Genomic DNA, 57,671 nt, shown 5'->3' with positions numbered 1-57,671 from the left:
CTGATACATCTACATTATCTGGTGCACATAAAAATGTATGTGGACCTAATTTTTGCATTTCTCCTGAAACAGCATATACTGTCCCACCTAAAAAATCAACAATTCGTTTTGCTTGCTGGTAATCTACTCGTTGTAAATTGATTACGACAGAGCGTCGATTAACAATATGATCAGCAATTTCTTGTGTTTCGTCATAAGACCTAGGCTCACAAAGCACTACTTTTGCAGTTGATTTCACCGACTTTAGACTTACCACGTTTTGCGGTTGACGTTTTTCACTGCGAGTCAGACTTTCTGTGTCTCCTTGTTCTTCCTCTACATATTCGTATTCATATTCATCTTCGACAGAAAATAATGTTTTTAACTTGTTTTTAATGCTCATTTTTTCACCTCTTTATCCAACAAGATTTGAACCAATTCGAATGTATGTTGCACCTTCTTCAATAGCAATACCGTAATCGTTACTCATCCCCATGGATAGTTCTGAGCAAGGAGCATAACTAAGCTTCAAATCTTGCACATTATCTCGCAATAAGCGTAATTGACGAAATGTATCTCGTAAGGCTGCTTCATCATCAGTTAAAGGAGCCATTGTCATCAAGCCGATGATTTGTATCTGAGGATATTCCTGTAACTTCTGAACGAAGTCAATTACTTCAGTAGGAGCTAGTCCATGCTTTGATGCTTCTCCACTTGTGTTTACTTGTATGAAGCATGAAACTGGTTGCTCAGCCCGTTTATTTATTTCTTTAGCTAAAGATAATCTATCAAGCGAATGAAGAAAATCAAACTCGTTGACAACATGTTTCACTTTCTTTGATTGTAAAGAACCGATAAAATGCCAAATAACATCTTTTGATGATAATTCATTAGATTTTTCTTTTAATCCTTCGATTCGATTCTCACCTAAGTGGTTGACACCAGCTTCGACTGCTTCATCCGCACGTTCTACACTGACATATTTAGTTACACCGATTATAGTTACTTCTTTCGGATCTCTACCTGCTTTCGCACATGCTTCACTTATATTTTTCTGTATTTCTTTTAAGTTAGCTTGCACTTTCAATTAACACTACTCCTTCTGTTCGTTCAATTTCATCTCTTACCTATATACCCTAACATTCTACCTGTTTGTCCATTCTCATAGCGATGAGAAAAAAATAAAGGATTACTATATGTGCAGAAATTGGTTTGATATATATTTTCTAGATGAATACCATGTTTGACCAATATATAATAATTTAGTGATGAAAGATTTAATAAATAATTCTTATCACTTACCTTTTCTGTTACTTGCTCACGAAATTCAATCGGAATATGATTAAAAACAAAATCGTTTATTTCATAATTCCCCTGTGAGATCGAAGGTCCAATACCAACATAGAGCGAATCTACATTTGCACCATTATCTTTTAACGCTTGAACCATTTTACCCGCTATTTGTTTAACCGTGCCTTTCCATCCTGCATGTGCAATACCAATCCAACCTGTTTTTTGGTCCCAAAAATACAGAGGGACACAATCAGCAAACATAGCTGTTAGTAAAATGTTTTTTTCTTTTGTAATTAAACCATCCGTATCTTGAATTGATGTTTCGTATTGAAATGCCCCTTTTCCTTTATCGGCAGCTGTAACGAGATGAATATTTGTACCATGTGTTTGTTCAGCCATTACCCAGTGATCAAGGGGATAATCTATTAATTGACTTAATTTATTTTTATTTGTTACAACATCTTGCTGATTATCATTTACATGTAAGCCTAAATTAAATGTATCAAAAGGGGCTTTACTAACACCTCCATGCCGTGTAGAAAACCCAACAACTAACTGTGAATCAGCCTTTTGCCATGTGTTTAATTCAACAAAAGATGAATGAACTTGAATAAATGGTTCCAAATTATTTTCTCCCTTTGTATTTTTAACTATTTTATCATACATTCGAGTGAATTTCTTATAAAAATCGAATTATGTGTGAAATGCTCAGTTTTTACATTTTTAAATCAATTTGCGTTTATCACTTCTAATTAAAATAACATCAGAACCAACTGTTACGATATCAGCCCATGGAATCGTGATTTCTTCTTGTTTTCCGAATAATGGTATGACTTTGTTCTTAGCACCTACAATTAGATGTGTGATTTTCCCTTTACTATGATCAATCTCTAAATCCACAATCATTCCAATCTTCTCACCGCTTTCCACCAGAATGATTTCTTTTAATTGCATATTCGTTAAAGTAACCATATTCACCCCTCCATCCTGTTATTGTGATTATATGCAATGCTTTGTTTGAATTTATCTTATTTAATAAATTTACTTAAAAAGAAAAACAGATACACCCTTCAATTAAAAAGATGTATCTGTTTCATTTTATTTTATATTTACAAAGATAACGAATAATTTATTATTCAAACATTTCTTTATTCATTTCTTGCATTGCCGCCTTTTCTAATCTAGAAACTTGCGCTTGTGAGATACCGATCTCTTCAGCAACCTCCATCTGTGTTTTTCCTTGAAAAAAACGCTTTGTCAAAATCATTTTTTCTCGTTCATTAAGTCGATGCATTCCCTCTTTTAATGATATTTGGTCCAACCAATTAGATTCTTTATCCTTATCATCGCTGATTTGATCCATTACAAAGATCGGGTCACCACCATCATTATAAATCGGTTCAAACAATGATACTGGGTCTTGAATGGCATCCATTGCAAAAACAATATCTGCATGGGGGACATCCATCTCTTTAGCAATCTCCATTGCTGTTGGTTCCTTTAAAGTTTTACTCATCAATTTTTCTTTAACTTGCAGAGCTTTATATGCCGTATCTCTTAATGATCTAGATACACGTATTGGATTATTGTCCCTTAAGTAGCGACGAATTTCACCAATAATCATTGGTACAGCATACGTGGAAAACCGGACGTTTTGACCCAAATCAAAATTATCAATTGATTTCATTAAACCAATGCAACCTACTTGAAATAGATCATCGCCATACTCTCCACGATTCTGAAACCTTTGGATAATACTCAACACCAATCTTAGATTTCCATTAACTAATTCCTCACGCGCACTTAAATCACCACTTTGTAATTCCTTAAACAACTTCCGCATTTCCTCATTTTTAAGTACTGGTAAAGTAGATGTGTCAACACCGCAAATTTCAACCTTGTGTTTTGTCATGATTTATCCTCCCGTTTGGAGATGCTGTTCATGGAACAGTATCACCACTAGGAAGATGTTTTATGCAGGAAAAAAATTCTTGTTTAATTTTAAAAACTGGTGACAACTACAGTAGTAAGCTTTACACCATTTTATTAAATTCTTTTTGAAGTCTACGTATAATTTTTTTCTCTAATCGTGAAATATAGGATTGAGATATACCAAGCATATCAGCAACATCCTTTTGTGTTTTTTCTTCGCTTCCTATTAATCCGAAGCGAAGTTCCATTATTTGTTTTTCACGTTCATTCAATTGTTCTAAAGCATTCTGTAATAATTCTTTATCTACATCTGCATCTAATTCTTTAATCGTTATATCTTCATCTGTCCCCAGAATATCGGATAGTAATAGCTCATTTCCATCCCAATCTATATTCAATGGTTCATCAAAAGATACTTCTGATTTCAATTTATTATTTTTTCTTAAATACATTAAAATTTCGTTTTCTATACACCTAGATGCGTAAGTAGCTAATTTGATTTTTTTTTCAAGATTAAATGTATTTACTGCTTTTATTAAACCAATTGTTCCAATACTTATTAAATCCTCTATATTTATTCCTGTATTTTCAAATTTTCTTGCTATGTATACAACTAAACGTAAATTCCGTTCGATTAACATAGCTCTTGCTGCTTTATCACCATCAGGCAATTTTCTTAATAATACTTGTTCTTCTTCTTTAGACAACGGAGGAGGTAATGCTTCACTCCCACCAATATAATAAATTGCTTTTGGTTTTATTCCTAACTTCATCCGAATTTTGTACCAACGTAATTTGACCGCAATTAGCCATTTTTTAATCATTCTCTCTTCCTCCTTAAGCTAGTTTTAATGTAGTTTGATTAAACAATGCTGGATGAAGCAAACAATGATAGCTTCCATCTTCAGCTAATTGATTAAATTGGATCCCAATGCTCACATTCGAAACCAATATTTTTTGTTTTTTGAGATATATAGTGAATTTCTCAGGTTTGATTGCAAGCATAAATTGCGGTTGTCCTGAGATATCATGGTAAGGAACAATATCTATAGGATTCGAAAAATAGCCTTCCAATTGTTCAAAATGATAGCCTTCCATCGCTTTTTTCATTTGTTTTATTTGTTCATAAGTAAAAAGCTGCTTCGCTATACTATAATCACAAACCACAATATGCTTTTTTGTTAATGGATCTATTAATTGATTTCCACTATCAACATACCCCGTAGTAGTAATAGCAACATTGTTATAGTGAAAGGTAACATGCATAATTTGTTCTGCATCAAACTGAGTTATTGTGTGCTTGTCCAGACGATTTTTAGTAAACATCCATACTACCGGAAAACCAACAACAACAAACATCCAACTGATTGGATCCCCTAAACCACTGCTCCATGTAACGATACCTGTTGGTCCAAATTGAACTGGACTTGATAAAAAAAAATGAATCGCAGTTAATGATCCTCCTAATGCAAAAGTCACAAAATAAAACGTAAGTAACAGTCGCAATAAAGTTTTGGGATGCTTCAGACCGAAACCAATAATTATAACTAATATTGAGATAGATAGCTTTCCAATTGGATGAAGTAAAATAGAATTAGGATAAAAAATGGTCAAAGGTACAAACAATGAAGCAATGATTGCAGCCAAAAAGATCGCCCAGCTTTTTGCACTAACTTTTCCCATGTGTTTAGTTAATAATAGAATCATCCAATCCAAAAAAATATTGAGTATCCAAACGGCGTCTAAATAGATAATTATTTGTTCCCCCCTCACTTACCTGTTCACTGTGATTAGTATAGCGAAAATAAATTTCAATGTCTGTCAAATTTTGACTGCTAATAGTAGCATATTTTTAGAAATTAACTGTTAAATTGTCAAAAGTGATGCTTATAAAAATGTTTCAATAAAACTTTAAAATGATAATTTCATTTTTCACACAACAAAAAAGGTTTTGATTAACTATTACTAGCTAATCAAAACCTTTTTCATTGAAAATATTGAATTTTTATCTACGACGATTTCTATTACGTAAGAAGGTCGGAATATCTAATGTATCCTCTTCTTCTCTAGAGCGTTGTTGTTCCTGTGGCTCCTGTGATACCACTTCTCGTCTTTTTTCACTGGAAGCCATATTTTTATGTGCAACTGGTCGTTTTTTAGGTTGGCCGTTATCAATTTGAGATTCATCAAATCCGGTTGCGATAACAGTAACGACTATTTCTTCTTTTAAGTTTTCGTTAATTACTGAACCGAAGATAACATTCACTTCTTGGTCAGCAGCTGATGTTACAATATCTGCAGCTTCTTGCACTTCATATAAGCTAAGGTTTGCACCACCCGTTATGTTCATAAGCACACCATGCGCACCATCAATAGATGTTTCTAATAATGGAGATGAAATTGCCTTTTTGGCCGCTTCAGAAGCTCTACTTTCTCCAGTAGCCACGCCAATTCCCATTAATGCAGATCCTTTATCTGACATAATTGTTTTAACATCAGCAAAGTCCACGTTAATCAAACCTGGTGTAGCTATCAAATCAGATATACCTTGAACACCTTGACGTAAAACATTGTCAGCTTCACGGAAAGCTTCTAACATCGGTGTATTTTTGTCGATAATTTCCAATAATCTATCATTTGGAATAACAATCAGTGTGTCTACACTAGATTTCAATCCATCTATTCCTGTAATAGCTTGAGTAGAACGTTTTCTTCCTTCAAAAGTAAACGGTCGTGTAACAACACCCACTGTTAAGGCGCCTAATTCTTTCGCAATTTGTGCAATAACAGGCGCAGCACCAGTTCCAGTTCCACCACCCATTCCAGCAGTAACAAAAATCATATCAGCACCTTGTAGTACTTCTTCAATTTGTTCTTTACTTTCTTCTGCTGCTTTTCTTCCTACCTCCGGGTTTGCACCTGCACCTAACCCACGAGTTAATTTAGTTCCTAATTGAATTTTTACTTCAGCTTTAGATAAATTTAATGCTTGTGAATCAGTATTGACTGCAATAAATTCAACACCTTGTACACCATGTTCGATCATACGATTCACGGCATTATTTCCTCCACCGCCAACACCTATTACTTTTATTTTTGCAAGTTGATCCATTTCCGTATCAAACTCTAACATGTTTGTTCCTCCTAATCTGCAAGTTTACTAGTTTTCTTGATGTTTAGTTATCTTTTTGAGGGATGTTCCATTCAAACTATTATGTATAAAAAGCTTGAACATCTTTTTTTTACATTTAATCAAAAAAGTATTTAAATAAATTAGAAATACCAGAATCTTTTTTCTTCGCTGGTTGTTTGCTTTCTTCTTTTTTCACCATTCTTTTTTGTTTAGCAGGCTTCTTTTCTGCATAATCAGAGTAGGAAACAGCACCAGTTAAATGCTTTCCTTGAATTTTTGCATTGTAATTAGAAAACTTTAATATCCCGACTCCAGCAGTAAATTGTGATTCTCTCACACCTATATAGTCAGGAATTGCAATGCGTACATTGGCATGAAATAAGTCTTGAGCCAATTCTAAAGCACCTGGCATTCTCATGCAACCTCCAGTTAAAACAAAGCCACCAGGTAGTTCAGAATAACCCATTCGTCTTAATTCTTTAGCTGCATAAGTATAAATTTCCTCTAACCTAGCTTCAATCATATCAGAAATATCCAATTGATTAAATATTTGCTTTTGATCGCTGCCAATAATGGAAGTTTCAAAAGTTTCTTCTTCAAGCGCTTGATCATAAAAAGCGTGTCCATGCTTAATTTTAATTTCCTCAGCATCTTCTGAAGTAGTTCTTAATCCAATAGAAATATCCTTTGTGATGTTATCTCCACCTAATGGAACAACACTAGTGGCAGTCAAATGATCATCTTCAAAAACTGCTACCGTAGTATTTCCTCCACCAACATCAATTAAAGCTACTCCTAGATTTTTTTCATCTTTTGATAAGGCAATAGAACCTGATGCTAGTGATTGAAGACATATGTCGATAACTTCTAAACCAGCTCTTTCAACACATTTCAATACGTTATGTAACATTGTTCTGGAACAAGTAATAATCGTTCCTTCCATCTCTAATCGAACACCAATCATCCCTCTAGGATCTGATATTTCATCTAATCCATCGACAATAAATTGTTTTGGTACAACATCAATAATCTCTCTTTCTGGTGGAATAGAAATCACTTGTGCTGCATCTATTACTCTTGTCACATCTTCATTTCCAATTTCACGGTTCTCACTTGAAACAGCCACTACACCGTGACATGGCTGAAGCTGAACGTGATTTCCATTGACACCAACAATTACCCGGTCAATTTGCATATCTACCATTCTTTCCGCTTGTTCCACGGCATTCTTAATAGATTGCACAGTTTGGTCAATATCTACGATGGCACCTTTTTTCATTCCATTAGAATTCGCAGTTCCTACTCCAATAATATTCAAGGAATCCTTTAATACTTCACCAATAATTACTTTAATTTTTGATGTACCTATATCCAAGCTGACTAATATTTCATTGTTGTTCACAAGAAAGGCACCTCCTACGTTAAGGTTACAAATTATAGATTAATTTTATTTTTTGAATAGTCACTAAACCTTTGTTAATATATGTAACTATCATTTTAACATGTTTTCGGAAAATTAGTAGATTAGTTCTATTATAAATTATAATTAAAACAATATAAACCCAGAATATACTCCTATAAATATTTCTTTTCTTCCTAAAGAGCATTAAAAAGAAAAGCATTTTAGATCTACATTTAAACTTTACTACATTATTCTACATTTAGCGAACATTTTCCTGTCAAAAAAACGTTAATTATCTTGTTTTTCTGTATTTTTTTGTAGAATTAAGCGTCTACGAATAATTGCAATGTTCTGAAACAGTCTTACTCCAAAAGCAAATACTGCAGCCAAATACAGATCAATACCTAATTTTACACCAATAAAGGTTAATAAAACAGCTAAACCAATGTTAAATAAGAAACCTGACACAAAAATCTTCTGATCAAATGTTCGATCTAGGTGTGCGCGGATTCCACCGAATAAAGTATCTAATGCTGCGAGTATTGCAATAGATAAGTAATTCGAATACTGATCCGAAATTGTAATATCAGTTAGAAGACCTAAAGATATACCTATTATTAAAAATATTGCCGGTAACCACATTACTTTTCACCTATTTCTTCATTCACTTCTACTGCTTCGAAATTAATTATCCCTTGATATGCAGGCAATGTTATTTTTTCTTTTAAGGTAAATTCCATAGACATATCTTCAATAGAAAATTCATCCATTGATTGACTTACTTCCATGTAATCAATTAACCTTTGTGGATTCTCAGTTAGAATATAAATATTTAATGGTAAATCTGGTAAAGCATGATTGTTGACGTATGTCTTTCCATTTACATATCGAATGGGAGAAGTATTGACAATCCGTTCATTTTCTATAGCTATATCAGTTGCGCCATATGCATTCAATTCATTAATTAGCCGATTTAGTAATTCTGGAGAGATGGTTGGATACTCTTGTGCATATGGGGAGTCAATGAATATTCCTTCTATTGTCATAACTACACCAGCCCCATCCCTCTCTAATAGGCCGGCTTTTTTTTTCAATTCTATAATTGATTCTTTTAATACATCCATTTGTTCTTGTTCAGATTGTTTGGCATATTCTTCATAAACTGCTTCCAATTTATCTAACTTTTTGTATAACAATTGTTGTTTTTGTTGTTCATCTTGTAATTTAGCTCTTACTTGCCATGTGTCCCTTGTTTCGCGTTGACTCGATCCATTTGAAGTTTGGAATTGAATGGCTAATACAAAACCTATAAATATAGATAAAATGGATACAATGACTTTATTTTTCACTGACAATACGATCACCTAACTTAACTGATTTTAGCATCCATTTGCACACGTTCCATTGTTTCTAGTTTCACTTCAATATTATCATTCACTAAAATATCTACTACACCATTTGTCAATTCTAAACTAGTTTGTAGTGATTCCGGATCACCAATCGCTTCGATTTCAAATGGAGCAGGGTATTGATTCCCATCTACAGATATAACTGGACCGACACAATTAACAAAGCTGTCTTTGTATATTCGTTGTCCGTTTATTGCAATTGCTTTTGCACCTGCACTATATAATTCATTAATAACAAGTTGAACATGTCGGTCGTGCACAATATATTGATTCACATTTTCTTCAGATGGAATGTATGCGGAATCTTTTAAGGAAAGTTTTATTCCTGACCCTTGAATTGGTAGTTCTCCTGTAATCATTTGAAGTTTCTTTTTCTCATTTACAAGTGTTTTTATTTTAGCTTCGTCATCACCAAATGCTTGCTCTAATTGGTTAATGTCTTTTCTATAATTATCTACTTTCTCTTGCAATTTTCTGTTTTTTTCTTCCATTTGAATTAATTGCTGGCGATAAAAAAAATCCTTTTCCCACTCTTGTTCTGACATTTGTACGATTTGAGCGTGTTCTTTTGTAATTTGGAAACTATAAGAACCAAGAAAGCCAAAAACAAAAAGCACAAGTGACAAAACAACATGTCTACCTCGTAGCTTCATTTTTATCCTCCTTATTTACAGGCTCAACTTCATGAGGGTTAAATACTGCCCCACCCTCTCCAATCGTTATAATGCCTTCTTGTCCTTTTTCTAATTGATTCACAATGGAAGGATACCTTTTCATATTTTGTGCAAAATTACGAATACTTGTTTCAACTTTAAAGCCATCATTCATATATACAGATACCTTGTAAGCATTAGAATCAGTAGGAATCCAATATATTTCTGAGATTAAAGAAGCAACAGTACTGGGTAAAAGCTTCAACTCTTTTGCGATTTTTTCAGTGAAACTATCTTTTGTAAAGTTTACAAGTAAGGGGGCATCACCATTCCACGATTTTTGTGAAACAGCATCTAATAATTGACCACTTTCCAAAAGAGGTATATATTGAGTTTCTCTTTCTAAATAAGCAACTTTTTCTAGTTCCTTAACTGTAATTACAACCTTATTTGGAAATTCTCTTGCCACATTAACTTCTTTTATTTCATCGTGCGTTAAAATTAATTTTTCTACATTAGAAGAAGAAAACCCCCAAAAATTAACGTCATTTGTTAGTTCACTTAATTCAATTAACGCACTATCATCTATGTAAGCATTACCTTTCACACTGATTTCATCTATTTGACTAAGAGGAGATTGTAAATACACGATAATCGATATTAAAATAAAAAATAGCGATAAATAAAAAATTAATCGCCTATTTGTTTTCTTCTTTCTAGCTTCTTTCAACTTAGGAATACGTTCTTCAATAGAAACAACTTTTTTTTCCGCCATCTCCTCATTCTTCCTTTAACTAATTAAGTAAATTAAAATATGTTTATTCATTTTTATTCTTTTACAGTAAGAGTATATCACAAATTATTACGGTGCGTTGCGCTATTATATGAGACAAAAGGTGGATTTTTTTCTAAAAATAGACTCCGACTTCTATTAGTGTAACTGATATGTAATTAAATTACAAAATAATCATATTAATCATTAATTTTTTACATAAAAAAGGAAACAGCTGAACTGTTTCCTTAAATTAAATGCTTTTTCTAATTTAAATCTATTCAATGTGAGAAAATCGACTGACGTTAATTAAGATTCCTACAGATGCTAATGTTAACGTAAGTGATGATCCTCCATAACTTAGAAATGGTAAGGTGATTCCCGTAACAGGAATCAAGCCAATAACCACACTTATATTGATCATTGCTTGAAGACAAATCATTGAGGTTATGCCTAAACCGAGTAGCATTCCAAATTTATCAGGTGCAGTTAATCCGACACGTATTCCCCGCCATAACAATAGAAAAAATAGTAAGATTAAAAAACTTCCACCAATAAAACCTAATTCCTCAGCAATAATAGCAAAAATAAAATCATTATGAGGTTCAGGTAAATAGAAAAACTTTTGTAAACTATTACCTAACCCCATACCTAATAGCCCGCCTGGTCCAATAGCATAAAGCGATTGGATAATTTGAAAGCCATTATTCAGTGGATCTTCCCAAGGGTTTAAAAAAGCTAAGATTCGATTGATCCGATAAGGGGCAGAAATGATTAATCCAGCAAAGCCCACCATACCTAGCAAACCTAGTGTAGCAAAATGGTTGATTTTTGCACCTGCAACAAATAACAAAATAAAACAGGATAAAACAAGTACAACTCCAGTTCCTAAATCAGGTTGCAACATTATTAATCCAAAACTTGTAAAGATTAATAATGTTAGTGGAAGAAATCCTTGTTTTAAAGACTGGATATAACGTTGTTTCTCTGCTAAATAGGTAGATAGGAAAATAATTAATCCTAGCTTCATAAACTCGGCTGGCTGAATACTAAAGGCACCAATCCCAATCCAGCTCCTTGCACCTCCCCTAACCATCCCAATTCCAGGAATAAGTACTGCGATTAGGAGGATAAAGCAACAAATTAGAATTGGTTTTGCATAATAACGCCATGTTTGATAAGGAACCTTTGATACAATAAACATCGCTAAAATTCCAATACTAGCAAATAGTAGCTGACGTTTGGCAAAGTAAAAGGAATCATCAAATTTATACGATGCTAAAATTGCTGAAGCACTATAAACCATCATGATTCCTATTACAAGCAAAGCAAAAATAATAACTACTAAAACTAAATCTGGTTTTGGCTGTGCATGTTTTTGTTGACCCACATTATTGCCCCATTTCTTTTTACGTTAATGTCAGTTCATTAACGCACATGGAAAATAAAGGCTAGTTATTTAATAGTACAAGCCTTACTATAATGTATGCACAGCTTTGATAAACATGTCTCCTCTTTCTTCAAATGTTCGATATTGGTCCCAGCTTGCACAAGCAGGTGATAACAAAATCACATCATGTTCTTTAGAGTGTTCATATGCATTCGCTACAGCCTGCTCCATTGTTTCTACATGTATAATTGTTTCTATTCCAACTTGTTTACCTATCGCTTCAAGTTTCTTAGCTGTCTCACCAAAAACAATTAACGCTTTAACAGATTGTAAATATGGAGCCAACTCATCAAAACCATTCCCACGGTCTAATCCTCCAGCTAAAAGAATAATTGGATGGTTAAAGGCAGAAATTGCTTTAGTTGTTGCTAATATATTCGTTGCTTTTGAATCATTGTAAAATAAACGATTATGGTGATTTTTAATGAACTGTAATCGATGTTTGACTCCAGTAAAAGTAGTAAGTACATCCTTTATACCTTGAATCGTTCCACCAGCAAGTAAACAAGCTGCAACAGAGGCAAGAATATTTTCTAAATTGTGCTTTCCTACTAATGCAATTTCTGATAGCTCTATAATTTTTTTATCTTTAAAATAAATGTGTGTATCATCACACCACGCACCGTTAGTTAATTGTTGTTTTGTACTAAAAGGTATTTTCATAGATTTAGCCGTCTGTACCATTTCATTTACATCAGCATCATCTGCATTATAAATAATGAAATCATTTTCGTCTTGATTTGCAAAAATTTGTGCTTTTGCATGCTGATAATTTTCAAAAGTATGATGATAGTCTAAGTGTGCTTCAAACAAATTTAGTAAAACAGCGATTTTGGGGTGAAATGTTTCAGTCCCCATTAATTGAAATGAGGATAGTTCAACAACCATTGTTTCATTCTCTTCCAATGTAGTAGCCACTTCAGCGGCAACTTTCCCGATGTTCCCTGCAATTTTGTTTGGTTGATTACTGTTCGTAAGCATTTCATTGATCAAGGTCGTTGTTGTTGTTTTACCGTTTGATCCTGTTATCCCAATAATTTGATTGTTCGTTAAATATTGTACGAGTTCAATCTCAGTAATTACAGGGATTTTTTGATTTAAAGCTTCTTTAATTAACTCATTTTCATATGGAATACCCGGGTTTTTAACAATGACATCGATTCCCTCTAATAACGATAATGGATGTTCACCTGTCACTACTTCTACACCAAGCTTCTTTAATTGAATAATTGCTGGGTCATCTGATTTAGCATTGAGATCATTTGCTTTTACTATGCAACCATTCCGAGTTAAAATTTCACAAGCTGCAGTCCCACTTTTGGCTAAGCCTAACACTAATATATCGTGGTAAGGAAACTGTTTCAATTGATTCATGTCAACCACACCTCAATATAAATCCCAAGCGCGGCAAATAATAGCCCAACTAACCAGAAAGTTGTTACTACTCTCCATTCTGACCACCCTTTTAGTTCATAATGGTGGTGTAATGGACTCATTCGAAACACACGTTTTCCTGTTGTTTTAAATGAGATCACCTGAATAATTACAGACAATGTTTCTAATACGAAAACACCACCAACGATAATTAATAATATTTCTAATTTTGTTAAGATAGCAACTGCCGCTATCGCTGCTCCTAAGGCAAGCGATCCAGTATCTCCCATAAAAACTTTGGCAGGATGTGCGTTAAACACCAAAAATCCTAGTAATGATCCAACAACAGCCATTGAAAAAATCGTTACTTCAAATTGCGTTACGCCATACCATGCTAGAATACCAAAGGCACCAAAAGCTATTGCTGCAGTTCCTGCTAACAACCCATCTAATCCATCTGTTAAGTTAACAGCGTTAGATGCTCCAACAATCATGAATACGACTAAGAGTCCATAACCCCATCCTAGATCAAACTGCAAATTCGTTCCAGGTATACCTAAATAAGTTGGAAAATCATTCATTTTCAAAACAACAAAAAAGATAATAGCAATAATCACTTGTCCGAACATCTTCTGTTTGGAAGTAAGTCCTAGGTTTCTCTTTAATGCTACTTTAATAAAATCATCCAAAAACCCGAGTACACCATAACTAAATAATATAAAGATTAGTAAAAAGGTTTCAGATCTAAACCAACTCGCTTGCTCAAACTTAGTTGTCATAATGATTGTTGTAACAATAATACTCAATACAATCATTACACCACCCATTGTTGGTGTTCCTGTTTTTATCATATGTGATTGTGGTCCTTCTTCCCGAATACTTTGACCAAATTTTAACTTTCGTAAAAATGGAATAAAAATCGGTGATAAGAGGACGGTAATTAAAAATGCGATACTCATTGTGATTATTAATATATATTCATTCAAGATATTCTCCTCCTCTACCTATTACAAACCGCCCTGTGCGTCCTTACTGCTTTAACACAATACTTTCGCATACTTCTTCTAATTTCATACCTCGAGATGCCTTTAATAAAACTAAAGTAGTATTATCTAATAAAGTGCGCAATTCATCAAGCAATACTTCCTTTGATTCAAAGTGCTTTGCTTCTATATAGGGTTTACTACTTCTCAACGCTTTATTTAATTCTTTTGAATATTCCCCAATGGTAAAAACAAAATCAATTTCATCTGTTAAAGATGAAGCAATTTGTTGATGATATTTTTTTACGTGCTCACCCAACTCAAACATGTCACCTAATACTACTACTTTCTTATTAAAGCCTTTCATTTCACGAACGACTTCAATAGCAGCCTTCATCGATGTTGGTGAAGCATTATAAGAATCGTTAATTATGGTAGAACCTTGTAAACCTCGCAAAGATTCAAAACGCATTCCCGTCATTGCCATTGTAGATAAACCTAATTGAATTTGCTCATGTTCCATACCCAAATCTTTAGCAAGCTCAATAGCATAGGAAGCATTTTTAGCATGATGTTTCCCCATCAAAGGAATCGTATAGCCATGATTATTAAATTGGAAACTCGATCCTTCACTTGTAACAGTCACATCTGTTATCTGAAACTGTTCATTCGAATCAAAACCAATTGCTTTAGCGTGCAGCTCTTTAATATGGGGTTCAAGTAATGGTTCATCTCCATCAACATAAATACAGCCATTTTGATCTAATCCGCTTATAATTTCTGCCTTCGCTTGTGCTATACCTGCTCTTGTTTTTAAATATTCTATGTGTGACTCACCGATATTAGTAATTATTGCATAATTTGGTGTAGCAATTTGTGATAATGCATGTATTTCACCAAAATGATTCATACCCATTTCCAGAACAAGTACTTCTGTATTTGTTGGCATATCTAAAACAGTCAATGGTAATCCAATATGATTATTTAGATTTCCTTTTGTTTGATGTGTTTTAAACTGTTTGGATAAAACAGCAGACAGGATATCTTTTGTTGTTGTTTTACCATTTGATCCTGTCACTCCAATAACAATAGGATTAATTTTGTTACGATAATAAACCGCCAATTGTTGCAGTGCAGTCAGTGTATCTTCTACAAAAAACATCGGAAAATCTGTTGGGACATATCTCGGAATTGGTTCACTCTGATCCCATATTGCCGCAATTGCACCATTCTTAATTGCTTGATCAATAAATTCATGGCCATTAAATTTGTCACCTTTTAAAGGGACAAATAAACTACGATCAGTTGAAACCCTACTATCTGTCGTTACTTTACAGATTGGTAGCTTACCTAAAACATCACCAGCTGTATTCTGAAATAACTCATTAATTTCATTTGTTAGAAATAACATAATAATCCTAACTCCTTACATTTAAAAATAAACATACACACTTAAAATAACAGTGCGTTGTCATTCATTTTTCTATTCGTTATTACTAATTGCTTGTTTTGCAATTTCACGATCATCGAATGAAAATGTTTCGTTACCGATGATTTGGTAAGCTTCATGACCTTTACCAGCAATTAATATCATATCATTTTCATTTGCTAATGCAACGATTTTATCTATCGCTTTTTTTCGATCAACTTCTAATTGATAATTGCTAGCTTCTAGACCAGTAGTCATATCGTTCAAGATCGCATGTGGATCTTCTGAGCGAGGATTATCTGATGTAAAAATAGCATGATCCGTTAACTCACATGCTATTTTAGCCATCAACGGTCGTTTTGTTTTATCACGATCTCCCCCACACCCTACAACAACATACGTTTTTCCTTTTGAAAATTCTTTCATTGTCTGTAAAACATTTTGAAGTGAATCAGGTGTATGTGCATAATCTACTACTACACCATATGGTTGCCCAACTTGAACAGGTTCAAAACGACCAGCTACTCCGGTAGTCTGCTCTAACACCATTTTAATAGTTGTTAATGGTATATCTTTTATTAGGGCAACAGTAGCTGCTGCAAGCATGTTATATATACTGAATTTCCCCATCAGCTTACTTGAAATGCCTATACTTCCTTTATACGTCTCCAGTACAAAATTACTACCACCAGCGTGAAGTGAAATATCTTTTGCACACACATCAGCTTCTCTATCTACACCATAAGTAATAACAGGCTGAACTGTGGCATGTATGAATTGCTCGCTGTAAGCATCGTCTACGTTTATAACAGCATATTTTGGGTTGTTTTTATCATATATATTTCCAAGCTGTTGAAATAAGCGACTCTTTGCAAGGAAATATTGATCCATTGATCCGTGATAATCTAAATGGTCTTGAGATAAGTTAGTAAATACAGCAACATCAAAATCGCACCCATTCACACGTCCTAACTCTAATGCATGTGAGGATACTTCCATTACTGCAGTACTGACCCCTGATTGTACCATTTGATGAAAACTTTTTTGAAGAAAAGATACTTCTGGTGTTGTATTGGCTACAGGAAAGGATTCTCCAGCTATTCTCATTTCTATCGTACCAATTAATCCAGTAATTTCATCCTCTGCCTGAAGTATTTCTTCAATTAAACTAGTCACAGAGGTTTTCCCATTTGTTCCAGTAACACCAATAAGTCCTAATTTCTGTGTTGGGGAATCATAAAAAGCGTTAGCTAAGAAGCCAAGAGCTTTCATTGTATCTTTCACATAAAAAATAGGTACTCTGTCATTAGACAACTCTCTCTGGGCAATGATCGCTACCGCTCCATTTTCAATTGCTTGCTCTACGTAATCATGACCATCTACTGTATAACCTTGAATACAAAAAAACAAATACCCTTGCTTTACTTGTCTAGAATCGATCGTAATCCCTTTGATCTCTAGAGAAGGAATGTCTTGGTTCCCTTGATATTGTGGAATAGTATGTAGTAAGTCTATTAATTGCTTCATCCGTGTTCCTCCTCAACTTTTAAAAGTCTTTATATCAGATTAAAAATCAACTTGTTTTTTTACAAGGAAAAACTTGGCACTCGCCAAGTTAAGTTAAGTCTTTAAAGGAAATTCTCCATTATTCAATTCTTATATATTGTACCAAAAAAATCAACTGTAAGCATGGTTAATCCTATCTATTTTTTATTTCCGAAATAAAGACGCACTTTACTACCTTGCTCAATTTTCGTTCCAGCCTTTGGCGCTTGATCAATCACAACATCACCTGTACCAGAAGATTCAATTGACAGATTAACTTGATATTCATGCAATTCACTTTTCGATGCTCCAATTAAATCAGGAACTTCAACAAGTGGTTGATCTGGCCATTGATAGTCTTTTTCGAGGCCCTCTTTAGCTGGTTCAACCCCTATTGCACGCAAACTATCTTCAATTACATTTCCTACGATTGGCGCAGCTACAACTCCACCAAATTGCACGGTATTTTTCGGATTATCAATCGCTACATAAACAACGATTTCAGGATCATTTGAAGGTGCAACACCAATAAACGATACAATATGGTTATTCTCCATATATCTACCATTCTTTCCTACTTTTTGGGCGGTACCTGTTTTACCTCCAACTCGGAAACCTTCTACATATGCTCCTCGACCTGTACCTTTTGCAACAACACTTTCAAGAGCATGCCGAATCTTTTCAGAAGTTTGATTGGATATTACTTGTTTCTTCATCTCAGGTTTTATTTCTTCTATTTTTTCTCCGGTAATTGGGTCAAGCCAACTAGATGCTAAATAAGGTTTATAGAGATATCCACCATTAACCGCTGCCGAAACAGCCATAACTTGTTGAATAGGCGTGACAGAAACCCCTTGACCAAATGAAGTGGTAGCAAGTTCTACCGGACCAACACGATCAAGATCAAATAAAATACCATTCTCTTCGCCAAACAAATCAATTCCAGTCTTTTCACCAAATCCAAAATCAGATATATAACTGTATAATTTATCTTTTCCTGTTTTCTGACCTAATGAAATAAAGCCAGGGTTACATGAATTTTGAACAACTTCTAGAAAAGTTTGTTCCCCATGTCCGCCTCTTTTCCAGCAATGCAGAGTAGATCCCCCTACTTTCATTGAACCCCCATCGATAAAGGTGTCTTTTTCCAAGTCTACAACACCTTCTTCTAATGCCGCGGCTAGTGTGATGATCTTAAATGTCGACCCTGGTTCATACGTACTCCAAATAGGTAAATTTCTATTGTAAGTACTCGGTTCAATCTCCTGATAATTTGCAGGGTGGAAATTCGGTCTAGATGCCATGGCTAATACACCACCACTGTTTGGATCAACAGCCAATGCAATTGCTCCATCAGGATTATATTTCGCCTCCGCTAGATCTAACTCACGCTCAACAATGGTCTGAACTCGTTCATCAATGGTCAGTTGTAAATCATATCCATCATTTGGCGCTTGATACGTATCTGCTAAATTTGGTAACCGTTTCCCTTTTGCATCTGAATAAAAAGATAAACTTCCATTTTCCCCTTTTAAATTTTCATCATAATATAGCTCTAAACCTACTAACCCTTGATTATCAATTCCGCTAAAACCTAATACATGTGACAAGTACTCACCATTAGGGTAATGTCTTTTCGAATCTTGCGCGATGTACACACCATCTAATTGTAATACTTGAATTGCTTTTGCTTGCTCCTCGGTTATTTTTCTCCCTTCAGAAAAACGAACGATACTTGTATTTTTAGTTAGGTGCTGTAACATTTCATCTTTAGTTATATCTATAATTTGACTTAATAATGATGCAGTTCTATCCGGATTATTTATTTGTCTTGGCACAACCATCACAGTTGGGGCTGATACATTTTCTGCTAAAACTAAACCGTTCTTGTCCAAAATTTTCCCTCGTTCAGCTTCAAATACAATATCTCTACTCCAAGAAGCTTCTGCTTTTTCAACAAGCTCCTCTCCCATAACAAATTGAACAAAAGCTAAACGAATGAGAACGACCACAAATAATAGAAGCGCAAAAAGAAATACAGTGACTATTCTTTTTCTCATCGTAACATTAGATACTCGTTTCATTTTTCACTCTCCCGTAGCAAATAAACTTGTATCTATATATATGTTATCGTAAATTGAATAGAACACTGTATGTTATAGGTTTAATTTGATTCTTCTTGATTCTCTTTTTCTTCTTGCTTCTGTTCTTCGCTTGACGTTTGATCTGGTAATGAAAATTCAACCATCATGTATGTTTCACCATTAATAGCAGTACCCGGTTTAATACTTTGAGAGGTGGCATACCCATTACCCATCGTTTCTAAGTCTAAGTTTAATAATTGGCTTAACTTTATTACTTCTCGCTGTGACCACCCTTTAACATTTGGCATTGTTGGAGTATCTGTTACAAGAAATACCCGATCTTTTGTTAAGAGTTTTTCCCCATGATCGAAATTGCTCTTTACTACGGAATCACCATCTCCAATTAGAACTACATCTAATCCCATTTTCTCTAAATTGTTCTTTGCTTCTTCCGTTGATTTATTAATTACATTTGGAAACTCAAATGTTTTTATCGGTTCTTGTTTATCTTTATCTGGTTGAATACTCATATAATGCAAACTATTCTTCATCACATTATTAAAAATATACGAAACAGGCGCTGAACCAGACTCAGTATCTTCTAATTCTGGTTGCTGAACCGTAATATACATTATTAATTCTGGATCTTCTTTAGGTGCCATCCCTAAAAAAGAGAAAACATAATTTTCTTTACCAACTAGGTAACCACCTTCTGGATTAGAAATTTGCGCTGTACCAGTTTTTCCAGCTACAGAATAATCATCCAAATTATAAACATTGTGACCAGTTCCATGTTCTGATGTAACGACAGTTCCCATAATATCTAACACTTGATTGGCTGTTTCTTTAGAAATCGGATTCCCTACCACTTCTGGCTTGTTTTTCTTCAAGACTTCTCTTGTCTCTGCATCTTCAATTCTATCTATTGTATATGGTTTCATCATCTTACCGTCATTAGCAATTGCCGTAGCTGCTTTAATAAGCTGAATCGGTGTTACCGTTGCCCCTTGACCAAAACTAGCTGTAAGCTTTTCAATTGGATGGTTATATAAAAGCGTTCCAGACTGCTCTCTTGGCAGATCAATTCCGGTTTCTTGATCAAATTGAAAAGCTTTTAAGTAATCATGAAAAGTATCTGTCCCCATCTTCTCCCAAACTAGTTTAGACATCGCAACGTTAGATGAACGTTGAAAACCTTCTAAGTATGAAATCGTTCCCCAGCTTTGATTGTAATCTGTTATTGGACGATTAATCTGGTCAATTTTAAAGCGCCCAGATTCAAACGTTTCATTTGGATTGAAAACCCCTTCTTCAATAGCAGCTGCTACAGTAAAGGATTTCATGGTAGATCCGGGCTCTATTGGTACAGAAACAATATCATTATACCAATTCTCTACCTTCCCCAAATTATTCGGATTATAACTCGGACGATTGCCCATCGCTAATATCTCACCGGTTTTTGGATCGATAATTGTTGCAGTAATCCGCTTTGGATTATAATCCTTCACAACTTGTGATAATGCATCTTCTAAAAATGTTTGAATCTTTTGGTCTATCGTTAAAAAAACATTCTTACCGTCTTTTGCTTCTTTAATAACTTCATTGGGCTCAAGTAATTTTGTATTATATTTATCTCGCTCATATGAGATCGATCCATTTTCACCTTGTAGCTCATTATCTAATTGGGCTTCAATACCAGTTAATCCAGTTATATCACCTTCATCATCTTTCTGCGCTAAACCTATTATTTGTGAAGCGAATGTTCCATTTGGATAATACCTTTTAGCTTCTTCACGAAAATTAATCCCAGGAAGTTTGAGTTCATCAATCTCGTTTTTTGTTTCTTGACTTAATTGACTACCAATCTTACCAAACTCTACTTGGAACTTTTCTTTTTCTATACCTTCAGTTAAAATATCGCTTATTTCAGCAGCATCCACTTCTAAAATTGGAGCTAACGCATTGGCTGTTTTATTTACATCAGCGACATGTTTTAAGTTTTTTTCTGGATTAGGTGAGAATGTGTCATCTATAATGGCATATAAATCATAAGTAGCACGATTTTGAGCTAAAGGCATACTTTTCCGATCATAAATGGAACCTCTTTTTGCTGTTATCGTATAGCTGTTTGTCCGACGGCTATCTGCCCACTCGTCTAAATTTACACCTTGTACTTCACCTGTTGTTTGAATGTAAAGAAAACGCCCAGCTAGTAACAGAAATATCACGACAAATATTACAGTTAATGCATTGGTCATTAATTGTGTCGTTCTATTCTTTTTCACTTTTCATCCCATCCTCTAACAAAACACTATTCGATTAGCTCAGCTGTTTGCTTTACTTCTGTATTCTGTATTTTCAACCCATTCTCTTTAGCAATACTTAAAATTCGATCTGGGTTGCTTAATTCTTTTACCTGATATGTAAGGTTTTCATTTATTGTTTGTTGCTGTGTGATTTGACCTTCTAGCTGTTGCATATCTCGATTCATTGTATCCAAGTTTGAACTGAAGTGGATAACATAGGCACAAGCAATGACTACGAGTAAGCCAAATACAACATACAAAAACTTTTCACCTGGTGTTACCCAACGATGATTCACATAAACTTTTGCTTCTTTTCTTTGTGTTGTTTGTTGTTCTACCTGCGTGTAATGACTAGCTGGTTGTTGAAATTTTCTTGCTTCGCTTGTACTCATTTATCTTTCCACCCCTCTTTATATAAAAATGCATCATTCCAAGGCTTTACTTTTTCTACTACTCTTAGCTTAGCTGATCGTGCTCTTCGGTTAGTATCTAACTCTTCTTCATCTGCCACAATCGGCTTTCTTGTAATCAGTTTGAAAGGCGCTTGGCTATCTTCCGGTATGATAGGAATATTTTTCGGAACTGGCAATGCTGTACTCCATTTTTTAAATGCTTGTTTACACATTCTATCTTCTAAGGAGTGGAAAGTTATAACAGCAATTCTACCTCCGACGTTAACTACTTTAGCTGATTGATGCAAAACATCATAAAATGCTTTTAATTCATCATTAACAGCAATTCGAATAGCTTGAAAAACTCGTTTAGCTGGATGACCACCTTTACGTCTTGCCGCAGCAGGAATACCTTCTTTTATAATGTCAACTAATTCAAATGTTGTATTAATTGATTTTTCCATTCGTTTCGCTTCAATTTTTCTAGCAATTTGTTTAGAAAATTTTTCTTCACCATATTGAAAGAAAATACGAACGAGCGCTTCGTATGGCCATTCATTCACTACTTCAAAGGCAGAAGTTTCTTGAGATTGATCCATACGCATATCTAACTGAGCATCATGTTGATAACTGAAACCCCTCTCCACATGATCTAATTGAGGAGAAGACACACCTAAATCGAATAACAGACCATCAACTTGTTCAATACCTTCTTCTTCTAATTTCTCCTTTAAAAAACGAAAATTAGAATGAATGAACTTCACTTTTTCACCATATGGTGCCAAACGTTCTTTGGCAGCTTTGAGCGCATGTTCATCCTGATCAAAAGCAATTAGCATGCCGTTTTTGTCAAGATTCTTTAATATAGCTTCAGAATGACCACCACCACCTAATGTGCCATCAACATATATACCGTCTGGTCTTACATTTAAATATTCTATTGTCTCGCGTTGTAATACACTTATATGATCAAACATAGGTTACACCTTCTTTAATCCAGGTTGTATTTATCTTCTAAAAATCAATATCCATCATATTTTCTGCAATTTCAGCAAAAGAATCCTCTGATTCTTCCACATATGTATCCCAAACAGATTCTGACCAAAATTCTACTCTGTTTGAAACACCAATTACGGCACAGGCTTTATCTAAGACTGCATATTTACGAAGAGCAGCAGGAATATTTATTCTTCCCTGTTTGTCTACTTCACATTCCACCGCACCTGAAAAGAAAAAACGAGTAAAAGCACGGGCATCTTTTTTAGTTAAAGGTAGCTTTTTTAATTTATTTTCCATCACACGCCATTCTTCCATGGGATAGGCAAATAAGCATTGATCCAACCCTCTTGTAATTACAAAAGTGTCACCTAGATCAGCGCGGAATTTTGCAGGGACAATAATTCTCCCTTTGGTATCAATATTATGTTTATATTCGCCCATGAACATAATAATCGCCCACCTTTTTTTCAATGTTACCACAATCCCCCACTTTCCACCACTAATTTTTGATTGTTTTTAATAGTATTTTGACCTTTAAACGTCTTTTTTTTAAAAAATATTACTTAAGACCTAAAAAAAGACACAAAAAAACGTTACGCAGTTCATATGCGTAACGTTTTTTTGTGGTGGAGAGTGGGGCTTATAATTTTATGATGTAATGATTATTATTAAAGGAGTACGTTTGATTTATTAATTCACTCAACCAATCAAATCCATACAAATTAATAAAATAAACGATATTCCAATATCTCTCTTGTAGTCCTTGCTCCGGTCGAATCATTAAGTCTAAGTAATTAAATTTATCTATAATAATTTGATTTTTATTTTCTATTTCTTGTTCAATCTTTTTTTGTAAAAACTGTACATGCTCCTGAATATAAGCAAGGTTTTTACTTGCCACACTTTCTAAGTTAGAATTATTTTTTACAGCAATCTCCTGCAATGGTTGATGCAATTGTTCCATGGAAGACATAATTTGTTTGACTAACGGATCAAGTGGTGGCTGTTGTTGCATAGCTAGCCAATTTACTTTTTTTTCATAAAGTCCTTGATGTAATACTTCTTCAACGTTTAGTTGAAATGCCTCACTAAACTTTTCATTTTTATGATCAAGAAGCGTCAGAGAAAGTCTAGGATAAATAGGAGGCATAGCTAAACCTAATGTTTCAAATGCCGGTTTTAAAACAGACCAATACGATAACTCCCCAGGACCTGCCATAAATGCTAAAGTAGGAAATAACCATTCTTGCATCAAAGGACGTGTTACGACATTATTGCTTAGACGTTCTGGAGTATTTTCGGCGATGTCTAGTAACTCGTTTGTTGTTAACCGACATTCACCATTCTTCCCGAGCCAAAGATCTTCTGTTTCTTTCATTAATAGTATCCGCTCACCATCTTGATGATAAAATAAATGACCATCACTTTCAGTTACATCAACAGATACGTGATAACCTTGCTGGTTTGCGACTTGTAATTGTTGGTATACACCTTTACTAATGCTTGGTTGATAGCTAATTAATCGTTTAAAAAAAGTCGACTCTAGTTTTCTAACTTGCTCATTACCAGAATCAATTAATACTAATCCTTCTTGCGTAAATAGCTCTTGAATAAATTTAGCAAAAAAATCAACATACGTGTCAGATTCGTTTAATTGCTTTACCACTAATTCAAATAATCCTTTTGAATAAAAAGTTTCTTCCATTTGACTAAAGAGCTCATCTATCCAAACAAGCGCTTGTTCATGATCGATCTCCATTTCAGAAACAGACTGTTTAGAATCTGGGCGTTGCTTTATTCGATGCTTTTTCATTTGATTAAAATTTATACTAGGGACCATAATATGATCTATTTCATCAAAGTCATGATCTTCTCCCGCGATCCAGAACACTGGAATTACTGGAATATTTAACGCACTGCGCTGTTCTTTAGCAAAAACAATGATTGATATCAATTTATTAATCGTATAAAGCGGCCCTGACAATAGTCCAGCTTGTTGTCCTCCAATGACAACAACACTTGCAGGATCACGTAATGATTCAATATTGTCAAACGTCGCTTCACTTGCATTCCAATTTTTATTCATATCCATTAAAATATCTGCCAGTTGATTTCTATCGTATGTTTGCTTTGCAATATCGTGCACACGTTGATTCATTGTTTTTTCAAAAAAAGGATTATATGAAAATTTATTAATAACATGTTGTTTTTGCGCATAATAATCTTGTAATAAAGGTTGTTGCGTGATTGTCACTGGATTTACTTCCACAAATACCTGCCCCTTTGTTTGTTATAAGTTTTTCTATGTAAGTTAACTGTTTATCACTGTAATAATTAGTCCTATTAAAGCTAGCACGAAATGACATAAAAAGAAAAATAAAAAGCTTGCTCTCCAGAAAAGTCGACAAGCTTTCTTGAAGATAATATTGTCTGTTCGTTTCCATTGAATAATGATGGTAAACATTAACCCCGATAATAACATAATAATAATAAGACCTGAGAAATTTCGGTTAAATAGTTGGTGCAACATCATCAATACAGAGATAATATAAAATATCGTTGAATACGCCACACTAAAATGAAGTGCACGTTTATTATTGTTGTATAAAACTTTGTTTATAATGTATAAAATAATTGTGGTTACCCACGGAAGTGTAACTGCAGTTGCAGTTAACAACCCTATAATTTGCAACATAAGATCACCCTCTCTTCTCTTCCAAAGCTTTAATTGATAAATACAAAAAATGAATAACAGAAGATTGGTGAGATGTTTTTTTTAATACATATCCTAATATTCCTTCTACTTCAGATTGTCTTCCTAAAGCAATATCTTCTTTCATCGAAGAATCGTTTTCTTTTGTCTGTTCGATAATATAAGTAATTCGTTTCCATTGCTGCTGTTCATTGACCTCTAGCACAGCACAAGCTTCACTACACACAACTTTGGCTAGTTTATGTAAATGTGTATTAGTTAATAGTTCGCCATTTTTCACTTGGAACAAAGCAGTAATTGGGTTAATTACAATATTGATCATTAACTTGTCAATTAACATTATTCCCCAATCCGCTACCTGTTCAACTGGAAAACGTTTATCATTTAGTACCTCTTTGTACCTTGTTAATAAAGCAGCATTCCCATTGTATAAAGCTAAATTAATTTTCCCCTTACCAGTATGTATAACCGTTCGTTGATCCCTCTTCTTCGCACCATGTTCACACGTTCCTAATACAATCGTTTGCTCCTCAGTCATGTTATGTAACATGTCAACATGACCCATCCCATTTTGTAAATAAATTACCGTACCAGACAATCCGCTCAACCTACTATTCACAGAACAAATATCATGTTGTTTAACACAAATGAAATAAATATCCATCTGGCTTAGATCTTTAATATGTTCTGCATATACATAGCTAGTTATTTCTCCTGGTAAATATAAAATTCCTTTTTCATTAATTTCATTTTTTTGAGCTTCTGTTCTTACATATAAAACGGGGCTATAGCCAGTTTGCTTAAGTAAAGAAGCTAACAATAAACCAATAGCTCCTCCCCCGATCACACCTATCCTCACAATAAACCTCTCCCTTACTGAAACCAAACACTGATAATAGTATATAAGAGATAACATTCATTCGTCTAGTTTTGATAAAATTTCATCTAACTAAAAATAAGACCTTGTAAAATACAAGGCCTTATGATAATTGTCTCACACGTTGACACAATCTCTCTAATTCCAAAAAAATCTCTTCGTATTGATTAATTTTGATTTGCAACTTTTTATTCTCTTCAGTTAAACGCTTAGCATCTTGCTGGTCTATTTGCTTATTTTTTAAAAACTGATAATTCCCCTTCATATCTTCTAAAATAGAAATAGCTGTTTCTAATGGATGTGTAGCAAGTTCATTTTTTAACTCTTTTATGAATGGGTGTGAAGATTCTTTTCTATCTAGTTTCGCTGAATCAATTGCATCTTGAAATTCTTTTCGAACCGATGCATTCCAACGAAAGCCACATGCCGCAGGTGTTCGAGATAAACTCTTCCCTACCTCTTTAAATGCTTCAAGCTGTGTTCTTCCTTCACGAATGTACCTTAACACAGTTTCAGCAAGTAAGATGTCCTCATCATTAGACCATGCATCTTGTCTTGTTGCACTCATTTCATTCCCCCTCTCCTATTACATTTGCTATTAATATATGCAATCGATAGGAGTGGTAGAATAGAAACGCATTAAAAAAGATGCCAGAGAGAGATTCTGCCATCTTTTTTCTTTATTATTGATCAACTACTTGCTTTCCATCATATTGTCCACATGATTTACAAACATGGTGAGGTTTAGTAAGTTCACCACAATTTGAACATTCAACCATTCCTGGCACATGTAACTTTTTATGTGTACGACGTTGATTTTTTACTTTTTTAGAAGTTCTTCTCTTTGGTACTGCCATGTCTTACACCTCCTTCACTTACAAAACGAAAATCTTAACCTTGCTATATCATCACATAGGGGGAGAAGTATTAATTTACTTCACCTTATTGATTTTCTCCATCTTTCTTTTTATCCAACAAAGCTTGTAATTTTTGCATTCTTGGATCAATGGTATCTTCTTGTGGTTGTTCCGTAACTACTTCCCAACCTTCTCCAGAATTCAAACCATACTTAGCAATTTCTTCTTCACTTGCGAATACCCGAAAAGGAATCTCTAATAGAACATTTTCCTTTATATAAGGTTCTAAGTCAAGCATTTCTCCATCTACTGGATGAACTTCAGAATTATCTTCCGCCTGATAATAAGGATTAGTCGAAAATACTTCAACAGTTTCCACTTCAAACGGATAGGAAACATCTAGCAGTGACCTCGCACATGGTAAAACCATCGTACCTATCACTTTAAACTGACAAGTAATTTCATCACCGTGCGCAACGGCTTGACCCTTTACTTGTACCGGATCAATTTGACGAATGTCATTATTCCAGCCTTCAATCTCTGAAACATCTACTATTTCATCAAACTGAAACGAATCAGAACGTACTATTTTCTGAATGGAAATTTTCATTTCTATCACCTCAAGGCACAAAGTATATTTTAAAAGTAATTCAGTGTTTTGTCAACATTTTTTCTTTACAGTAGATATTCTACCAAATATGATACAATACTAGCCATAAGGAGTGAGTAATATGCATGCATGTGGATTAGTCGTGGAATATAATCCTTTTCACCATGGCCATCAATATCATTTACAAATGGCGAAAAAACAAACCAATGCAGATTGTATGATAGCTGTAATGAGCGGCAATTTTTTACAAAGAGGAGAACCGGCCATTACAGATAAATTTTCACGCACTAAAATGGCAATTGATCAAGGGGTAGATATAGTAGTTGAACTACCTTATTCAAGCACCGTACAACATAGTGATCTATTTTCGCAAGGAGCAGTGGAAATATTGAATGAAATGCTTGTTTCTTCTATCTGTTTCGGAAGTGAAAATGGTGACATTACTGCATTCAAACGTGTCTTTGATCAATACAAAGATAATCAAAACCTATTCAATAAAACATTAAAGCACGAATTATCTTTGGGCAAATCTTTTCCAAACGCCAATAATAAGGCTTTTGCAAAAATTGGTTTGGATGAGATCGACAAACTTGATTTAATGCAAGCAAACAATATACTTGGCTTTGGCTATATAAAAGCAATTGAGAAAATTAATCCATCCATTCAACCATTTACGATTCAACGAAAGCAAAGTAATTACCACGATGAACACATCACAACTCCACTTGCCAGTGCGACCAGTATCCGAAACGCACTATTTTCAAGTGAAGAGATGAGTGAAACAATGAAAGAAACGATTTCTCAAAACAGTCTTAATCATTTGATACATTACAAACAAAAAGCCGGTACTTGGCATACATGGGATGAATATTTTTCTTTATTGCAATATCGAGTATTAACCATGAGTAAAGAAGAACTAAAAAATATTCAAGGTGTCGACGAAGGGATAGAAAATAGAATTATTCGAACAGCCAAAGAAGCGACTACTTTTTCTGAGTGGATGCAAGAGTTGAAAACAAAGCGATATACACAAACAAGGCTTCAGCGCATCTTCACACACATTTTGACACATACAACGAAACAATCGATCAAAAAGATGCAGCAGATGCCTGTACCATATATCCGCTTATTAGGCTTGTCTGAACAAGGAAAACTATATTTAAACAGTACTAAAAAGGATAGAACTGTTCCTTTACTTACACAATTTAAAAACCAAACATCATTAATGATGTCAACTGAAGAACGAGCAACAGATGCATACTATGCCATTCTTCCTCCCAAAATAAGAAAGGAAATGAGAAAACAAGAACTTGAAGCCCCTTATCAAAAACAAGGATAAAGAGACATTATGAGTCTCTTCATCCTTGTTTTTTTACAAATCTTCAAGATAATTTATCGCTTCTTCAAATGTATCAACTGGCACAATTTTCATAGGTGTTTCTATTTCTTCCGCTGTTTCTAATGCTTTTTGATAATTTGAGTTTTCAGCTCCACCTTCATTTGGTGCAAAGAAAATGTCACAGCCTTCTCTATCAGCCGCAATGACTTTCTTGTCTATTCCACCGATTCGCATTACTTTGCCTTCATAACTTATCTCACCTGTACCCGCTATTTGATACCCTTTGGTTAAATCCTCTTCTGTTAATTGATCATAAATTTCTAACGCGAACATTAAACCCGCACTCGGCCCTCCAATGTCCCCACTGGAGAAATTCAGTTCCTGTTCTACTATTACCTCGCGATCGGTAACTAATTGTATCCCTATACCGATCCGCTCTGGATTTTTCGGAAAAGGAGCCAGCCCTACTTCCACTTCCATTTTTTCTTCATTTCGTTCAATCGTTAGTTTTATTTGCTCAGCATTTATTTGTTCATCGACTAGATCGATTAATGTCTCTGCAGTGTCTACTTTACGTTGATTCACCGCTATAATCTTATCCCCAGTTTGCAACACTTCCTCAGCAGGCATATCTTTTACAACTGAAACTACATACACCCCATTGTATGAAATGTTAATTTCTTCATTAGCCGCTTCATAAGCAACGACAGTGGAAGACTCTTGAGAACTCTCCATCATTTGTAACTGAGCTTGAAAATATTCTTCTTGTGAAATCCCCTCTGGAAACACTTCAGAAAGCAATCTTATCTCTTGATACGGATCAAACAAGGCCCATACATATTGTAACGGAGTCGCTTGACCGCCACGTACAGTTACCAAATGCATGTCTCCCTCACTTTCAAATCCATCTGTTACTTTTACAACAGGATCTAACGCATCAGCAGTACCGGGTTTATAAATATAGTAAGGCAGTCTGTACAAAGTAAGAAACATCAAGATGAGTAATATAAAAATATATATAATGATTCGTTTTTTATTCCAAATCACACTTTTCCCCTCTTTACTTTTAGCTTTTTCTTATTAAAAAGCAGTATTTGAGCTTTATTAAATGATCCTTATTTGTTTATCCAAAAATAAATATCACTTTCAACTATATCTAAGCATAAAAAAAAGGCATGTCTACGTATATTGAATATAGGACCAGAAAAATAAAAACTAATCTAAGTTTACTATTTTTTAAAAAATAAGTACAGAATAGTATCGGGAGTAGGGAGATTACTTTGAAATCTAAACTAAAATCTGCGGTTTTCGCATTGCTTGCATTTTTAATTGCAGTAGGTTTAATCATGTTTCCTAAATACACTTTAGAAGCTAGTGTAAGGGGGATCGATATATGGTGGGGAACTGTTTTTCCTTCTCTGTTACCTTTTTTTGTGACAGCTGAACTACTAATCGGTTTTGGAGTTGTACGTTTCATCGGTGTTTTATTTGAGCCAATTATGAGACCGATTTTTAATGTTCCAGGTGCAGGTAGTTTTGTTTGGGCGATGGGCATGGCGAGTGGTTATCCTTCTGGAGCGAAATTAACTGCTCGATTACGTCAAGAGAAACAATTAACCCAAATCGAAGCTGAACGATTAGTTTCCTTTACAAATGCATCAAACCCTTTATTTATTATTGCTGCGGTTTCAGTAGGTTTTTTTCATGATGCTTCACTCGGAGTACTACTTGCTATTGTCCATTACACTAGTAATTCTCTAGTCGGATTCTGCATGCGCTTTTATGGCAGAAAACAAGAAAGAAAAAATGAACAACGCTCTAAATTATCAGTAAGAAAAGCTTTTCATGCATTACATACAACTAGAATTCGAGACCGCCGACCTTTCGGAAAGATTTTTGGTGACGCAATTGTCAATTCCGTTCAGACCTTGCTAATGATCGGTGGATTTATCATTGTATTCTCAGTTATGACAACCTTGTTGCTTCAAGTAGGTGTAGCACCTTTATTATCAAATGGACTTGCAACTATACTTAACTTATTTCAATTACCTAGCGAACTAGCCTTACCGATCTTCACGGGATTGTTTGAAATCACACTTGGGGCCCAAATGATAGCTAACTCAGATTTCGTTAGTACCTTATCTCAAGCTGTAGCGGTCAGTTTTATTTTTGCATTTAACGGTTTTTCGGTTCAGGCACAAGTAGCTAGTATTTTAGCTGAAACAGACATTCGGTTCTTACCTTACTTTTTTGCTAGACTTTTACACGGTTGTTTAGCCAGTACTATTGCATTTATATTATTCCCTTATGTTTATGAGCCAGATAAAACAACCAGTGTTGTTACAGCAAATCCTGAATTAGCTTATAAAGAGGAAAGCTTTCAACTCTTGCTAAGTCTAGCAAATATAGGACCAATGATTACTTTATCTTTTATTGGTATTACAGTGGTTATTCTCATTAAACGTTCATTAAGTCATGTAGCTTAGTTTATAAATTACTTATACTTTTCTTTCAAGGCATCTTCAACTACTTTGGGAACTAAATCAGATACGTTGGCCTTGTATTTAGCTACCTCTTTAACCATACTAGAACTTAAAAAAGAATACTGATTGTTCGTCATAATAAAAAATGTTTCAACTTCTTCATTTAATTTGCGGTTCATGGATGTAATTTGTAATTCATATTCAAAGTCACTTACAGCTCGAAGACCACGTACAATTGCTTGAGCTTTTTTTTCTCTTGCGTAATCCATTAATAGACCACTATGAGAGTCAACAGAAACATTAGGTATCGTAGCTGTTGCTTCTCGTAACAAGGCAACCCTTTCTTCAACAGTAAAAAGTGGTGCTTTCGATTGGTTGTTAAATACCGCTACAATGATGTGATCAAAAACTTTTGCAGCTCTTTGTATGATGTCTAAATGACCAAAGGTAACTGGGTCAAAACTTCCCGGACATATTGCGATTCTATTCACCAGAATCATCTCCTAACTGATATAAGGTAATAGCTGTCTCACTACCATAGACTTCTGATTTTATTTTATGAAGTTTCTCAATATGATTCGGGAGAGTATCCCTTCCACCATGTTCGCAGACAACAATTGAATTTTCATTACATAAATTATAATTACTTATTTGCTTTAGCAATTTCTCATAAGACACTTTTTTATACGGTGGGTCTAAAAAAATAATATTAAATATCAGTTCCCTCTTACTCGCCGCTTTTAATGCCCGAAAAGCATCTGTACGATACACTTCTACTTTGCTTTCTATGTCTAGTTTTTTAATATTTGAATAGATCGTTTGAATAGCTTTTGATTGTTGATCTACAAATATACCTTGTCCCATTCCTCTACTAATCGCTTCAATACCCAAGGCTCCACTTCCAGCAAATAAATCTAGAAATAGTCCACCATCAAAAAACGGACCAATCATTTGAAACAATGCTTCTTTTACCTTGTCTGTTGTCGGTCGAGTTAATTTATTTGGCACAGCATCAATACGATGACCTTTATATAGCCCTGCAACCACCCTCATAAGCGTCACCTCTTCATTTCTTTTATTCGAATTCTATCCTACCACAATTTTTATTATTGAGAAATATTATTTCCTAGGTATAGATCTAGTATTATCGTCCATACTAATTTAGTGAGGTAGCTAATCAATGCTTTGGTTACTTCTTGAAGACGGAGAAGACTTACGTTTCCCCATAAGTTCTTCCTCCGGTTTCTCCTCTCCCTTTGCCTTTTTAGTTTTCTATTATACAGAAACTAAAAAGGGCCTGCAGATAATTTATCTGCAGGCTTTTTTTAAAATTAAATACCCATTTTATAATCATACTCTTTTGCCTTATCTTTTTGAGCGTTTTCAAATTCCGTTTTCACAAAAGGCTTAGCCGACTGATCAACTCTTGAGACAAAGGGGAGCTTTTCTAATTTAATTGACTTATCATTTACTTCCTCTTGATTAACATAAATAACAGCATATTTAAGATTTTTTGATACATAAATTAAATGTCCGTAACGCTTGATTTGTTTAACATTTTTCATATGTTGAAACCAAACAACTAAACCTTGTCTATTTGTACGCATATTTGATCCTCACTTGCAGTCATAATTTTATAAAACATTAGTTATGAAGCTTGACAACCACAACTACCACCAGAGCCACAGCCGCAACTGCTGTCCGTTAACAGTGCTCCATCTTTAGGTACTTTTACTTGATCACTTATACTATGTGCGATACAACTACTTACCTCATCAAGTAATGTTTGAATGTTTCGTTCTGCAACTTTAAAAGCGGCTACACAATCATTCATATCCATTTCGCGCTTTGTTTGTCTAATCTCTTTCATTATTTTACTGTAGTCTGGATGATAGCGACCAAACCGTTGTACTTCTTCATATTGTTCTTTTTTATCATTAAAATGCTTAATCAGCATTTGTGCTTCTACATCATTCGCAAGTATTTCTTTCGCTTCAATATATTCATTCATCACATCAGACGAAATGATCATTTGCCCGATTTGTTCCGAACGATCTAATATATCTACAATTTCAGTTGTTGCCAACATCATTGCTCACCTCCATAACCATATCATATCAATAATATGTCAAAAAAAAAAGTGCAAGCACTAATCTTTCATTGTACTTGCCATCTGAAGAAACATTCCTAATAACTGCATTTGTTCAGATATGCGTTCTACTCGTTGTGGAATCGTTCTACCTTGATATAGTTTAGCTTGCTTTTCCATTTCTGATAAAGCCATTGGATTCTTTGATAATTCGCGATACCATGATGGATCATGTCTTAGGTGATAGAGTAAATTTGAATCATTTCTAATTTGTTGATAGATTGACGGGTCCATTCAATCAACTCCTAATCATAATAATGCTGAAATGGATGCCTATTCTGAAACTGTTTCGTTTTGGTAGGCATTTGTTTTTTTACATCTTGAAATTGTCCAATTAAAGATTGAATATTTGTAATTGCTCCATTTAGCTGATTGATGTGTCCTTCAACTTTATTTAAATCTATTTTGTCTACTATGTCAGTCATTTGCTTCATCCATTGTTTATTTGATTTAGAGTCAGTTTTTTTAGAATCAGTTGATTTATCTACTTGCTTATAACTTTCCCAACTAGGATCATCTTCTCCTAACAAAACCCATTGTTCATAAAAATCTTGCCACTTCTTATTTCCATTTCTAACTTCTTTTATTGTACCTGGATATCGCTTTATAAATGTCTTAAATTGCTCAACCTCTTGTTCATTCCTCATAAGGGCTACACCTCACATACCCACGTTATATATATTAGTATATGTATACACTAGTCACGCGTGCTTCTTTAACGCATCAATAAACACTAGCTTCATTATCAAATTTGAAATAAATAAGACGCTCTGTCTTACACAGACAAAGCGCCTTTCGTATTTGCTTATTAATGTAACTGGTCTTGTTCAGATATTTCCTCTAATGCTTGACCCGCCGCCTCATTTGATTGCTTTTCTAAAGCTAAGTCAGCTAGAGCAACCATTCCAATTAATTTATTTCCTTGAACAACTGGTAATCGTCGAACTTGATGTTCCGCCATCAATTCAGCCGCCTCTTGGACACTTGTATGTGATTCAACAGCAACTAAATGATCACTCATTACTTCATTAATTTTTGTTGTTCCTGGCTTATCCTTTGCATAACCACGTAGCACTAAATCTCTGTCTGTAACCATCCCTATTAATTCATGGGGATCCTTACATATTGGAATAGCACCGACATTTTTTTCCGCCATATGTTGGGCGCATTTTACTAATGTGTCATCTGGGGTACAATAGGTTAAGTCTGTTGACATTATTTCTTTTATTGATTGCATTTTTGTTCCTCCTTTAATCATTCCGCTTAGACTTAAATATGAATAGGTCTAATCCATTCACTGTCTTATTATGACCTTATAGGTGAAAATCTTTCATAATCAGCCAAAGTATTTTAAAATAATATAAACTGTGACATTGGATCCGTTCATGTTATAATTTTATTTAGAATCTAGCCTATTCAAAAGCTGGTCTTCATGCTATATTCTGTTTATACATATTTACAACATTTTTTCGTTTTCGAAAGGAGTTCCATAATTAAGTGTTCCGTTACCTAACTAAACGTCATTGGCTATATATTTTTTTAGCCGCAATATTACTACTTATCGGGTACTTTATCCTACCTATTTCTTTACCATTAATTCTCGCTTTTTTGACAGCATTATGCTTAAACCCAATTATTCGTTGGTTACAATTTCGATTTAAACTAAACAGAAAAGTTTCTGTTATAATCGTTTTTTTAATTTTCGTTTTGATCGCTGGTGTTTTAGGTACTTATGTTGTAGCAAGTGTTGTCACACACATCGTCAACTTTGTTGAAAATGCACCAACATATATTAATCAGATCATGGATAAATTTGGTGAATGGCAAACACAAATAGAAAATCTGATGAAAGATTTACCTGCAGAATTTATTAAAGAAATTAGAGATGGTATAGCAAATAACATAAATGATTTTAGTGATACGATAAAATCTCAGCTACAGGTTGAGAAAATTGCTGGAATGGTAGCTGCGATTCCAGAGTATCTAGTCAGCTTATTAGTATACCTTATCTCATTATTCTTATTTATGATTGAATTGCCAATGTTAAAAGCTACATCATATCAATATTTAACAGAAGCAACTGCTGAGAAAGTTCGTTTTATGAATGCAAGATTATCTTATGTTGTTCTCGGCTTTTTGAAAGCACAATTTCTTGTTAGTATTATCATTTTCATTGTTACATTAATTGGTTTATTGCTTATTGCCCCACAATATGCGATCATCATGTCATTAATTATTTGGGCAATTGATTTCATCCCAATTATCGGCTCTATAGCTATTTTGGCGCCATGGTCGTTATATATGTTTATTACGGGCGACGTCGTTATGGGAACTAAATTAGCAATACTCGCGATTATCTTATTAGCAATACGAAGAACTGTAGAACCTAAAGTAATGGGCCAACATATTGGCTTATCACCATTAGCAACGTTAATCGCAATGTATATTGGTTTACAATTGCTTGGGTTTTTAGGTTTTATTATCGGCCCATTAGTCGTTATTGGCTTTAATTCCGCTAAAGAAGCCGGTATTATTAAATGGAACTTTAAATTGTAACTATTCCTCCAAGATAAAGTGAATCTAATAAATGAAACTGCCGACACTCGTATTGAGGTCGGCAGTTTATGCTTTAAGAAGAAAATATATTTCATTCTTACAACTAGAAAATTTTAAAAATAATCTAATAAATGTGTCTCGTTAACAGCAGTTATATCGTTCCATTTTACTGTTTTCTCCTCCACTTGAATTACACCAAAACGATGCAAGTTTTCTAATGATTCACTTCCTAACAACAACGCTGTTAATCCGTTAATATCCATTGCAAACGTAATGTCTCCATCAATTGCATGGTCAACCTTTTCGACATGTTTACAATGATTTTCTTGAATAGTTACTAACCAGTTTCCACTATTCCATGGAGCATGTATATCTTCTACTTGAAAAGCAATCTGTACGTTTTCTTCCACCGTAAAATAAGGATAGTCTTTTATAAATGCTGCAAAATCAATAATACGCGTCATAAAATATGCTTTTTTAGTCAATGGGATTCGTGGATTATCTAAGTAAAATGCGATCGATTGATTTGGCTGTCCTATTAAGGTTATTGTATCAATCATTGAATCATGATTTTTAACCCATTGAAGCAACGCTCTACAAGCATCAGTAGATTGGTAAACCATTTCTTCTACCCGTAAATGAGAATCATTAATATTTGCAATTAAATAACCTAGTGCTTCTCCCGCTTCATTATAGTAGAGAATAATGGTATCTTTATCAGAAATAACACGTTTGCGCCACCACCAATCATCGCGATCCATCATTAAACTATATTCTGATGCTGTGGCTTCATATAATTTTTTTATTGTATCTTTTTCTCTTTCGAATGTGACTCGTTTACAATTTCCTGTTGAATGGTATGTTGCAATATCATTTGGGGTCAGATCATATCTGTATGTGTAATTTGTAACTTCATATCCAAACTTCCGATAGAATTTAATTAAAAACGGATGAAGCATAGACAGTGAATAGCCTCGTTCTTTCATTTCAACAAAAGATTGCTTTAATAAGTGATTAATGTGACCGGCCCGGCGAAACTCAGGCCAAGTAGCAACACCAGCTATACCACCAAAAGAGAACTTTTCATCACCCATAAAAAGTGTTAAAGGTAAAATATGTAGCTTAGCCGCTAATTGCTCACCAATAAAAGAACCAAAATTGATTTGTCGCTCCTCCATTGCTGCTTTCTTTTCAAGTTTCTCTTCTTCTGTCAGCGTATACTTGAATGCATATTCACCTAGAGATAGTACTTGATCATATTCATTTGCTTCTATCTGCCTAACTACATTATTCTTAATTATTCACACATCCCTTCCAGTATATTAAGCGTACAACTTAATATTTATTTATATATATAATAAAAGAGCTGTCTAAAATAGACAACTCTAATCATTTAGAAACCTAATATTGCTTTAATCATACTAGTCGTTTCTCCACCCTCAAAAAATATATAAAGTAATAGATACACCATTACACCTGTAATCGATGTAAAGAACCAAATAACACTTGTAATCGGACCTATTTTGCGATGTTTTTTAATATTTCGTTTAAAGGCTAAAACAAGTGTAGTAATTCCAAAAATCGCTCCAATTGTAGCTAAATTAATATGGAAAATCAAGAATATTGTATAATATATTTTCAAATCTTCTGGCCCACCAAAACTTGTATTTCCCACAAAAATGGTACGCGATGCATAAATAATAAAAAAGGCCAATGCACTAATTGCTGCAGCAATCATAACCTTCTTATGCGCTTTATATTTCTTTTTTACAACTAGCCTCCAGCCAATTCCAACTAAAATGGCACTTAATACAATTAATGCTGTGCTAATCGTAGGTAATAGTGGCATCTTTCCCTCTCCATTCTATCCATTACACTTAAATAATTGAAGGTAATGTAATTATAATCATACTAATAAACATAATCATTAAATAAAACAATGAGTAAACAAAAACTTTATTTGCCCACTTAAGTGTGTCCTGTTTCTTAATTCCTTTTAAACTCAAGGCCAACCAACCTATATTTAATCCATTTGCTATTAAAAAGAAAATTAGTCCTAATTCGTAAAGAAAAAATGGAATCGGAAACAAGCAAATGATATAAAAAATTATTTGGCGTTTGGTTACATCGAATCCATACACTACAGGAAGCATTGGGATGTTTGCAGCTTGGTATTCCTCTTTTTTCTTAATTGCCAATGCCAAGAAATGTGGTGTTTGCCAAACAAACACAAGTCCAAATAATGCAAATGCCATAATTGACAAGTCTGGATCAACAGCCGCCCAACCAATTAAAGGTGGTACAGCTCCTGACAAACTTCCAACTGCAGTATTTAATGTATATCGACGTTTTGACCACATTGTATACAATACAACATAAGCAAACCAACCAATAAAACCAATCAATCCTGCCTGCCATGAAATCACAAATAAAAACACTGTACCTAAAATAGACAATATAATTCCCAACCATAAAATAACGGATAATGAGATTGTTCCCGTAACAGTAGGACGTTTTTGTGTGCGAATCATCACTGGATCTATATCGCGATCATAATAGTTATTTAATACACTACCTCCAGCTATTACTAAAGCACTCCCTATGATCATTAAAATTAATTCTGACCAATAATCCGACAATTGTAGTTGTTTTTGATATAGCGCGACTAGAAATCCTGCCAAAGCAGTCATCACATTCGATTGAATAATACCTGTTTTTAGCAAAGCTTTTAAATCAGCTTTAAAATTGGTTTTATTTACAGATTGACCAACAGCATTAGTCAGTGATTCAGTATTAGTTGAATCATAATTTTGCATTTTGTTATCACAGCCATTCCTATTATTGTATAACGTTTTACAGACCCTATCATATTTTAAGCAAAGTTGAAGCTATTTTTCAAGTTATTTAAACTTTTAGGTAAAAAAACTTAAAACAAACGCCAACACGGCAGCGTTAGCGTTTGGATTTAAACTATATAACATTTCTTTATCTTATCGGATTTGCACACGACGCATGTTAGTAGGTTTCTCATCAGTTTGAAATGATCGATTATCTAAGTTGGGTTCTAAGTTGTTTTTCTTCACATGTCTAGCTATATTATTTAGAATCCCCATCGAAATCATTAACACAAGTAAAGATGAGCCACCATAACTTACAAAGGGCAAGGTTACTCCAGTAATTGGCAACAAACCACTTATAGCACCTAAATTAATAAAGGCTTGTACACCAACCATCGATGAAATACCTATTGCTAATAACGATCCAAACGTATCTTGACATTTCTTCGCTATGTACAAACCTCGTAAAACAATGATTGCTAATAATGATAAAACAAGAGCTACACCAATAAAACCAAGCTCTTCCGCAACCACTGCCATAATAAAGTCATTATGTGCCTCTGTTAAATAACCAAGCTTCTGAATACTGTTTCCGAGTCCTAAACCATCTAACCCACCCGTACCAATAGCTAAATACGATTGAATTAATTGGTAACCACTATCTTCTGCATCTAAAAACGGTTGATACGCCCCTGAAAACCTGGATAAACGCTCATCATCAAGCATATTCGCACTAGCTAGAATAATAACTCCGATCCCTGTAGCTATTAATAAAGATAGATGTCTGAACTTTATCCCCGCGCTAAAGATCACACTACATGCAATCAAAAATATTATTGCAGCTGTACCAATATCTGGTTGGAGTGTAATTAAACCGAGTAATATTCCTGTCATGACCAAAGGGGGCAATACTGCTGTACCAAAGCTTGAAATGTAATGCTGTTTTTTTGAATAGACTGATGCTAAATACATAATTAACCCAAGCTTTACAAACTCAGCTGGCTGAATGGTGAATCCACCTATGAAAAGCCAGGATTTGGCACCTTTTATTGGATCTTCGAATAAGACCACAATAAGCATAATAATCAAAATACCAACTATAAATTTCATTAACTTTTGATAATGACGATAATTAAAAAATATACAGAAAATAAATAAAACTAATCCAATGATAAACCATTGAAGTTGCTTCATCATAAAGAAATTTGGTGGATTCCCATCTTTCACAGAAATAACCATGCTTGCACTGTAAATCATTACAATACCGAATAAAGTTAGCATAATTGGTGCAAAGATAAGGATAAAGTCAAAGGTTTTCCATCTCTGTTTCATCACTTATTTCCCCTTCAATATCGTGTTTTGAAATAAAAAAACCTTGCCGATCACATGGCAAAGGCTTTTATCTATCGATAGTTACCCACTTGTTCAAGTTTGTTGAGCAGCTTCATGTAATAAATTTAGTTGTCTTTCTAAACTTCCCAATAGCTGTTTTCCTTCTTCTTCTGAGACTAAATTTAATCGCACTGCAAAATCTATTTCCCTTGATAAACCGAACATTTGTGTATCTAATACTTCCTCATATAATGGACATTGAGGCATCGTAAGATTATCCATTTGAACCTTAATCAATTTAAGTATCTTTTCAGCATCCGCCTTAAGAAGGGCATAGGCTTTTTCTGTATTACTTTCAGCCACATTAGGTATCAAATTAATTCCCCTCCGTTATACAACTTTCTTCTTTCTATATTAGCGTTAAAAATAAAAAAATGCAAGATGAGAGAAAATATTCAATACAAGAATTAACTATTGATTATGCTCTATTGTCGACCTATGCATAAGTTTTCATTTTTGATGAAAAATAAACGTAAACTCGATAAAAAGTTTGGGGGTTATCTAAAATGCAAAAAGTAATTTTGTTCATAAGTTTTATCCTTCTACTAACGGCTTGTCAATCAAATGAAGAACAGTCACTAGTAGATCAAGAATCAGATGATAAGGTGTTACAAGTCAAAAATTCAGATCCATCTAAAGAGCAAGAGAATTTGACCAATCAACAAATAGCAAAACACCTTGCAAGTGTAGCTAACCGAGTACCTGATGTAAATAGTGCAACAGCAGTAATTGCAGGACCTTATGCAGTTGTTGGAATTGATGTAAATAAAGAACTTGATCGCTCAAGAGTAGGTACAATCAAATATGCGGTAACAGAAGCACTTCATGATGATCCATACGGAAAGACTGCGGTCATCATTGCTGACGCAGATGGTATAGAAAGAATCAAGAATATGGCTAAAGGTTTCCAAGAAGGGCATCCTGTGGAGAATATTGTAGAAGAATTATCAGCTATAGTTGGGCGTTACATGCCAGAAACGCCACCAAAGAATACTAATACAAATGAAACAGATCAGAATAAAGACAATATTTCTAACAAAGAAAAAAAAGAGCTAGAAAAAATTCAAGAAGAACAATCAAATCATCATATGAATAAAAACAGGGAATAGGATATTTCTTCCTATCCCCTGTTTTTTAAATGATTATAGTATTCTACACCGAATTGTGATCCTTCATCAACCATCTTTGCGTTCTCTATGTTATCCAACTCTGGAACACCTGCTTCTTCAATTGGAAAGGATTCTTTCTGTTTCATCGAATCAAGCCATTTCTTCACTGTAGTCATCCCTTTATCACGAGTTTCTTTATTCATAACATAATAAAGAATTACACTACCTAACACAACAAATAGAATATTTTTACGCATACTTATCATCCTCTCATGTTATTGCTATAAATTATTTTTCCCTTAAAAAACTAATTCAAACTAATGAATGTTATCTGTTAACTATTTCGCCTATAGGCTGGACTGTGATAAACTAATAAATAGAAAATCTTCATCACAAGAAATAGAGGTGTAAAGATGAAAGTAAAATGTCCAATTTGCGATAAAGTAGATAATATAGATCCTGATTCACCATTAGCTAAAAAATTACGAAATAGAAGAAAGCACTTATATCTTTGCCCTTCTTGTTCAGAAAGAATTGGTGAAAACACAAAAAGAAGACATGAAACAGGGGACTTCAAATTATTTGAGCAACCCCAAAAAGAGGATCCTTATATTTGACATGATAAGAAATAAGCAAAAAAGGGTATCAACTATTTAGAGTTAGCGAAAAAATCATCTAACTTTAAGTGTTGGTACCCTTGCTCTTATTCATGGCCTATCTTTTCATCGAATTCTTACTTTAACTCAATATAATTATTGATAATTTCATCTTTTAGAAACGGATTCCCTGAAAATGATGTATTTTCACCGAAAAAATCAAGTGGTGAACCATCAATTTGTGTTATAACACCACCGACTTCTTCTATTAGTATTGCGCCAGCTGCGAAATCCCACGGAGATAATCTCATAGATATGTATGCATCTAATGTGCCATCTGCTACTCCAGCGAATTCCAATGCACCAGAACCATAGGAGCGCGTACCTCTAACCGTTTTCACTAATTCTTGGATTTTTGTATGATTTAAACGTTTATTTTCACAGCACAGCGAGCTATTCACTAAAAGAATACTCTCTTCTATCGCTACATGATCTTTCAATGGAGATAATTGTGTTTTATTTCGAAACGCGCCTTCTCCTCTTTTTACATGATAAAGTACGTCTTCCATTACACTATAAATTAAACCAATCTCACCAACTCCATCTTGATAAATTGCTAATGAAATAGCGAAATTACGCTTCTGATGGACGAAATTCATTGTTCCATCGATAGGGTCCAGTATCCAAACCGTTCCTTCTAAAGTAGATAAATCGTCCCCAAATCCCTCTTCAGATATGATCTTATGAGATGGATGGTTCAATTTAATTTTATCAACAAAAAACTTTTCAGACTCTCGATCCATTTCAGTTACTAAATCATTTGCATCAGATTTAGTATCAATCTGTAACTTTTTATCTAGACTCGCTCTAATCAATTCCCCTGCTTCAACCACCCAACTTTTTGCTTCTTCATATAACTTATTACGCTCTACTTTATCCAAAAATATCCCTCCATCATATTAGCAAAACCAACATCGCTTTTCCTTAATACTTCTTAGCATTCACTTTGTTACCGAAAAATCGGTGATTATGTTATAGTAAAATCATATCTTTTCTTTATTATTGTACAATACATCCACATATTAAAAAAGTAGATTCACTTATCCAGAAAGGGGCTAACGCAATGCAATTACAAGGATTTGAAAAACAGGATTTTGATACATTTCACATAGACGGACTTGATGAAAGAATGAAAGCAATTCAAGAAAGAATTCAACCGAAATTTAAAGCGATTGGTACAGAACTAACGGATCACCTCTCTGTAACACTAGGACAAGAAATGTTTTTACATATTGCTAAACATGCACGTCGATCTGTTAACCCACCAAACGATACATGGCTTGCAGTCTGTGACAACAAACGCGGCTACAAGAAACATCCACATTTTCAATTAGGCCTTTTCGATGATCACTTGTTCATTTGGCTAGCATTTATTTATGAACTACCTGGAAAAGATAAAATCGCAACTACTTTCTTATCTGACATAGACGAACTTCACCAATTACCAGAATCGTTCGTTGTTTCATTAGATCATATGAAAAAAGATGCTATGTCTATCAATGACCTGACAGAAGATCACCTTAATCGTGTACGTTCAGTAAAAAAAGCAGAATTACTAATTGGAAAACATCTTTCTAAAGAAGAAGCAATCAAGCTAGACACAGATCAGTTTATTAATGAGGTAAAGGAAACACTTGATACATTAGTCCCTCTTTATAAAAAAGCATTAGACGTTTTATAGTATAAATCTAAAGTCACGAGGCGTGAATAAAAGCGCTTCGGGACTTTTTTAATATTAATTTATTTTAATCTTTTCTGATTCTGATTCCTTAGCTTGTTTAATCGTACGATAAATCGAATATCCAGTACTTTGTTCAAAATGCTTGCCTATTTGTTTTTCTTCACTCTTTGATGGTACAATCTGCTTGAAGCGACGATACGCTGTTATTAACTCGTCACGTTTGATACTTTGTTCATTTGCCTTTTCAATGATAGATAAAAAATTAACTACATCAATTACCTCATCTGTTGACCATGACTCATTTATCGGATAACTATAATTCATTTCATACTTCCTTTCTTATAGAAACTTAGCTAGTATTTTAGTTTATTATTTGCTATAATTTTTTTGTTTTCTAACTTTAATTGTATAAAGAGGAGCACAGATTATGCAAGATCAAAATCAAACACCATTATTTTCAGGGTTACAAGCGCACGCCAATAACAATCCAATCCCCTTTCATATTCCTGGACACAAAAAAGGACGTGGGATGGAAGAACAGTTCAGAAATTTCATCGGTGAAAATGCATTGTCTATTGATTTAATTAACATAAACCCACTAGATGACTTGCATCATCCTAGTGGAATAATAAAAGAAGCCCAAGATTTAGCTGCCGAGGCGTTCGGTGCTGATTACACCTTTTTTTCGGTGCAAGGAACGAGCGGTGCAATTATGGCAATGGTGATGAGTGTGTGTGGCCCCGGAGATAAAATTATTGTCCCTAGAAACATCCACAAATCAGTTACAACCGCACTTATTTTCGCAGGAGCCATCCCAATTTTCATTCATCCTGAATTAGACAATCAATTAGGTATTGCACATGGTATTACACCAGAATCTGTTGAACGCGCAATTAAAGCACATCCAGATGCAAAAGGTGTATTTGTTATTAATCCTACCTATTTTGGTATTGCTGCAGACCTTAAGCGAATTGTATCCATTTCACACGCCCATGACATACCTGTATTAGTAGATGAAGCGCATGGCATACACATTCACTTTCATGATGCACTTCCTATATCAGCAATGCAGGCAGGAGCTGACCTAGCTGCTACTAGCGTACACAAGCTTGGAGGATCATTAACCCAAAGCTCCGTTCTTAACATGAAAAAAGGACTTGTTTCTCAAGAAAAGGTCCAAACCATTTTGTCCATGCTTACAACGACATCAACTTCTTATATTTTATTAGCTTCTCTAGATGTTGCAAGAAAACAATTAGCTGTTTCAGGTAAAAAATTAATTTCAAAAGTAATTGATCTTGCAGCTGAGACTAGGATGGCAATTAATCAGATTCCGCACCTATACTCTCCAGGAGATGAAATAATAGGAACAACAGCAACCTTTGATTTTGATCCAACGAAAGTAATTATTTCAGTGAAAAAACTGGGTATCACGGGATATGACGTAGAAAAATGGTTAAGAGCTAATTATAATATAGAAGTAGAATTATCTGATATGTACAATATTCTCTGTATTATTACACCTGGTGATACTTCTTTTGAAACAAACAAATTAGTTGAAGCACTGCGTCATCTTTCTAGTATTTATCAAGCTAAAGCGAGTAACAAAGAAATAGAAGTGACAATACCACTAATTCCTAAACTGAGTATGTCACCAAGAGATGCTTTCTATTCACAAGCAGAAACGATCTTTTTAAAGGATTCCGCGGGTAGAATTAGTGCAGAATCTATTATGGTTTACCCTCCAGGTATTCCAATCTTTATCCCTGGTGAAATTATAACAGAGGATAATTTAGCATATATCGAAAAGAACGTTCGAACCGGTTTGCCTGTTCAAGGACTAGAAGATGAATCATTACAAACCATTCGTGTTATCAAAGAAATGAAACCTTTTTAATATCAATATTTAAACCGAGCTGTAATAAGCTCGGTTTTATTTTGGATTTATTCTATCGTTTTAATTGCACGAGGATCTACCATGGTATATCCTTTATCTCTTAATCCGGTAACAATATCAGCCAACGCAGCATTTGTCCATTCTCGATCATGCATTAACAAGTTCGCGCCAGGTTTTAGAAGAGAATAAGGAACATCTACTTCAGGACCCTCGCCAGAAATCATTGCCTGCTTTATTTTTTCGGCGTCTTGGTAAGGAGCAAAATAATCATAACCATATGTCCAATTCATTAAAACCATTTTTTCTTCTTCTACAAGTTGTCTAGAAAAATCTGTGTTGGCTCCATGTGGTGCTCTGAAAAATTTTGGTCGCTCACCAATAATTTCTTCTATTTTATCGCTTAATTCAACAATTTCTTGACGTTGTGTTTGTTCATCCACCTTAGTTAAATTTTCATGTGTCATCGTATGATTACCAATAACAAATCCCATTTCATGAATCTTTTTTAAAGTTTCTTTTTGTTCATCTGAATTTAAAAAATGACCATTTACAAAAAAGATTGCATTTGCATCTAAGTCTTTTAACGTACTAGCCATCTCTAACGCATGTTTATCTGGCGCGTCATCAATCGTTAATAAGACTACTTTTTCATCAGCGTCATTGATTGGAATAACTGATGAATCAACTGGATGAATTTCATATTCTACATCCACTTGTTTTGCTACTTCTTCCTCTTGCTCTTCTTGCTCTTTGTCTTCATCTGCTTCATTGTTTGTTCCTTCTTCATGAACAGACTCATTGTCATTATCGGTTTCTTCTGTATCGTTTTCTTTCTGATTAGTAGTGTCATTTTCCGCTTCATTATTACTACATGCAGAGACAACAAAAACCGTAGCTATAACGATTAACATGCTAAGTAACAAGTTTTTATGTTTCATATGTAATCCTCCTGTTGTTTATGTATACTCCCTATTATACGACAAACAGCTTCAAATATCTGCAATATTAGCCAATTTATTATAGAAAACCAACATATTTTTCATTGCTAATTTAATTATAATAAGACATGTAAAAAAGCTTACACTTATTCAAAAGTGTAAGCTTTTTGTTGTTTATTTTACAATATGGATTGGAGTTCCCATAGCCACTTCTGCAGCTTCCATTGTAATTTCACCTAATGTTGGGTGAGCATGAATAGTTAAAGCTAAATCTTCAGCAGTCATGCCTGTTTCAATTGCTAATCCTAACTCAGAGATCATGTCACTAGCATTTGCACCAGCAATTTGTCCTCCAAGTACTAAACCATCCTCTTTGCGTGTAACAAGTTTAACAAATCCATCTCCACTACCTAATGATAAAGCACGACCATTAGCAGCGAATGGGAATTTAGCGGTTTTGACATCAAATCCTGCATCTTTTGCACCTTGCTCAGTGTAACCAACAGTCGCCAATTCTGGTTCAGAGAATACAACAGCTGGAATGCCATTATAATCAATTTCTGTTTTCTCCCCAGCAATAACTTCTGCTGCAATCTTGCCTTCATAAGATGCTTTGTGAGCAAGAGGAGCACCAGGTACAATATCACCAATAGCATAAATATTATCTATATTAGTACGACATTGCTTATCAATTTTAATTAAACCTTTGTCGTCCATTTCTACACCTAAAGACTCTAGGCCGATTTCAGAAGTGTTAGGATAACGACCTACTGTAACTAGTACATAATCCGCTTCGATTATTTCTTCTTTTCCTTTAGCTTCATAGGTAACTTTTACACCATTATCAGTTTCTTCAGAGCTTTTCGCCATTGCTTCAGTAACAATCGTAACATTTTTCTTTTTCAAGTTACGTTTAACTAAAGATGACATTTGGCTTTCAAATCCACCTAGAATATCTTTCGCTCCTTCAAGAATTGTTACTTCTGTACCGAAGTTTGCATATGCAGTACCTAATTCTGTACCTACATAGCCACCACCGATAACAACCATTTTCTTAGGAATTTCTTTTAGATTCAATGCACCTGTAGAATCTAGGATGCGATCAGAAAATTTGAAGCTAGGAATTTCAATAGGTGTAGATCCTGTTGCAATGATACAATTTTTAAATGTATAACTTTGAGAATTCTTCTCATCCATTACACGTACTGTATTCTTATCTACAAAATAAACTTCACCTTTAACAATATCTACTTTATTTCCTTTTAATAAGCCTTCAACACCACTTGTTAACTTGTTTACAACGCTTGATTTCCATTCTTGCACTTTAGAGAAATCAACTGAAACATTCTCAGCAGTAATACCCATCTCAGCAGCTCCGTGCGCTTCCTCATAACGGTGTCCTGCTTGGATCAACGCTTTAGAAGGAATACAACCAACGTTTAAACAAACGCCACCTAAAGCACCTTTGTCAACAATGGTAACTTTTTGTCCTGTTTGTGCAGCACGAATGGCAGCAACATAGCCACCAGGTCCGGCTCCAACTACTAGTGTATCTAATTCAATTGGAAAATCGCCTACTACCATAACTCTACGCCTCCATCATAATTAATTGTGGATCGTTTAACAAACGCTTCACTTGATTTAATGCCATTTGAGCTGTAGCTCCATCAACGATACGGTGATCGAAGCTTAATGACAATGCTAATACTGGAGCAACAACAATTTCACCGTCTTTTACTACAGGTTTTTCTGCAATACGACCAATACCTAAGATTGCTGCTTCTGGATAATTAATTACTGGAGTAAACCATTGTCCACCAGCTGAACCAATATTAGTGATTGTGCAAGAAGCACCTTTCATCTCATTAGGCCCAAGTTTACCGCTTTTCGCTTTTCCAGCTAATTCATTAATTTCTTGAGAGATCGCAAAGATTGATTTCTTATCTGCATCTTTTACGACAGGTACAAGTAACCCTTTATCTGTATCAGCCGCAATTCCAATATTATAATAATGCTTGTAAACAATCTCATCTGTATCATCATCGATAGAAGCATTGATAATTGGGTAATTTTTCAATGCAGAAACAAGTGCTTTTACAACATACGGTAAATAAGTTAACTTGATTTCTTTTTCAGCAGCAACTGGCTTGAATTTCTTACGATGAGCTACTAATTCTGTTACATCAATTTCATCATGCAAGGTAACGTGTGGTGCCTTATGCTTAGAATTAACCATTGCATTTGCAATTGATTTACGAATACCAGACATTTTTTCGCGCGTTTCAGGTAAATCACCAGTAGCAGCAACTTGTTGTGACTTAGTTGCTTTTTCTTCCTTAATAACTGTTGCACCTTTATCAGAAGAAGCAGGCTCTTGTGTAGCTTGTTGATCACCATTTAAGTATGCGTCAATATCAGCTTTTACAATACGACCATTCTTTCCGCTACCTGTAACTTCAGAAATGTTAACATCTTTATCACGCGCATATTTACGAACAGAAGGCATTGCAATAATACGTTGGTTCGGATTTGCTTTTTCTTGTTTCGCAGCTTTTGGAGCTGATTTTTCAGCAGACTTTTCTTCTTTTGCAGGAGCTTCTTCAACAGCACCTTCATAACCAACTGCGTCAATTGTAATGATTGTTTGACCGACAGTTGCTACTGAACCTTCTTCAAAATGCACTTCTTTTACAGTTCCTTCTACTGGAGAAGGAATTTCTACTACTGCTTTATCATTTTGCACTTCACAAAGTACATCATCTTCTTTAATTTCTTCTCCGGCTTTAACAAACCATTTTACGATTTCACCTTCGTGAATTCCTTCACCAATATCAGGTAATTTAAATTCATATGCACCAGTATTGCTATCGCTATTTTCAGTCCCTTTTGTTTCTGTCTCAGAAGAAGCAGATTCTGAATCATCACTTGATTCATTTTCATATCCCTCTGCATCAATCGTAATGATTGTTTGACCGACAGTTGCTACTGAACCTTCTTCAAAATGCACTTCTTTTACAGTTCCTTCTACTGGAGAAGGAATTTCTACTACTGCTTTATCATTTTGCACTTCACAAAGTACATCATCTTCTTTAATTTCTTCTCCGGCTTTAACAAACCATTTTACAATTTCACCTTCGTGAATTCCTTCACCGATATCAGGCAATTTAAATTCAAATGCCATCGTTATTGCCTCCCGTCATAATTTCAATTAAAAGTTAATTACTTTATTTACTTTTTCAATGATATCGTTGTAATTCGGCAACCAAACTTCTTCTGCTTGTGTAAACGCATATACTGTATCTGGAGCAGCAACGCGAAGAACAGGAGCTTCTAAATGCAGAATTGCACGTTCTTGAATTTCTGTAACGATTTGAGCAGCCATACCTGCTTGTCGTTGTGCCTCTTGTACAACTACAACACGATTTGTTTTTTCTACTGATTTAATGATTGTTTCAATATCTAATGGCATTACAGTACGAAGGTCAATTACCTCTGCTTGAATGCCTTCTTTTTCTAATTCCTCAGCAGCTTTCATAGATGCTTGAACCATTGCACCATATGCAACTAATGTAACGTCTGTACCTTCACGTTTTACATTAGCTTTACCTAATTCAATGGTATAAGCTTCTTCAGGAACTTCTTCACGGAATGAACGATAAAGTTTCATGTGCTCTAAATATACAACTGGATCATTATCACGAATAGATGAAATCAACAATCCTTTTGCATCGTATGGATTTGAAGGAATAACTACTTTCATACCTGGTTGTTGTGCAATTAATCCTTCAAGCGAATCAGCATGTAATTCTGGTGTGTGAACACCGCCACCAAATGGTGAACGAATTGTGATTGGCGCATTCATTGTATTACCTGTACGATAACGTAAACGTGCCATTTGTCCATTAACTGCATCCATTGCTTCATAGATAAAACCAAAGAACTGAATTTCAGGAACTGGACGGAAACCTTGTGTAGCTAAACCGACAGCAATTCCTGCTATACCGGATTCAGCAAGCGGAGTATCAAACACTCTATCTTCCCCGAATTCTTGTTGTAAACCTTCTGTTGCACGGAATACACCACCGTTTTGGCCAACATCTTCACCAAAAACTAATACGTTCTCGTCATTTTTTAACTCTGTGCGTAAAGCATCAGTAATTGCTTGGATCATTGTCATTTGAGCCATGATTTACTTCGACTCCTTTGCTTTATATTCTTCCAATTGTTCCTCTAAGTGAGCAGGAAGTACTTCATACATATTTTCAATTAACTCAGAAACTTTTTGTTTTGGTTGTCCGTCTGCTTTTTTGATTGCAGCTTTGATTTCTTCTTTTGCTTTTTCGATCACTTCATTTTCTTGCTCTTCTGACCATAAACCTTTATTTTCTAAGAATTTACGGAAACGAACGATCGGATCTTTCTTTTCCCACTCACTATCTAGATCTTCTGTACGGTAACGAGTTGGGTCATCACCAGCCATTGTATGTGGTCCATAACGGTAAGTTAATGTTTCAATTAAAGTAGGTCCTTCGCCATTAACCGCACGTTCACGAGCATCCTTCGTCGCAGCATAGACAGCTAACACGTCCATACCATCAACTTGAATACCTTCAATACCAGCTGCAACTGCTTTTTGTGCTAGAGTTTGAGCAGCAGTCTGTTTTTCAACAGGAACAGAAATTGCAAATCGGTTATTTTGCACAACAAAAATTGCAGGAGCTTTGTAAGCACCAGCAAAGTTAATTCCTTCATAGAAATCACCTTGAGATGTTCCGCCATCACCTGTATATGTTATAGCAACTGATTTTTTGCCGCGTTTTTTCATTCCCATCGCAACACCAGCCGCTTGTGTATACTGCGCACCAATGATAATTTGTGGGCTTAATGCGTTTACACCTTCTGGCATTTGATTACCATGGTAATGTCCTCTTGAGAATAAAAATGCTTGATAAAGAGGAAGACCATGCCAAATCAATTGTGGTACATCTCGGTATGCTGGTAAAATGAAGTCCTCTTTTTCCAATGCAAATTGTGTACCTAATTGTGATGCCTCTTGACCAGCTGTAGGCGCATAAAAACCTAATCTCCCTTGACGATTCAAAGCAATTGAACGCTGATCTAATATTCTCGTATAAACCATTCTCGTCATTAATTCTTTTAACTCATCATCCGAAAGTTCAGGCATCAATTCTTCATTAACAATCTCGCCTTCTTCATTCAGAACCTGAAACGTTTCAAACTGACTCTCAATATTTTCAAGTGTACGTTTCAAAAGATTCACCTCTTCCTTCCTTATATCTTTTTTATTTTGTGTATTGTTTTTACAAAATTCGCAAAAACATTGAATAGAATTGTACTTACCCATACAATACCCTATTGTAACTTTTTTTAATCTTGTTTTCTTGATATGTAGAAACTGTTACATAGACAAATCGCATTTCTATTAGTACAATTTCAATTCTTTTATAAGTTTAGCTCATTATAGTATTCCGGTCAAACACTTTGCACAATATAAATAAAATTTCTAAACAAAAAAGTTTAACATCAGTTAATTCACCATTCTGTACTATAAGATATTCCAAATCTGTACTATAAACATATAAAAAAACCGATCCGCCTAGAAAATCATAGGGCGATCGGCTCTTCTCTTATTCTTCATAAGATATGTTTAAATCCGTGTTTTCGTAAAACGTTCTTTTTTTGTCATTGAATGTATTTGTTTGATCATTAAATGCATCGTTTGCTTTAGATACTTTATTGTATTGTTCGTTCACTTTATTAATCTGCTTGGATAAGGCATCTTGTTCAATGTCTTCCTGCTTTAACATCTCATATAATTCTTGATCATACTCCAATGATTTCTTGTATGCATCGTATAGTGTTGTATAAGCATCAAATCGTTTATTCATCGCTTCATTCATTTCTTTTGCGGCTTTCTTTAACTTCTCATCTTCAAGGTCCTCTATCAATGGTTCAACATTGTCGAACTCTTCTTTAGCAGCGTGAATGCTATTTTGTTCTTCCTCTAATAGTTCTTTACGCTGTTCGATAGACTCTAACGCTTTATCTGCGAGAGATTTTATTTGATCAAACTCTTCCATGCTTAATTTACTTATTTCATTGTAATAATTTTGTTCTTGCTCTTCTAGCTTTGTTAATGGTTCTTGTTGATTAACGAATTCCGCTTCAAGTGATACAGATTCTTCTAGATGCTCATACATTTTTTCTGTTGTTGACTGACCCGAGCAAGCTGAAAGCAAGATGATCAACAAGCTCATAATTCCGACTATCTTTAACTTCAACGAGTTAACCTCCCCATTACCTAATAGTATAAAAACGTGCAAACACATTTATGGAATTAGTATAACATATTATTATTTTTAACCGCACCTTTCTTTTATATAGATTCATTTTTCACCCGTTTGTTTTTAATCTGTGATAAAATATGATACAGTAAAATGCATCAAAGGAGCGTGAACGCGTTGATTACAATGAATGATATTGTCCGTGAAGGAAATCCGGTTTTAGAACAAATAGCCGAGCCAATTGAAATACCAATAAGTGATCAAGATAAAAATACACTAGAAAAAATGCTACAGTACTTAAAGAACAGTCAAGATGAAGCTATTGCTGAGGAGTACAATTTACGTCCTGGCGTTGGTCTTGCTGCACCGCAAATTGGAATTTCAAAACGAATGATAGCTGTGCATTTTGAAGACCTTGATGGACAACTCTATAGTGAGGGGCTATTTAATCCAAAAATAATGAGTCATTCCGTTGAGAAAACATTCTTATCTAATGGTGAAGGTTGTTTATCTGTTGATAGAGAAGTACCAGGTTATGTTCCTAGATACGCTAAAATTACAGTCAAAGCCTTAAATAGAAAAGGAGAACCAATCAAATGGAGGCTTCGCGGCTATGCTGCAATCGTGTTACAACATGAAATCGATCATTTAAACGGTGTTATGTTTTACGATCATATTAATAAAACAAATCCTTTCCAACCACCAGAAAATGCAAAAGCATGTGATATAGATTAAAAATTACTGATGCACGTCATCAGTTTTTATTTTGGATAAAATCGTATAAGAACTACAATCTTAGCCAAAAATAGACTAAAGTTAACGAACATACATCGGCTTTTTCTCTGACTAATGTAATATGCGTTTCTGTACAGGTTTATTTATTTTTTTTAAAACTTTTAAACGTTTCTGTTTCCAAATGAAGCATTCCATACTATACTAATAGTAATAGGGATTGGACGGTTGAATAGTTTATGCTTTTCTTTAACATGAAGAAAGGAGCTGTAATAGCTTATGTTAAAGCGATTGAAAGAAAAGCTTAGAAAACGATGGAAGAAATTGTTAGGTCAAAATCGTGTTCCAAATGCTTTTAAGAATAACTGTCGGTAAAAGCATGTTTCTTACAAATATTTGAATTCCGTAAAATTTAACACTGCTATGTGTCATATAAAAATATTTTTTTGCAATGCAATGAAGGAGAGATTAAATGATTTATAAAGTAATGTATCAAACAATATCAGATGAAATTCCTGTTCGCGAAAGAACAACTAGTCTGTATTACGAAGCAGATTCAGAAAGACAAGTTCGTAAAGAATTAGCAGCTAAAAAACTTAATATCGAGTTCATCCAGCCTTTAGATGGCGCACACCTAGCATATGAAAAACAATCAGAAGAATTTTCAGTGGAGAACGGATAATCCATGAAATTCGTAAAAAATGATCAAACAGCTGTATTTGCACTAGGTGGGCTTGGAGAAATCGGGAAAAACACATATGGTATTCAATTTCAGGATGAAATAATTCTTGTCGATGCTGGTATTAAATTTCCTGAAGACGAATTACTTGGTATTGATTATGTCATTCCAGATTACACCTATCTAGTTCAAAATCAAGATAAAATTAAAGGGCTATTCATCACTCACGGTCATGAAGACCATATCGGTGGTATCCCTTACTTATTAAGAGAAATAAACGTTCCAATATATGCTGGAAAACTTGCGCTAGGCTTAATTAAAAACAAATTAGATGAACATGGCCTCTTACGAAATGCGAAGCTGCACTCATTTCAAGAGGAAGACATTATTAAATTTAGAAAGACATCTGTTTCTTTCTTTAGAACAACACATAGCATACCAGATTCATACGGAATCGTTGTAAAAACACCTCCTGGAAATATTGTTCACACTGGTGATTTCAAATTTGATTTTACCCCTGTTGGTGAACCAGCCAATATAGCCAAAATGGCTGAAATTGGTAAAGAAGGAGTGCTTTGTTTACTATCCGATAGCACTAACAGTGAAGTTCCTGGATTCACTATGTCCGAACGCGTTGTTGGTGAAAGTATTAGTGATATTTTCAATCGTGTTGACGGAAGAGTTATTTTTGCTACTTTCGCATCTAACATTCATCGTTTGCAACAAATGGTAGAGGCGGCTGTTAAACATAACCGGAAAATAGCAGTGTTCGGAAGAAGTATGGAAGCTTCTATTTCTATCGGTCGCGAGCTAGGTTACATTAAAGCACCAGAAGATACGTTTATTGATGCGCATCAAATAAACCGACTTCCTGCAAATGAAGTAACCATTCTTTGTACAGGTTCTCAAGGTGAACCAATGGCCGCCTTATCTAGAATCGCAAATGGAACACACCGACAAATTTCAATTATTCCTAACGACACTGTTGTGTTTTCTTCTTCACCAATCCCTGGTAACACAGTTAGTGTCAGTAAAATAATTAATATGCTTTACCGTGCGGGTGCTGATGTCATCCACGGACCATTAAATGACATTCATACATCTGGACATGGTAGTCAAGAGGAACAGAAGTTAATGTTACGACTTCTTCGTCCTAAATTCTTTATGCCAATCCACGGGGAGTATCGTATGCTTAAAGAACATACGAAGCTTGCTGAAGCTTGTGATGTAGATCCGGGTAACAGCTTTATTATGGACAATGGAGATGTACTAGCTCTTGGAAAAGACAATGCTAATGTAGCCGGAAAAATACCATCTGGTGCAATTTATGTTGATGGTAGCGGAATCGGAGACATTGGAAATATAGTATTGCGCGATAGACGAATTCTTTCTGAAGAAGGCTTAGTTATTGTTGTAGTAAGCATAAATATGAAAGAATTTAGAATTGCATCCGGTCCAGATATTATTTCACGAGGGTTTGTGTATATGCGTGAATCTGAAGATCTGATCAATGAGGCACAAAAATTAGTGTCTTCTCACTTGAACAAAGTAATGGAACGCAAGACGACACAATGGTCTGAAATTAAAAATGAGATCACTGATACAATTGCTCCATTCTTATTCGAGAAAACAAAACGCCGCCCGATGATATTACCTATCATTATGGAAGTGTAATAAATAATAATAAAAAATCACCTCAGAAATATTTCTGAGGTGATTTTTTTAATCGTCAACAACAAGATTTTTTTCAAATCTTGATATATCTTTATCTGCTCCGATAACAATTAATACATCCCCTGGCTCAATTATCTCTGTCGCCATTGGAGACACATTTATTTCATTTGTTCTGCTTTGTTTAATAGCTACTACGTTACAACCATAGTTTGCTCGTATATCTAGGTCAACTAATGACTTGCCAATCATTTTCTTACCAACTTTTACTTCAACTATACTATGGTCATCTGATACTTCTAAATGATCTAATATATTACTGGAAATAATACTATGCGCAATTCGCTTCCCCATATCTCTCTCTGGGTGAACAACCTGGTCTGCACCAATTTTATTTAGCACCTTTTCGTGATAATCATTCTGTGCTTTCACGGTAATTTTATTAATACCTAATTCTTTTAGCATCAGCGTTGTTAGAATACTCGCCTGTATGTTATCACCAATTGCGACAATAACGTGATCAATATTACGTATTCCTAATTCTTTCAATACTTTTTCATCAGTAGCATCAGCAATAACAGCATGTGATGCAATATCTTTAAATTCATTTACTTTATCTTCTTCTGTGTCAATAGCAAGCACTTCCATACCTTCTTCACTTAGTTCACGACAGATACTACCACCAAAGCGCCCTAAACCAATTACGGCAAATTCACGTTTCATTACTTCATCCTCCTACTACAGCTACACATTATTTCTTAAGATAGTCTATCATACTTTTGAAAATAAAGGGAGTCTACTTAAGAAAATTAAAAAGAGCCGCCTAATGATGTGACCCCAAAAAGTTAGAGTATTATATTAAGCAGCTAATTGGCTGGTGTGAATTCGGTATTGAACTGGACTCATGCCTGCCAATTTTTGCTTTATACGCTTATTATTATAATAATTGATATGTTCCTTAATTTTATTTTTTAATTCTTCAAACGAGCACAGTGCCTCTCCGTAATACATCTCTTGTTTTAGTAAACCAAAAAAGTTCTCCATGGGCGAATTAT

Annotated in this window: 63 protein-coding genes (1 of these 63 running past the window's edge); 10 read left to right on the top strand and 53 right to left on the bottom strand. The window is 34.6% G+C overall.

Annotated elements, in window-relative coordinates; genetic code table 11:
* The 29 genes from HP569_RS00315 to HP569_RS00175 form a co-directional block, all read right to left on the bottom strand.
* On the bottom strand, positions 1-382 hold the 5' portion of the coding sequence (locus tag HP569_RS00315) for a cell division protein SepF (protein ID WP_182199084.1). Its footprint begins 53 nt before the window's first position; 382 of the gene's 435 nt are visible here — the first part of the coding sequence; it begins with the start codon at positions 380-382; its stop codon lies beyond the left edge, outside the window.
* A 12-nt stretch (positions 383-394) separates the two neighbouring features.
* Positions 395-1,066 (bottom strand): YggS family pyridoxal phosphate-dependent enzyme, encoded by a 672-nt coding sequence (locus HP569_RS00310; RefSeq protein ID WP_182199083.1) that lies wholly within the window; start codon positions 1,064-1,066, stop codon positions 395-397.
* A 29-nt stretch (positions 1,067-1,095) separates the two neighbouring features.
* On the bottom strand, positions 1,096-1,896 hold the full coding sequence (gene pgeF, locus HP569_RS00305) for a peptidoglycan editing factor PgeF (protein WP_246366855.1): 801 nt from the start codon (positions 1,894-1,896) through the stop codon (positions 1,096-1,098).
* Positions 1,897-1,995: 99 nt separating this feature from the next.
* Positions 1,996-2,244, bottom strand: a complete 249-nt coding sequence (locus HP569_RS00300; RefSeq protein ID WP_182199081.1) for a YlmC/YmxH family sporulation protein — start codon at positions 2,242-2,244, stop codon at positions 1,996-1,998.
* A gap of 160 nt (positions 2,245-2,404) precedes the next feature.
* A complete protein-coding gene (gene sigG, locus HP569_RS00295; protein ID WP_182199080.1) occupies positions 2,405-3,184 on the bottom strand; it encodes an RNA polymerase sporulation sigma factor SigG in 780 nt (259 codons plus the stop codon).
* A 121-nt stretch (positions 3,185-3,305) separates the two neighbouring features.
* On the bottom strand, positions 3,306-4,028 hold the full coding sequence (gene sigE, locus HP569_RS00290; RefSeq protein WP_182199079.1) for an RNA polymerase sporulation sigma factor SigE: 723 nt from the start codon (positions 4,026-4,028) through the stop codon (positions 3,306-3,308).
* Between the two features lie 13 nt (positions 4,029-4,041).
* Positions 4,042-4,977, bottom strand: a complete 936-nt coding sequence (spoIIGA, locus tag HP569_RS00285) for a sigma-E processing peptidase SpoIIGA (RefSeq protein ID WP_281366352.1) — start codon at positions 4,975-4,977, stop codon at positions 4,042-4,044.
* A 232-nt stretch (positions 4,978-5,209) separates the two neighbouring features.
* A complete protein-coding gene (ftsZ, locus tag HP569_RS00280; RefSeq protein ID WP_182199077.1) occupies positions 5,210-6,337 on the bottom strand; it encodes a cell division protein FtsZ in 1,128 nt (375 codons plus the stop codon).
* Positions 6,338-6,452: 115 nt separating this feature from the next.
* Positions 6,453-7,739, bottom strand: a complete 1,287-nt coding sequence (gene ftsA / locus HP569_RS00275) for a cell division protein FtsA (protein ID WP_182199076.1) — start codon at positions 7,737-7,739, stop codon at positions 6,453-6,455.
* A 288-nt stretch (positions 7,740-8,027) separates the two neighbouring features.
* Positions 8,028-8,381 carry a small basic family protein gene (locus HP569_RS00270; RefSeq protein WP_182199075.1) on the bottom strand — a complete coding sequence of 118 codons (354 nt, stop codon included), beginning with the start codon at positions 8,379-8,381 and terminating at the stop codon, positions 8,028-8,030.
* A complete protein-coding gene (locus HP569_RS00265; RefSeq protein WP_246366879.1) occupies positions 8,381-9,088 on the bottom strand; it encodes a DUF881 domain-containing protein in 708 nt (235 codons plus the stop codon). The genes HP569_RS00270 and HP569_RS00265 overlap by 1 nt, the downstream gene beginning before the upstream one ends.
* A gap of 20 nt (positions 9,089-9,108) precedes the next feature.
* On the bottom strand, positions 9,109-9,801 hold the full coding sequence (locus tag HP569_RS00260; RefSeq protein WP_182199073.1) for a DUF881 domain-containing protein: 693 nt from the start codon (positions 9,799-9,801) through the stop codon (positions 9,109-9,111).
* Positions 9,785-10,576, bottom strand: coding sequence for a cell division protein FtsQ/DivIB (locus HP569_RS00255; RefSeq protein ID WP_182199072.1), 792 nt, complete (start codon positions 10,574-10,576; stop codon positions 9,785-9,787). The genes HP569_RS00260 and HP569_RS00255 overlap by 17 nt, the downstream gene beginning before the upstream one ends.
* 274 nt (positions 10,577-10,850) lie before the next feature.
* On the bottom strand, positions 10,851-11,963 hold the full coding sequence (spoVE, locus tag HP569_RS00250; protein WP_182199071.1) for a stage V sporulation protein E: 1,113 nt from the start codon (positions 11,961-11,963) through the stop codon (positions 10,851-10,853).
* Positions 11,964-12,050: 87 nt separating this feature from the next.
* Positions 12,051-13,397 carry a UDP-N-acetylmuramoyl-L-alanine--D-glutamate ligase gene (murD, locus tag HP569_RS00245; RefSeq protein WP_182199070.1) on the bottom strand — a complete coding sequence of 449 codons (1,347 nt, stop codon included), beginning with the start codon at positions 13,395-13,397 and terminating at the stop codon, positions 12,051-12,053.
* Positions 13,394-14,356, bottom strand: a complete 963-nt coding sequence (gene mraY, locus HP569_RS00240) for a phospho-N-acetylmuramoyl-pentapeptide-transferase (protein WP_425501803.1) — start codon at positions 14,354-14,356, stop codon at positions 13,394-13,396. Before mraY ends, murD begins: the two co-directional genes overlap by 4 nt.
* A gap of 70 nt (positions 14,357-14,426) precedes the next feature.
* Positions 14,427-15,791, bottom strand: a complete 1,365-nt coding sequence (locus HP569_RS00235; RefSeq protein ID WP_182199068.1) for a UDP-N-acetylmuramoyl-tripeptide--D-alanyl-D-alanine ligase — start codon at positions 15,789-15,791, stop codon at positions 14,427-14,429.
* Between the two features lie 72 nt (positions 15,792-15,863).
* Positions 15,864-17,336 carry a UDP-N-acetylmuramoyl-L-alanyl-D-glutamate--2,6-diaminopimelate ligase gene (locus tag HP569_RS00230; protein WP_182199067.1) on the bottom strand — a complete coding sequence of 491 codons (1,473 nt, stop codon included), beginning with the start codon at positions 17,334-17,336 and terminating at the stop codon, positions 15,864-15,866.
* A 176-nt stretch (positions 17,337-17,512) separates the two neighbouring features.
* On the bottom strand, positions 17,513-19,438 hold the full coding sequence (locus HP569_RS00225) for a stage V sporulation protein D (RefSeq protein ID WP_182199066.1): 1,926 nt from the start codon (positions 19,436-19,438) through the stop codon (positions 17,513-17,515).
* 80 nt (positions 19,439-19,518) lie between these two features.
* Positions 19,519-21,723, bottom strand: coding sequence for a penicillin-binding protein (locus tag HP569_RS00220; RefSeq protein WP_246366854.1), 2,205 nt, complete (start codon positions 21,721-21,723; stop codon positions 19,519-19,521).
* A 26-nt stretch (positions 21,724-21,749) separates the two neighbouring features.
* Positions 21,750-22,136 (bottom strand): cell division protein FtsL, encoded by a 387-nt coding sequence (ftsL, locus tag HP569_RS00215; RefSeq protein ID WP_182199065.1) that lies wholly within the window; start codon positions 22,134-22,136, stop codon positions 21,750-21,752.
* Entirely contained in the window at positions 22,133-23,113 is a 981-nt protein-coding gene (gene rsmH, locus HP569_RS00210) for a 16S rRNA (cytosine(1402)-N(4))-methyltransferase RsmH (RefSeq protein WP_182199064.1), read from the bottom strand. Before rsmH ends, ftsL begins: the two co-directional genes overlap by 4 nt.
* Positions 23,114-23,150: 37 nt before the next feature.
* Positions 23,151-23,582, bottom strand: coding sequence for a division/cell wall cluster transcriptional repressor MraZ (gene mraZ, locus HP569_RS00205; RefSeq protein WP_182199063.1), 432 nt, complete (start codon positions 23,580-23,582; stop codon positions 23,151-23,153).
* Between the two features lie 193 nt (positions 23,583-23,775).
* Positions 23,776-25,404 carry a bacillithiol biosynthesis cysteine-adding enzyme BshC gene (bshC, locus tag HP569_RS00200; protein ID WP_182199062.1) on the bottom strand — a complete coding sequence of 543 codons (1,629 nt, stop codon included), beginning with the start codon at positions 25,402-25,404 and terminating at the stop codon, positions 23,776-23,778.
* A 42-nt stretch (positions 25,405-25,446) separates the two neighbouring features.
* Positions 25,447-25,830, bottom strand: coding sequence for a DUF3397 domain-containing protein (locus HP569_RS00195; protein ID WP_182199061.1), 384 nt, complete (start codon positions 25,828-25,830; stop codon positions 25,447-25,449).
* Positions 25,831-25,834: 4 nt separating this feature from the next.
* Positions 25,835-26,707 carry a 2-dehydropantoate 2-reductase gene (locus HP569_RS00190; protein ID WP_182199060.1) on the bottom strand — a complete coding sequence of 291 codons (873 nt, stop codon included), beginning with the start codon at positions 26,705-26,707 and terminating at the stop codon, positions 25,835-25,837.
* Positions 26,708-26,828: 121 nt separating this feature from the next.
* Complete coding sequence (locus HP569_RS00185; RefSeq protein WP_182199059.1) at positions 26,829-27,293, bottom strand: RsfA family transcriptional regulator; 465 nt, start codon at positions 27,291-27,293, stop codon at positions 26,829-26,831.
* Between the two features lie 115 nt (positions 27,294-27,408).
* Positions 27,409-27,582: a 50S ribosomal protein L32 gene (gene rpmF, locus HP569_RS00180; protein WP_090856965.1), complete on the bottom strand. Its 174-nt coding sequence runs from the start codon at positions 27,580-27,582 to the stop codon at positions 27,409-27,411.
* Between the two features lie 85 nt (positions 27,583-27,667).
* Positions 27,668-28,192: a YceD family protein gene (locus HP569_RS00175; RefSeq protein WP_182199058.1), complete on the bottom strand. Its 525-nt coding sequence runs from the start codon at positions 28,190-28,192 to the stop codon at positions 27,668-27,670.
* Positions 28,193-28,313: 121 nt separating this feature from the next.
* On the opposite strand from HP569_RS00175, the gene HP569_RS00170 reads away from it, so the two are divergent.
* Positions 28,314-29,531, top strand: coding sequence for a nucleotidyltransferase (locus HP569_RS00170; protein ID WP_182199057.1), 1,218 nt, complete (start codon positions 28,314-28,316; stop codon positions 29,529-29,531).
* Positions 29,532-29,564: 33 nt separating this feature from the next.
* Here the strand turns inward: HP569_RS00170 and HP569_RS00165 are convergent, their stop codons facing one another.
* Positions 29,565-30,578, bottom strand: coding sequence for a SepM family pheromone-processing serine protease (locus tag HP569_RS00165; RefSeq protein ID WP_182199056.1), 1,014 nt, complete (start codon positions 30,576-30,578; stop codon positions 29,565-29,567).
* 233 nt (positions 30,579-30,811) lie between these two features.
* On the opposite strand from HP569_RS00165, the gene ylbJ reads away from it, so the two are divergent.
* Positions 30,812-32,017: a sporulation integral membrane protein YlbJ gene (ylbJ, locus tag HP569_RS00160; RefSeq protein ID WP_182199055.1), complete on the top strand. Its 1,206-nt coding sequence runs from the start codon at positions 30,812-30,814 to the stop codon at positions 32,015-32,017.
* Positions 32,018-32,025: 8 nt separating this feature from the next.
* Here ylbJ and coaD read toward each other — a convergent pair whose 3' ends face one another.
* The 7 genes from coaD to HP569_RS00125 all read right to left on the bottom strand — a co-directional run bounded on the left by coaD (position 32,026) and on the right by HP569_RS00125 (position 35,400).
* The gene (coaD, locus tag HP569_RS00155; RefSeq protein ID WP_182199054.1) at positions 32,026-32,505 is read right to left on the bottom strand and encodes a pantetheine-phosphate adenylyltransferase; all 480 of its coding nucleotides are present in this window, start codon (positions 32,503-32,505) and stop codon (positions 32,026-32,028) included.
* Positions 32,498-33,067, bottom strand: coding sequence for a 16S rRNA (guanine(966)-N(2))-methyltransferase RsmD (gene rsmD / locus HP569_RS00150; RefSeq protein ID WP_182199053.1), 570 nt, complete (start codon positions 33,065-33,067; stop codon positions 32,498-32,500). Before rsmD ends, coaD begins: the two co-directional genes overlap by 8 nt.
* A 278-nt stretch (positions 33,068-33,345) precedes the next feature.
* Complete coding sequence (locus tag HP569_RS00145; RefSeq protein ID WP_182199052.1) at positions 33,346-33,621, bottom strand: YlbG family protein; 276 nt, start codon at positions 33,619-33,621, stop codon at positions 33,346-33,348.
* Between the two features lie 41 nt (positions 33,622-33,662).
* Positions 33,663-34,103 carry a YlbF/YmcA family competence regulator gene (locus HP569_RS00140; protein WP_182199597.1) on the bottom strand — a complete coding sequence of 147 codons (441 nt, stop codon included), beginning with the start codon at positions 34,101-34,103 and terminating at the stop codon, positions 33,663-33,665.
* 60 nt (positions 34,104-34,163) lie between these two features.
* Positions 34,164-34,397, bottom strand: coding sequence for a YlbE-like family protein (locus tag HP569_RS00135; protein ID WP_182199051.1), 234 nt, complete (start codon positions 34,395-34,397; stop codon positions 34,164-34,166).
* An 11-nt stretch (positions 34,398-34,408) separates the two neighbouring features.
* Positions 34,409-34,810, bottom strand: a complete 402-nt coding sequence (gene ylbD / locus HP569_RS00130) for a YlbD family protein (RefSeq protein ID WP_182199050.1) — start codon at positions 34,808-34,810, stop codon at positions 34,409-34,411.
* Between the two features lie 161 nt (positions 34,811-34,971).
* On the bottom strand, positions 34,972-35,400 hold the full coding sequence (locus tag HP569_RS00125) for a CBS domain-containing protein (RefSeq protein ID WP_182199049.1): 429 nt from the start codon (positions 35,398-35,400) through the stop codon (positions 34,972-34,974).
* A 260-nt stretch (positions 35,401-35,660) separates the two neighbouring features.
* On the opposite strand from HP569_RS00125, the gene ytvI reads away from it, so the two are divergent.
* Positions 35,661-36,719: a sporulation integral membrane protein YtvI gene (ytvI, locus tag HP569_RS00120; protein WP_182199048.1), complete on the top strand. Its 1,059-nt coding sequence runs from the start codon at positions 35,661-35,663 to the stop codon at positions 36,717-36,719.
* A gap of 113 nt (positions 36,720-36,832) precedes the next feature.
* On the opposite strand, the gene HP569_RS00115 is transcribed toward ytvI, so the two are convergent.
* The 5 genes from HP569_RS00115 to HP569_RS00095 form a co-directional block, all read right to left on the bottom strand.
* Entirely contained in the window at positions 36,833-37,993 is a 1,161-nt protein-coding gene (locus HP569_RS00115) for a GNAT family N-acetyltransferase (RefSeq protein WP_246366877.1), read from the bottom strand.
* A gap of 119 nt (positions 37,994-38,112) precedes the next feature.
* Positions 38,113-38,568, bottom strand: a complete 456-nt coding sequence (locus HP569_RS00110) for a DUF420 domain-containing protein (protein ID WP_182199046.1) — start codon at positions 38,566-38,568, stop codon at positions 38,113-38,115.
* Between the two features lie 28 nt (positions 38,569-38,596).
* A complete protein-coding gene (gene cyoE, locus HP569_RS00105) occupies positions 38,597-39,535 on the bottom strand; it encodes a heme o synthase (RefSeq protein ID WP_182199045.1) in 939 nt (312 codons plus the stop codon).
* A 174-nt stretch (positions 39,536-39,709) separates the two neighbouring features.
* Entirely contained in the window at positions 39,710-40,891 is a 1,182-nt protein-coding gene (gene ftsW / locus HP569_RS00100; RefSeq protein ID WP_425501782.1) for a putative lipid II flippase FtsW, read from the bottom strand.
* 90 nt (positions 40,892-40,981) lie between these two features.
* The gene (locus HP569_RS00095; protein WP_182199043.1) at positions 40,982-41,263 is read right to left on the bottom strand and encodes an Fpa/YlaN family protein; all 282 of its coding nucleotides are present in this window, start codon (positions 41,261-41,263) and stop codon (positions 40,982-40,984) included.
* A gap of 191 nt (positions 41,264-41,454) precedes the next feature.
* On the opposite strand from HP569_RS00095, the gene HP569_RS00090 reads away from it, so the two are divergent.
* Positions 41,455-42,057 (top strand): YhcN/YlaJ family sporulation lipoprotein, encoded by a 603-nt coding sequence (locus HP569_RS00090; RefSeq protein WP_182199042.1) that lies wholly within the window; start codon positions 41,455-41,457, stop codon positions 42,055-42,057.
* 11 nt (positions 42,058-42,068) lie between these two features.
* On the opposite strand, the gene HP569_RS00085 is transcribed toward HP569_RS00090, so the two are convergent.
* Positions 42,069-42,314, bottom strand: coding sequence for a hypothetical protein (locus HP569_RS00085; RefSeq protein ID WP_182199637.1), 246 nt, complete (start codon positions 42,312-42,314; stop codon positions 42,069-42,071).
* 156 nt (positions 42,315-42,470) lie between these two features.
* On the opposite strand from HP569_RS00085, the gene HP569_RS00080 reads away from it, so the two are divergent.
* The gene (locus tag HP569_RS00080; RefSeq protein ID WP_182199041.1) at positions 42,471-42,674 is read left to right on the top strand and encodes a YlaI family protein; all 204 of its coding nucleotides are present in this window, start codon (positions 42,471-42,473) and stop codon (positions 42,672-42,674) included.
* 116 nt (positions 42,675-42,790) lie between these two features.
* On the opposite strand, the gene HP569_RS00075 is transcribed toward HP569_RS00080, so the two are convergent.
* A complete protein-coding gene (locus tag HP569_RS00075; RefSeq protein WP_182199040.1) occupies positions 42,791-43,594 on the bottom strand; it encodes an inositol monophosphatase family protein in 804 nt (267 codons plus the stop codon).
* Between the two features lie 182 nt (positions 43,595-43,776).
* Between HP569_RS00075 and HP569_RS00070 the strand changes: the two genes are divergently transcribed.
* The gene (locus tag HP569_RS00070; protein WP_182199039.1) at positions 43,777-44,394 is read left to right on the top strand and encodes a YktB family protein; all 618 of its coding nucleotides are present in this window, start codon (positions 43,777-43,779) and stop codon (positions 44,392-44,394) included.
* 54 nt (positions 44,395-44,448) lie between these two features.
* On the opposite strand, the gene HP569_RS00065 is transcribed toward HP569_RS00070, so the two are convergent.
* Positions 44,449-44,718, bottom strand: coding sequence for a UPF0223 family protein (locus HP569_RS00065; RefSeq protein WP_182199038.1), 270 nt, complete (start codon positions 44,716-44,718; stop codon positions 44,449-44,451).
* Between the two features lie 103 nt (positions 44,719-44,821).
* On the opposite strand from HP569_RS00065, the gene HP569_RS00060 reads away from it, so the two are divergent.
* Positions 44,822-46,291, top strand: a complete 1,470-nt coding sequence (locus HP569_RS00060) for an aminotransferase class I/II-fold pyridoxal phosphate-dependent enzyme (RefSeq protein WP_182199037.1) — start codon at positions 44,822-44,824, stop codon at positions 46,289-46,291.
* A gap of 47 nt (positions 46,292-46,338) precedes the next feature.
* Here the strand turns inward: HP569_RS00060 and HP569_RS00055 are convergent, their stop codons facing one another.
* The 6 genes from HP569_RS00055 to HP569_RS00030 all read right to left on the bottom strand — a co-directional run bounded on the left by HP569_RS00055 (position 46,339) and on the right by HP569_RS00030 (position 53,531).
* Entirely contained in the window at positions 46,339-47,229 is an 891-nt protein-coding gene (locus tag HP569_RS00055; protein WP_182199036.1) for a polysaccharide deacetylase family protein, read from the bottom strand.
* A 174-nt stretch (positions 47,230-47,403) separates the two neighbouring features.
* Positions 47,404-48,813 carry a dihydrolipoyl dehydrogenase gene (lpdA, locus tag HP569_RS00050; protein WP_182199035.1) on the bottom strand — a complete coding sequence of 470 codons (1,410 nt, stop codon included), beginning with the start codon at positions 48,811-48,813 and terminating at the stop codon, positions 47,404-47,406.
* Between the two features lie 4 nt (positions 48,814-48,817).
* Positions 48,818-50,410 (bottom strand): dihydrolipoyllysine-residue acetyltransferase, encoded by a 1,593-nt coding sequence (locus tag HP569_RS00045; protein ID WP_182199034.1) that lies wholly within the window; start codon positions 50,408-50,410, stop codon positions 48,818-48,820.
* Between the two features lie 27 nt (positions 50,411-50,437).
* Positions 50,438-51,415, bottom strand: coding sequence for an alpha-ketoacid dehydrogenase subunit beta (locus tag HP569_RS00040; RefSeq protein ID WP_182199033.1), 978 nt, complete (start codon positions 51,413-51,415; stop codon positions 50,438-50,440).
* 3 nt (positions 51,416-51,418) lie between these two features.
* Positions 51,419-52,501 carry a pyruvate dehydrogenase (acetyl-transferring) E1 component subunit alpha gene (gene pdhA, locus HP569_RS00035; protein ID WP_182199032.1) on the bottom strand — a complete coding sequence of 361 codons (1,083 nt, stop codon included), beginning with the start codon at positions 52,499-52,501 and terminating at the stop codon, positions 51,419-51,421.
* Between the two features lie 376 nt (positions 52,502-52,877).
* Positions 52,878-53,531, bottom strand: coding sequence for a YkyA family protein (locus HP569_RS00030; RefSeq protein WP_246366853.1), 654 nt, complete (start codon positions 53,529-53,531; stop codon positions 52,878-52,880).
* A 180-nt stretch (positions 53,532-53,711) separates the two neighbouring features.
* Between HP569_RS00030 and def the strand changes: the two genes are divergently transcribed.
* The 3 genes from def (at position 53,712) to rnjA (ending at position 56,619) form a co-directional block, all read left to right on the top strand.
* Entirely contained in the window at positions 53,712-54,269 is a 558-nt protein-coding gene (def, locus tag HP569_RS00025; protein WP_182199031.1) for a peptide deformylase, read from the top strand.
* A 469-nt stretch (positions 54,270-54,738) separates the two neighbouring features.
* Positions 54,739-54,948 carry a DNA-dependent RNA polymerase subunit epsilon gene (locus HP569_RS00020; RefSeq protein ID WP_182199030.1) on the top strand — a complete coding sequence of 70 codons (210 nt, stop codon included), beginning with the start codon at positions 54,739-54,741 and terminating at the stop codon, positions 54,946-54,948.
* A 3-nt stretch (positions 54,949-54,951) separates the two neighbouring features.
* Positions 54,952-56,619 (top strand): ribonuclease J1, encoded by a 1,668-nt coding sequence (gene rnjA / locus HP569_RS00015; RefSeq protein ID WP_182199029.1) that lies wholly within the window; start codon positions 54,952-54,954, stop codon positions 56,617-56,619.
* 48 nt (positions 56,620-56,667) lie between these two features.
* Here the strand turns inward: rnjA and HP569_RS00010 are convergent, their stop codons facing one another.
* Both HP569_RS00010 and HP569_RS00005 read right to left on the bottom strand, forming a co-directional pair.
* Positions 56,668-57,339, bottom strand: coding sequence for a potassium channel family protein (locus tag HP569_RS00010; RefSeq protein WP_182199028.1), 672 nt, complete (start codon positions 57,337-57,339; stop codon positions 56,668-56,670).
* 135 nt (positions 57,340-57,474) lie between these two features.
* A partial coding sequence (locus tag HP569_RS00005) for an IS3 family transposase (protein ID WP_182199027.1) occupies positions 57,475-57,671 on the bottom strand: 197 nt, incomplete at its 5' end.

It is taken from the genome of Paraliobacillus salinarum (assembly GCF_014083865.1).
Taxonomy (GTDB): domain Bacteria; phylum Bacillota; class Bacilli; order Bacillales; family Amphibacillaceae; genus Paraliobacillus; species Paraliobacillus salinarum.
The sequence above is the reverse complement of the archived record's forward strand: the minus strand, read 5'-3'. Positions and strand labels throughout refer to the sequence as shown.

Excerpts from the sequence above, each read along its gene's own strand:
- HP569_RS00300 (WP_182199081.1), bottom strand. The coding sequence starts at position 2,244 with ATGGTTACTTTAACGAATATGCAATTAAAAGAAATCATTCTGGTGGAA.
- sigG (WP_182199080.1), bottom strand. The coding sequence starts at position 3,184 with ATGACAAAACACAAGGTTGAAATTTGCGGTGTTGACACATCTACTTTA.
- sigE (WP_182199079.1), bottom strand. The coding sequence starts at position 4,028 with ATGATTAAAAAATGGCTAATTGCGGTCAAATTACGTTGGTACAAAATT.
- ftsZ (WP_182199077.1), bottom strand. The coding sequence starts at position 6,337 with ATGTTAGAGTTTGATACGGAAATGGATCAACTTGCAAAAATAAAAGTA.
- HP569_RS00270 (WP_182199075.1), bottom strand. The coding sequence starts at position 8,381 with ATGTGGTTACCGGCAATATTTTTAATAATAGGTATATCTTTAGGTCTT.
- HP569_RS00260 (WP_182199073.1), bottom strand. The coding sequence starts at position 9,801 with ATGAAGCTACGAGGTAGACATGTTGTTTTGTCACTTGTGCTTTTTGTT.
- HP569_RS00255 (WP_182199072.1), bottom strand. The coding sequence starts at position 10,576 with ATGGCGGAAAAAAAAGTTGTTTCTATTGAAGAACGTATTCCTAAGTTG.
- murD (WP_182199070.1), bottom strand. The coding sequence starts at position 13,397 with ATGAATCAATTGAAACAGTTTCCTTACCACGATATATTAGTGTTAGGC.
- mraY (WP_425501803.1), bottom strand. The coding sequence starts at position 14,356 with ATGAGTATCGCATTTTTAATTACCGTCCTCTTATCACCGATTTTTATT.
- HP569_RS00235 (WP_182199068.1), bottom strand. The coding sequence starts at position 15,791 with ATGTTATTTCTAACAAATGAAATTAATGAGTTATTTCAGAATACAGCT.
- HP569_RS00230 (WP_182199067.1), bottom strand. The coding sequence starts at position 17,336 with ATGAAGCAATTAATAGACTTACTACATACTATTCCACAATATCAAGGG.
- HP569_RS00225 (WP_182199066.1), bottom strand. The coding sequence starts at position 19,438 with ATGAAACGAGTATCTAATGTTACGATGAGAAAAAGAATAGTCACTGTA.
- ftsL (WP_182199065.1), bottom strand. The coding sequence starts at position 22,136 with ATGAGTACAAGCGAAGCAAGAAAATTTCAACAACCAGCTAGTCATTAC.
- rsmH (WP_182199064.1), bottom strand. The coding sequence starts at position 23,113 with ATGTTTGATCATATAAGTGTATTACAACGCGAGACAATAGAATATTTA.
- mraZ (WP_182199063.1), bottom strand. The coding sequence starts at position 23,582 with ATGTTCATGGGCGAATATAAACATAATATTGATACCAAAGGGAGAATT.
- HP569_RS00195 (WP_182199061.1), bottom strand. The coding sequence starts at position 25,830 with ATGTTGCAAATTATAGGGTTGTTAACTGCAACTGCAGTTACACTTCCG.
- HP569_RS00185 (WP_182199059.1), bottom strand. The coding sequence starts at position 27,293 with ATGAGTGCAACAAGACAAGATGCATGGTCTAATGATGAGGACATCTTA.
- rpmF (WP_090856965.1), bottom strand. The coding sequence starts at position 27,582 with ATGGCAGTACCAAAGAGAAGAACTTCTAAAAAAGTAAAAAATCAACGT.
- HP569_RS00175 (WP_182199058.1), bottom strand. The coding sequence starts at position 28,192 with ATGAAAATTTCCATTCAGAAAATAGTACGTTCTGATTCGTTTCAGTTT.
- HP569_RS00170 (WP_182199057.1), top strand. The coding sequence starts at position 28,314 with ATGCATGCATGTGGATTAGTCGTGGAATATAATCCTTTTCACCATGGC.
- rsmD (WP_182199053.1), bottom strand. The coding sequence starts at position 33,067 with ATGAGGGTGGTTGCAGGGCTATATAAAGGTCATCGTATTGATGCTGTG.
- HP569_RS00145 (WP_182199052.1), bottom strand. The coding sequence starts at position 33,621 with ATGCGTACAAATAGACAAGGTTTAGTTGTTTGGTTTCAACATATGAAA.
- HP569_RS00140 (WP_182199597.1), bottom strand. The coding sequence starts at position 34,103 with ATGTTGGCAACAACTGAAATTGTAGATATATTAGATCGTTCGGAACAA.
- HP569_RS00135 (WP_182199051.1), bottom strand. The coding sequence starts at position 34,397 with ATGGACCCGTCAATCTATCAACAAATTAGAAATGATTCAAATTTACTC.
- ylbD (WP_182199050.1), bottom strand. The coding sequence starts at position 34,810 with ATGAGGAATGAACAAGAGGTTGAGCAATTTAAGACATTTATAAAGCGA.
- HP569_RS00125 (WP_182199049.1), bottom strand. The coding sequence starts at position 35,400 with ATGCAATCAATAAAAGAAATAATGTCAACAGACTTAACCTATTGTACC.
- HP569_RS00110 (WP_182199046.1), bottom strand. The coding sequence starts at position 38,568 with ATGCCACTATTACCTACGATTAGCACAGCATTAATTGTATTAAGTGCC.
- cyoE (WP_182199045.1), bottom strand. The coding sequence starts at position 39,535 with ATGCAAAATTATGATTCAACTAATACTGAATCACTGACTAATGCTGTT.
- HP569_RS00090 (WP_182199042.1), top strand. The coding sequence starts at position 41,455 with ATGCAAAAAGTAATTTTGTTCATAAGTTTTATCCTTCTACTAACGGCT.
- HP569_RS00085 (WP_182199637.1), bottom strand. The coding sequence starts at position 42,314 with ATGCGTAAAAATATTCTATTTGTTGTGTTAGGTAGTGTAATTCTTTAT.
- HP569_RS00080 (WP_182199041.1), top strand. The coding sequence starts at position 42,471 with ATGAAAGTAAAATGTCCAATTTGCGATAAAGTAGATAATATAGATCCT.
- HP569_RS00070 (WP_182199039.1), top strand. The coding sequence starts at position 43,777 with ATGCAATTACAAGGATTTGAAAAACAGGATTTTGATACATTTCACATA.
- HP569_RS00065 (WP_182199038.1), bottom strand. The coding sequence starts at position 44,718 with ATGAATTATAGTTATCCGATAAATGAGTCATGGTCAACAGATGAGGTA.
- HP569_RS00060 (WP_182199037.1), top strand. The coding sequence starts at position 44,822 with ATGCAAGATCAAAATCAAACACCATTATTTTCAGGGTTACAAGCGCAC.
- HP569_RS00055 (WP_182199036.1), bottom strand. The coding sequence starts at position 47,229 with ATGAAACATAAAAACTTGTTACTTAGCATGTTAATCGTTATAGCTACG.
- lpdA (WP_182199035.1), bottom strand. The coding sequence starts at position 48,813 with ATGGTAGTAGGCGATTTTCCAATTGAATTAGATACACTAGTAGTTGGA.
- HP569_RS00045 (WP_182199034.1), bottom strand. The coding sequence starts at position 50,410 with ATGGCATTTGAATTTAAATTGCCTGATATCGGTGAAGGAATTCACGAA.
- HP569_RS00040 (WP_182199033.1), bottom strand. The coding sequence starts at position 51,415 with ATGGCTCAAATGACAATGATCCAAGCAATTACTGATGCTTTACGCACA.
- HP569_RS00020 (WP_182199030.1), top strand. The coding sequence starts at position 54,739 with ATGATTTATAAAGTAATGTATCAAACAATATCAGATGAAATTCCTGTT.
- rnjA (WP_182199029.1), top strand. The coding sequence starts at position 54,952 with ATGAAATTCGTAAAAAATGATCAAACAGCTGTATTTGCACTAGGTGGG.
- HP569_RS00010 (WP_182199028.1), bottom strand. The coding sequence starts at position 57,339 with ATGAAACGTGAATTTGCCGTAATTGGTTTAGGGCGCTTTGGTGGTAGT.